This window comes from bacterium (assembly GCA_035505375.1).
In the GTDB taxonomy this organism is placed as follows: domain Bacteria; phylum Hydrothermota; class Tepidihabitantia; order Tepidihabitantales; family Tepidihabitantaceae; genus UBA2258.
The window spans coordinates 1-55814 of record DATJQV010000086.1 but is presented as its reverse complement, the minus strand read 5'-3'; the positions used below and the strand labels follow the sequence as shown (position 1 = coordinate 55814).

At 62.4% G+C, this 55814-nt stretch carries 48 protein-coding genes and 1 pseudogene; 12 read left to right on the top strand and 37 right to left on the bottom strand.

Annotation, left to right across the window (positions count from 1 at the left end):
* The coding region (locus VMH22_15390) for an ATP-dependent helicase (GenBank protein HTW93073.1) at positions 1-1716 on the bottom strand (1716 nt) is incomplete at its 3' end.
* 262 nt (positions 1717-1978) lie between these two features.
* Between VMH22_15390 and VMH22_15385 the strand changes: the two genes are divergently transcribed.
* The 3 genes from VMH22_15385 (at position 1979) to VMH22_15375 (ending at position 6174) form a co-directional block, all read left to right on the top strand.
* Positions 1979-3223, top strand: coding sequence for a GspE/PulE family protein (locus VMH22_15385; protein ID HTW93072.1), 1245 nt, complete (start codon positions 1979-1981; stop codon positions 3221-3223).
* A gap of 165 nt (positions 3224-3388) precedes the next feature.
* Entirely contained in the window at positions 3389-4654 is a 1266-nt protein-coding gene (locus VMH22_15380; GenBank protein ID HTW93071.1) for a GspE/PulE family protein, read from the top strand.
* A 419-nt stretch (positions 4655-5073) separates the two neighbouring features.
* Positions 5074-6174 (top strand): hypothetical protein, encoded by a 1101-nt coding sequence (locus tag VMH22_15375; protein ID HTW93070.1) that lies wholly within the window; start codon positions 5074-5076, stop codon positions 6172-6174.
* Between the two features lie 422 nt (positions 6175-6596).
* On the opposite strand, the gene VMH22_15370 is transcribed toward VMH22_15375, so the two are convergent.
* Positions 6597-6908 carry a type II toxin-antitoxin system RelE/ParE family toxin gene (locus VMH22_15370; GenBank protein ID HTW93069.1) on the bottom strand — a complete coding sequence of 104 codons (312 nt, stop codon included), beginning with the start codon at positions 6906-6908 and terminating at the stop codon, positions 6597-6599.
* A complete protein-coding gene (locus VMH22_15365; GenBank protein ID HTW93068.1) occupies positions 6898-7155 on the bottom strand; it encodes an addiction module protein in 258 nt (85 codons plus the stop codon). Before VMH22_15365 ends, VMH22_15370 begins: the two co-directional genes overlap by 11 nt.
* Before the next feature lie 413 nt (positions 7156-7568).
* Between VMH22_15365 and VMH22_15360 the strand changes: the two genes are divergently transcribed.
* Positions 7569-7769 carry a hypothetical protein gene (locus VMH22_15360; protein ID HTW93067.1) on the top strand — a complete coding sequence of 67 codons (201 nt, stop codon included), beginning with the start codon at positions 7569-7571 and terminating at the stop codon, positions 7767-7769.
* Positions 7770-7779: 10 nt separating this feature from the next.
* On the opposite strand, the gene VMH22_15355 is transcribed toward VMH22_15360, so the two are convergent.
* The 14 genes from VMH22_15355 to VMH22_15290 form a co-directional block, all read right to left on the bottom strand.
* Entirely contained in the window at positions 7780-7977 is a 198-nt protein-coding gene (locus VMH22_15355) for a hypothetical protein (protein HTW93066.1), read from the bottom strand.
* A 623-nt stretch (positions 7978-8600) separates the two neighbouring features.
* On the bottom strand, positions 8601-9452 hold the full coding sequence (locus VMH22_15350) for a GNAT family N-acetyltransferase (protein HTW93065.1): 852 nt from the start codon (positions 9450-9452) through the stop codon (positions 8601-8603).
* 34 nt (positions 9453-9486) lie between these two features.
* Positions 9487-10785: a PDZ domain-containing protein gene (locus tag VMH22_15345; GenBank protein HTW93064.1), complete on the bottom strand. Its 1299-nt coding sequence runs from the start codon at positions 10783-10785 to the stop codon at positions 9487-9489.
* Between the two features lie 96 nt (positions 10786-10881).
* A complete protein-coding gene (locus tag VMH22_15340; protein HTW93063.1) occupies positions 10882-11619 on the bottom strand; it encodes a hypothetical protein in 738 nt (245 codons plus the stop codon).
* 141 nt (positions 11620-11760) lie between these two features.
* Positions 11761-12321, bottom strand: a complete 561-nt coding sequence (locus VMH22_15335) for a hypothetical protein (protein ID HTW93062.1) — start codon at positions 12319-12321, stop codon at positions 11761-11763.
* Between the two features lie 247 nt (positions 12322-12568).
* Positions 12569-14143: a hypothetical protein gene (locus tag VMH22_15330; protein HTW93061.1), complete on the bottom strand. Its 1575-nt coding sequence runs from the start codon at positions 14141-14143 to the stop codon at positions 12569-12571.
* 294 nt (positions 14144-14437) lie between these two features.
* Complete coding sequence (locus VMH22_15325) at positions 14438-15364, bottom strand: Ig-like domain-containing protein (GenBank protein HTW93060.1); 927 nt, start codon at positions 15362-15364, stop codon at positions 14438-14440.
* A gap of 60 nt (positions 15365-15424) precedes the next feature.
* Entirely contained in the window at positions 15425-17248 is a 1824-nt protein-coding gene (gene glmS, locus VMH22_15320) for a glutamine--fructose-6-phosphate transaminase (isomerizing) (protein HTW93059.1), read from the bottom strand.
* Positions 17249-17356: 108 nt separating this feature from the next.
* The gene (gene glmM, locus VMH22_15315) at positions 17357-18748 is read right to left on the bottom strand and encodes a phosphoglucosamine mutase (protein ID HTW93058.1); all 1392 of its coding nucleotides are present in this window, start codon (positions 18746-18748) and stop codon (positions 17357-17359) included.
* Positions 18749-18887: 139 nt separating this feature from the next.
* A complete protein-coding gene (locus VMH22_15310) occupies positions 18888-19379 on the bottom strand; it encodes a DUF2721 domain-containing protein (GenBank protein HTW93057.1) in 492 nt (163 codons plus the stop codon).
* Positions 19360-20412 carry a shikimate dehydrogenase gene (locus tag VMH22_15305; GenBank protein ID HTW93056.1) on the bottom strand — a complete coding sequence of 351 codons (1053 nt, stop codon included), beginning with the start codon at positions 20410-20412 and terminating at the stop codon, positions 19360-19362. The genes VMH22_15310 and VMH22_15305 overlap by 20 nt, the downstream gene beginning before the upstream one ends.
* Positions 20409-20972 (bottom strand): hypothetical protein, encoded by a 564-nt coding sequence (locus VMH22_15300; GenBank protein HTW93055.1) that lies wholly within the window; start codon positions 20970-20972, stop codon positions 20409-20411. Before VMH22_15300 ends, VMH22_15305 begins: the two co-directional genes overlap by 4 nt.
* A gap of 94 nt (positions 20973-21066) precedes the next feature.
* Complete coding sequence (locus VMH22_15295; protein ID HTW93054.1) at positions 21067-21444, bottom strand: VOC family protein; 378 nt, start codon at positions 21442-21444, stop codon at positions 21067-21069.
* Positions 21445-21492: 48 nt separating this feature from the next.
* Positions 21493-22545: a DUF4886 domain-containing protein gene (locus VMH22_15290; protein HTW93053.1), complete on the bottom strand. Its 1053-nt coding sequence runs from the start codon at positions 22543-22545 to the stop codon at positions 21493-21495.
* Positions 22546-22660: 115 nt separating this feature from the next.
* On the opposite strand from VMH22_15290, the gene VMH22_15285 reads away from it, so the two are divergent.
* Positions 22661-23770, top strand: a complete 1110-nt coding sequence (locus VMH22_15285; GenBank protein HTW93052.1) for an asparaginase — start codon at positions 22661-22663, stop codon at positions 23768-23770.
* 182 nt (positions 23771-23952) lie between these two features.
* Here the strand turns inward: VMH22_15285 and VMH22_15280 are convergent, their stop codons facing one another.
* From VMH22_15280 to VMH22_15245, 8 genes and pseudogenes are all read right to left on the bottom strand, one after another.
* Positions 23953-24843: a DMT family transporter gene (locus tag VMH22_15280; GenBank protein HTW93051.1), complete on the bottom strand. Its 891-nt coding sequence runs from the start codon at positions 24841-24843 to the stop codon at positions 23953-23955.
* A 214-nt stretch (positions 24844-25057) separates the two neighbouring features.
* A complete protein-coding gene (locus VMH22_15275; protein ID HTW93050.1) occupies positions 25058-25720 on the bottom strand; it encodes a class I SAM-dependent methyltransferase in 663 nt (220 codons plus the stop codon).
* 52 nt (positions 25721-25772) lie between these two features.
* The gene (locus tag VMH22_15270) at positions 25773-27005 is read right to left on the bottom strand and encodes a hypothetical protein (GenBank protein HTW93049.1); all 1233 of its coding nucleotides are present in this window, start codon (positions 27003-27005) and stop codon (positions 25773-25775) included.
* Between the two features lie 463 nt (positions 27006-27468).
* Positions 27469-29376 carry a hypothetical protein gene (locus VMH22_15265; protein ID HTW93048.1) on the bottom strand — a complete coding sequence of 636 codons (1908 nt, stop codon included), beginning with the start codon at positions 29374-29376 and terminating at the stop codon, positions 27469-27471.
* 508 nt (positions 29377-29884) lie between these two features.
* Positions 29885-30307: a putative toxin-antitoxin system toxin component, PIN family gene (locus VMH22_15260; GenBank protein HTW93047.1), complete on the bottom strand. Its 423-nt coding sequence runs from the start codon at positions 30305-30307 to the stop codon at positions 29885-29887.
* Complete coding sequence (locus tag VMH22_15255; protein ID HTW93046.1) at positions 30304-30525, bottom strand: CopG family transcriptional regulator; 222 nt, start codon at positions 30523-30525, stop codon at positions 30304-30306. The genes VMH22_15260 and VMH22_15255 overlap by 4 nt, the downstream gene beginning before the upstream one ends.
* Positions 30526-31394: 869 nt before the next feature.
* Positions 31395-32243 (bottom strand): annotated as a pseudogene (locus VMH22_15250) (nucleotidyl transferase AbiEii/AbiGii toxin family protein).
* Positions 32244-32329: 86 nt separating this feature from the next.
* The gene (locus VMH22_15245) at positions 32330-32932 is read right to left on the bottom strand and encodes a type IV toxin-antitoxin system AbiEi family antitoxin domain-containing protein (GenBank protein ID HTW93045.1); all 603 of its coding nucleotides are present in this window, start codon (positions 32930-32932) and stop codon (positions 32330-32332) included.
* Between the two features lie 379 nt (positions 32933-33311).
* Between VMH22_15245 and VMH22_15240 the strand changes: the two genes are divergently transcribed.
* From VMH22_15240 to VMH22_15210, 7 genes are all read left to right on the top strand, one after another.
* Positions 33312-34190, top strand: a complete 879-nt coding sequence (locus tag VMH22_15240) for a tetratricopeptide repeat protein (protein ID HTW93044.1) — start codon at positions 33312-33314, stop codon at positions 34188-34190.
* Positions 34183-34983, top strand: a complete 801-nt coding sequence (locus VMH22_15235) for a hypothetical protein (protein ID HTW93043.1) — start codon at positions 34183-34185, stop codon at positions 34981-34983. The genes VMH22_15240 and VMH22_15235 overlap by 8 nt, the downstream gene beginning before the upstream one ends.
* 53 nt (positions 34984-35036) lie before the next feature.
* On the top strand, positions 35037-36977 hold the full coding sequence (locus VMH22_15230) for an N-6 DNA methylase (GenBank protein ID HTW93042.1): 1941 nt from the start codon (positions 35037-35039) through the stop codon (positions 36975-36977).
* Positions 36974-38476 carry a hypothetical protein gene (locus tag VMH22_15225; protein ID HTW93041.1) on the top strand — a complete coding sequence of 501 codons (1503 nt, stop codon included), beginning with the start codon at positions 36974-36976 and terminating at the stop codon, positions 38474-38476. The genes VMH22_15230 and VMH22_15225 overlap by 4 nt, the downstream gene beginning before the upstream one ends.
* A gap of 189 nt (positions 38477-38665) precedes the next feature.
* Positions 38666-39952, top strand: a complete 1287-nt coding sequence (locus tag VMH22_15220; GenBank protein HTW93040.1) for a DUF2130 domain-containing protein — start codon at positions 38666-38668, stop codon at positions 39950-39952.
* Positions 39953-40075: 123 nt separating this feature from the next.
* On the top strand, positions 40076-40954 hold the full coding sequence (locus VMH22_15215) for an SDR family NAD(P)-dependent oxidoreductase (GenBank protein ID HTW93039.1): 879 nt from the start codon (positions 40076-40078) through the stop codon (positions 40952-40954).
* 280 nt (positions 40955-41234) lie between these two features.
* Entirely contained in the window at positions 41235-41447 is a 213-nt protein-coding gene (locus VMH22_15210) for a DUF3040 domain-containing protein (protein HTW93038.1), read from the top strand.
* Between the two features lie 275 nt (positions 41448-41722).
* Here VMH22_15210 and VMH22_15205 read toward each other — a convergent pair whose 3' ends face one another.
* From VMH22_15205 to VMH22_15150, 12 genes are all read right to left on the bottom strand, one after another.
* A complete protein-coding gene (locus tag VMH22_15205) occupies positions 41723-41941 on the bottom strand; it encodes a DUF2283 domain-containing protein (GenBank protein HTW93037.1) in 219 nt (72 codons plus the stop codon).
* Between the two features lie 12 nt (positions 41942-41953).
* Positions 41954-42211, bottom strand: a complete 258-nt coding sequence (locus VMH22_15200) for a hypothetical protein (GenBank protein ID HTW93036.1) — start codon at positions 42209-42211, stop codon at positions 41954-41956.
* Between the two features lie 154 nt (positions 42212-42365).
* Positions 42366-44249 (bottom strand): NADH-dependent [FeFe] hydrogenase, group A6, encoded by a 1884-nt coding sequence (locus VMH22_15195; GenBank protein HTW93035.1) that lies wholly within the window; start codon positions 44247-44249, stop codon positions 42366-42368.
* Between the two features lie 126 nt (positions 44250-44375).
* Positions 44376-45557 (bottom strand): NADH-ubiquinone oxidoreductase-F iron-sulfur binding region domain-containing protein, encoded by a 1182-nt coding sequence (locus VMH22_15190; GenBank protein HTW93034.1) that lies wholly within the window; start codon positions 45555-45557, stop codon positions 44376-44378.
* A complete protein-coding gene (nuoE, locus tag VMH22_15185) occupies positions 45550-46074 on the bottom strand; it encodes an NADH-quinone oxidoreductase subunit NuoE (GenBank protein HTW93033.1) in 525 nt (174 codons plus the stop codon). Before nuoE ends, VMH22_15190 begins: the two co-directional genes overlap by 8 nt.
* Before the next feature lie 2 nt (positions 46075-46076).
* Entirely contained in the window at positions 46077-46448 is a 372-nt protein-coding gene (locus VMH22_15180; protein ID HTW93032.1) for a response regulator, read from the bottom strand.
* Positions 46449-46705: 257 nt separating this feature from the next.
* Complete coding sequence (locus VMH22_15175) at positions 46706-47845, bottom strand: response regulator (protein ID HTW93031.1); 1140 nt, start codon at positions 47843-47845, stop codon at positions 46706-46708.
* Between the two features lie 27 nt (positions 47846-47872).
* Positions 47873-49927, bottom strand: coding sequence for a [Fe-Fe] hydrogenase large subunit C-terminal domain-containing protein (locus VMH22_15170; GenBank protein HTW93030.1), 2055 nt, complete (start codon positions 49925-49927; stop codon positions 47873-47875).
* Between the two features lie 33 nt (positions 49928-49960).
* Entirely contained in the window at positions 49961-50353 is a 393-nt protein-coding gene (locus VMH22_15165) for a response regulator (GenBank protein HTW93029.1), read from the bottom strand.
* Positions 50354-50365: 12 nt separating this feature from the next.
* Entirely contained in the window at positions 50366-52093 is a 1728-nt protein-coding gene (locus VMH22_15160; protein HTW93028.1) for an NADH-dependent [FeFe] hydrogenase, group A6, read from the bottom strand.
* Positions 52094-52101: 8 nt separating this feature from the next.
* A complete protein-coding gene (locus tag VMH22_15155; protein HTW93027.1) occupies positions 52102-55407 on the bottom strand; it encodes an NADH-ubiquinone oxidoreductase-F iron-sulfur binding region domain-containing protein in 3306 nt (1101 codons plus the stop codon).
* On the bottom strand, positions 55394-55814 hold a 421-nt coding region (locus tag VMH22_15150), incomplete at its 5' end, for an NAD(P)H-dependent oxidoreductase subunit E (GenBank protein HTW93026.1). The genes VMH22_15155 and VMH22_15150, both read right to left, overlap by 14 nt.

Here is a 55814-nt window from a genome sequence, read left to right as displayed (position 1 = left end):
CGTCGAAAGCACGAGCCAGTCCTCGTCCTTGAACGGCGGCCCGGCGAAGTCCGCGGTCGAGTTCGGCGGGTCGAGCGTCAGGTCTGAGATGAAGTTGGCGCGCGACGTGTACCGCTGCGCAATCGCTTCAAGCTGTTCGAGATCGCGCAGCCTCGGCTTCGGGTTGTCATAGAGGATGGCGAGGAACGGCTCGTAGTACCGTCGCAGCCGCTCGACCTGGACCGCGACCGGAAGCTCTTCCTTACGCAGGGCCAGCAGGGTCTGTGACAGCGCCTGGTACTGGTCGTGCGCGGCCGCCGGCATGGTAATCTGGCCAAGTACCGCGAGGTCGTAGGTTCGCGCCTCAAGGTCGGCGACGAACCGCTCCACCGTCCTCGGACCCACGCCCTCGAGCATCTCCAACACGCGGAACCAGCTCATGTCGTCACGCGGGTTCTCAAGGATACGCAGAAGCGCGAGCAGGTCCTTCACGTGCGCGGCTTCGAGGAACTTCAGGCCGCCGTATTTGTGGAACGGGATGTTGCGGCGGGCCAGCTCGATTTCAAGCTGGTCCGAATGATGCCCGGCCCGGAACAGCACCGCCTGCTGTTGCAGCTTGATGCCCTGCTCCAGGTGTTCCAGTATCTGGTCGCAGACGACCTTCACCTGCTCGTCCTCGTCCCGACAGGTCACGAGCACCGGCTTCTGCTTCCCCTCCCGCACCGCCGTGAGGTTCTTCGTGTAGCGATGAGGGGCCGGCTTCATCACCGCGTTTCCTACGTCGAGAATCGGCTGGACCGAACGGTAGTTCTGTTCCAGCGTTACCACCGTCGCGCCCGGGAATTGCTCCGGGAAGTCGAGGATATTCTTGATAGTCGCGGCCCGGAACGAGTAGATGGACTGGCAGTCGTCGCCGACGACTGTGATGTTGTGGTTCTTCTGCCGCAGGCGCTGGAGGATTTCAGCCTGGATGATATTCGTGTCCTGGTACTCGTCCACGAGGATGTGGTCGAACCGCGCGGCCATCGCGTCGGCGACCGTCTCATCCGCGAGCGCATGGTCCCAGAACAAGAGCAGGTCATCGTAGTCCAGCACCTGCCGCGCGCCCTTCCGCTTGGTGTAGGTGTTGAAGATGGCTCGGAGACCCTCCTCGGCCTCGACGCACCAAGGGTAGTCCTTCTTGAGCACCGTTCCGAGCGGCTCGCGCGAATTCACGACCCGCGAGTAGATGGAACGAATGGTCGACTTCCGCGGGAAACGCTTCTCCTTCGATGTGAGGCCCATCTGCGCCCGAATCAGGCCCAGCATGTCGGACGAGTCCGATTCGTCCATCACGGTGAAGTCCGGCTGCAAGCCCACGACGCGGCCGTAGGTGCGCAGCAGCCGGTTCGCCATCGAGTGGAACGTGCCGCCCCAGATACGCTCCACGCTCCACGCTCCACGCTCGACGCCTCCGGCTTCCGGCGTCTGGCGTAATGCGTCTGGCGTAATGCGTCGTGCGCCGAGCACTGAGCGGGCGCGATTGAGCATCTCCTGCGCAGCCCGGCGCGTGAACGTGAGCAGCAGAATCCGGCCCGGCTGCACGCCCTGGTGAATCAGCCAGGCCACTCGGTGTGCAAGCGTATTGGTCTTGCCCGTGCCCGCGCCGGCGATGATGAGCAGCGGCCCGTCACCATGAGTGACGGCCTGCAATTGCTGCGGGTTCAGGCCCTCAAGCCATTGAGGAAGGTCAGGCATGGCGGAAGTATACAGTAGACAGAATACAGAATACAGGATTCAGATTCTGCGGCCGAGATGGAACGCCGGCGGCCATGCCCCGGCTGGCGTCTGCAAGTCCGGGTGGTTGACTTTGTCCGAGGTTGGTCTATCATCGTATGGAGATAGACAGGTTCGCGCCGCCCCGGTCGCTGGCAATCCGTCACTTGAAGGCATAAGCCGGAATGCCAACATCCCCGAGATCGGAGGACGTGATCAGCGAATCAGTAAGAAGGAGGAGAAGGTGAAAGAGAAGAAACAGAACCGGCGGGTCGCCAAGCCCGCCGCCAAGCCTGTAGAGGCACCGCAAGCGACCGTAAAGGCCGCGAAGCCGGCCCCGGCCACGACCGCAGAGAGCTGGGTCAACCGGATGATAGTCGATGCCGTGCGCCAGCGGGCCGACGCGATTCACATCGAGCCGGGAGCCGAAGGACTGACGGTCCGCTTCCGCGTTGACGGCACGCTGCGACCGGTCCCCGCACCCGAGCAGAGTCTGCAGGAGAGCGTGGTTTCCCGGATCAAGAAGATGTCAAGGATGAAGATGGAAGACGAGCGCATGCCCAAGGATGGACGCTACGGTGCGATTGTGGACGGCCGCGAGATCGACTTCCGGGTTCACAGCCTGCCGACTTCCTATGGAGAGAGCCTGGCCCTGCGCGTGCTGGACCGCGCTACGCTTATCCCGATGGACCGGCTGGGGTTCCCGCCCGCAACACTGACGAAGGTACGTGAGATGATGGGCAAGCCGCGCGGCCTGATTCTGGTCGCAGGCCCGGCGGGCAGCGGCAAGACCACGACCCTGTACGCATTGCTCAGCGAGATAGGCAAGAGCGACAAGAAGGTCGTCACGCTCGAGTACCCGATAGAGTTCGACATGGCCAATGTCGCCCAGTCGCAGATTGACCCGCGCTCCGGGTACGACTACGCAACCGCTCTACGCGTGGTCACGCGCCAAGACCCGGACGTGGTCATGGTCGGCGGGCTGGGCGACCTCGAGACTGCCCAGGCTGCCCTTCAGACCGTCCTGGGCGGGCACCTGGTACTGAGTTCGATTCACGCGAACGACGCGGCCGAGGCGATTGCCCGCCTTTTGGGGATGGGAGTCGACCCGCTACTGCTCGGCAACGGCCTTGAAGGCGTGATTGAACAGCGGGTGCTCCGCCAGGTCTGCCCGTCGTGCAAGCAGAGCATTGCGCCGAGCGAGGCGGCGAGTCAATGGCTGGGGCTGAAGCCCGGTCAGAAGCTGGCCAAGGGTCGCGGCTGCCAGGAATGCAAGGGCACCGGCTACAAAGGGCGCGTCGGGGTCTTCGCGGTCCTGCCGGTGACCGAAGAGATTCGCGACCTCGTGCTTACCCGCCCGCAGCCGAACGCCCTGCGCCAGCTCTATCGCAAAGCCGAAATAGGAGCCCTGTACCAAGACAGCGCGGAGAAGGCCAAAGCCGGGCTCACCACCTTCGAAGAAGTAATGCGCGTGGTTCCTCCGCTCTAACGCCGGACTCTGCTAAGGACTTTGCCCGCAGGCTGCCTATCCTTGGGCGTAGACGGTCGGGTTCCCGCCGTCTCAGTCCATGGCAACTGGTTCCGCGAAGCTCAAGCCTGAATGGGAACCACGAATCCGAGGGATATGCCAGTGAAGTAGTCGAGGGAGGAGAATATGAAAGAGAAGAAGCAGAACCGGCGGGTCACCAAGCCCGCTACGGCACCAGAAGAAACCGGACGGCCCCCGAAGCCGGCACCGGACACGACCGTCGAGAGATGGGTCAACATGCTGCTAATCCGCGCGGTCCGTGAGCGCGCGTCCGACATCCACATCGAAGAACGACACCCGGGGTTGTCTATCCATTTCCGCGTTGACGGAACGCTGCGACTGGTCCAACCACCCGACCAGAGCCTGCCGGAAGGCGTGCTCACCAGGATTCGCAAGATGGCCCGGATGAAACTCGAAGACGAACGCCTGCCCAGCGATGGACATTATGGCGCACTTGTCGACGGCCGCGAGGTCGACTTCGCGGTTCACAGTCTGCCGACGTCGCAAGGTGAGAGCCTGACCCTGCGGATGCGCGACTGCAACTCGCTCGTGCCGCTGGGCAAGCTGGGATTCGAGCCCGCGGCGCTGACCTGCTTGCGCAAGATGCTGGCAAAGCCACGCGGCCTGATTCTGGTCGTGGGCCCGGCCGGCAGCGGCAAAACCACGACTCTGTACGCGATGCTGAGCGAACTGGCCAGGAGCGACAAAAGGGTGGTCACCCTGGAGTACCCGATCGAGTATAACCTGCCCAACATCATCCAGTCGCAGGTCGACCCGCGCTCCGGCTACGACTACGCGGCAGCCCTGCGCGTAATCACTCGCCAGGACCCCGACGTGGTCATGGTCGGCGACCTGGGCGACGTCGATACCACGCACGCCGCCCTGAGGACCGCTCTTGGCGGCCGTCTGGTACTGAGCTCGCTGAACGCCGGCGACGCGGTTGAGGCGATTTCCGGACTGCTGGGACTGGGCGTCGACCCGTTCCTGCTCGCCACCGGTCTCGAGGGCATAGTCGGGCAGCGCGTTCTCCGACGGGTCTGCCCGTCCTGCAAGCAGAGTGTCGCGCCGGGCTCGATCGAGAGGCAGTTTCTGGGTATCAAGCCCGGCCAGAAGGTAGCCAAAGGCCGCGGCTGCGAACAGTGCATGGGGACCGGGTACAGAGGCCAGGTCGGGGTCTTCGCGGTGGTGCCGGTGACCGATGCCCTCCGCGACATCGCGCTGAACCGCCCGCAACCCAGCGCCCTGCGCCAATCCTACGGCGCAGTGGAACAAAGAGGCCTGTACGCTGCCGGCATGACGAAAGTCAAGGCCGGGCTCACGACATTGAAGGAAGTGGTCTTGAAGGGCGGACTCGGCTACATAATGGACCCGGAGACTATCAACGAGCTCTAGAACCGTGTGGCGCGTCCCGCGCCCACGGTAATGTCGGCTGCGGCCCGGCCGCTACCGGGTCAATGTTCTGCATTGGATACGCCAGGCGCTAGGCCTGTAGTCACGATTCCTCTTGAGCTTCGGGATGGCGGCGCGGGTGGTAAAGCAAAAGACACGAAGCCGACGCGGAGACTAACCGCAGATTACGCAGATGGTCGGGCAGATCGCCACGAAGACACGAAAGGACACGAAACGGACGAAGAGATTGTCCGCAGATTACGCCGATTCCACAGACGTCCTACGATCCGGACTCTAGTCGACAGTCGCCAATCGCCAGTCGGCCCGCCAGCGCTTGACATTTGCCGTCCACGCAATAGCCTGTTCGCGAGTGTATGCGCTTGGCGTCCGGCTCTGCTCTCGCTACTCACCCTGCAATCCGCATGCGCATATCGTGGCTTCTGGCCGCCCTGCTGGCGGCAGCACTTCCGGCCCTCGCCGCCAAGCCGCCAGCGGTGCAGTGGACAAGGACCTTTCCGGGATGGGGTGGGGCCGCCGGCCATTGCGTTCAACAGACGTCCGACGGCGGCTATATCGTCGTCGGTACGACCGACTCCAATGACAGTACCACGGGATATGCGGTCCTGCTGGTCAAGTTGTACGCATCCGGAGATACCCCGTGGGTGAGGACATTCAAGGCGGCCGGCGGCATGATGGGGTCGTCAGTCGTGCAGACCTCCGACGGCGGATACATTGTCGCTGGCGGCGCATCTGCCAATCAGAGTCACTGGGATCCGTGCCTCCTCAAAGTAAATGCGCTGGGGAACGAGGTCTGGCGAACCTGCCTTGCGAACGAGTTTTCAGCCAATGCTATTTCAGTCGTCAGACTAGCTGACACCGCCTATACCGTTGTCGCGCAACGATTCCTGGATGACAGCGCTGTCATACTCTGGAGAACGAACAGCAGCGGAAACCTCAGATGGAGTCACCTATACAATGTCTTCTACGACCTCAACGGCAGAGATGAAGAACTGTCACTGCGCAGGACTTCTGACGGCGGGTACATCATCGGCACCAGGACGCTCCTGAAAGTTGACTCGCTCGGGGTTCAGCAGCAGCTAATAAAGACTTTCGGAAGCCTGATGAGTGCTAACTCGGTCATACAGACTTCAGACGGAGGCTATGCCGCGACCGGTGCCAAGCAAGGGTACACGAGTATTTACCTGCTCAAGACCAACGCAAATCGAGACAGCGTTTGGGCTGACACGTTCATGCCGAGCGAGGTCAGCCGAGGACACTGTATCGAACAGACATCGGACGGCGGCTACATTATCGCCGGGACGACGAGACCGAGTTACAAGGCAGGCGACATAGCAACTCTGGTGCGTACATCGTCCAATGGCACGCAGATATGGACCGACACGCTTTCTGGCAGCTATTCAGGCCACTGCATACGCCAGACTGCTGACGGAGGTTATGTCGTTACCGGTATGCGCCACGATAACCTATACGTGACCAAGCTCGCGCCCGAACGAAGGCGCTAGCAGAACACCGCTGGCCATGGCAGACCAGGGGAACCAGGGCAGTCGCCGCATTTCGGTGAGCCTCGGACATCCTGGAAGACTCCGCCCGCCAACGAGGCATTGCAGATTCTAGATTGACGATCCTAGACTGGCAGTACTGGACTCCCACCCCCTTACCGCCATTCGCGACCGCGTCGCAGTTCGAGTACTTGGATAGCCCAAACCACAAGCAAAGCTAGCCCACGCGCAGGCCCAAGTCCGCCGTCCTCAGTCCATAGTCCCTAGTCCCCAGCACTACTCCGTGCTCCCGATGTCACGCGGTTCATGATAATGAACCAGCCGCACCACCAGCGCATGTGGAGACTCCAGACACGAGATTGTAGATTGCGGATTGGCGGGCAGGACAACTCGGCGTCGGTCAGCAGAGAACGGTTGGCTGGTGTCTAGCCTCTATCCCTCGTCGCCCGTTCTATCCACCTCAACGGGTGTCGCGATGTGTGGAATACGCCGAAAACGGTCACAACGCCTGAATCGTACTCGTAGAACACTGCGTAAGGGAAGCGCCGGAGCAGGGCGCGCCGAAATCTCCTGAAGATAGTCGCGTGCGTATTGGGTGAACGACGAGTTGCCTCAATGCAGGCATCGAGGCAACCCAGGAACTCCTCTCCGAGCCCCACACGCTGACTTTCGTACCAGGCATAGGCGTCGGCAACGTCCTGCTCGGCCTCAGGGGCCGCGACGACCCTAACGGCCACTGCGGCTACGAACGCGGCGCATGACTTCTTCCCAGGCCAGGCCGGCGCCCGGGTTTCGGGCCAGATTCGCTTTGCGGCGAACCAGTTCCGCCTTCTGCCAGTCGCGGACCGGCACCCTGTCCGGCACGGCCGCGAGGTCGTCCCACAGGTCTTCGACCAACTGCATTTTCTCGGCCGGACTCAGGTCAAACACTGAGCCGTCTACGGCGGACGCTTCGGCATCCTCTGACTGTCTGACTCGTTTCACAGGACTGAGTGTAGAGAGTTCGCCCCGACGTGTCAACCTCATACAAGGGCAGCTCGGTGGACCCGGGGAACCGGAGAAGGCAACGTATTTCGGGGAGCCTCGGACATCTCGGAAAATCCCGCCCGCCAACGCGGCATTGCAGATTCCAGATTGACGATTCTAGATTGGCAGCACCGGACTCCCGGCCCCTTACCGCCATTCGCGACCGCGTCGCAGCTCTAGCGCAAGCTCAAATCCTCAGTCCATAGGCTCTAGCCCCCGGCACTACTCCGTGCTCCCGATGTCACGCGGTTCATTATAGTCAACCCGCCGCACCACCAGCGCATGTGGACACCCCAGGTTAGAGATTGAGTAGTGCGTGTTTGTCGGGAGGCGGACGCGGACTACCGGTATGCTTCGCGCCGGTGGCGGACATGAAAAATGCAGACGACCCCGGGAGCGGCATCGTACTCGTATATCACGCGATAGTCACCAACTCAGATTCGGTAGACGCGATCGGACCCGACCAGCTTCCTGCTGCCGGCCGAAGTCGGGTTGCACGCCAGCCTGTCGACCGCGGCGATGATGCGGGGTATCTGCTTCCGGTCTATGCCACGCAGGCCGCGCTCGGCTGAGCGCTTCCACTCAATGCGGCAGGAGGCCACCGGCCTTCAGCCTCTTCTTGAGCGCAGCGTGTGAGACGGAAGGTTCGTGGCGACGCTCTGCCACGACCGCGAGGTCGTGCAGATCTTCAAGCAGCTCTTCGTAGTCGCTGACCGGGAGAACGACCGAGACACGCTTGCCGTTCTCGTCCACAATGAACCGGTTCCTAGTAACAGCCATACACCTTCATTCTACCGGCCTACCACGGGCGGTCAACCGAGGACACCAAGGGCGCCTCCGTGGACCCCGGTACCAGAGAAGGCACCGTGTTTCCGGGAGCCTCGGACAACCCGGAAGATCCCGCCCGCCATTCGCGACTGCGACGCAGCCTCAGCACAAGCTCAATCCTCAAGACGCGGCCTCGCATGGAACTCGGCAGTTCGCCGTGCGAATCGCCTCGCGAGTCATCCTCCGAGTCTTTCCGCAGGTCGCTTTGCGAGTCACACTGCAGGTCACGTCCAGAGCGGCGGCACGGGTAGCAGTGGGAGTCACGATCCGAGTGACGCCGCCCGTCACGCTGTGAGTCACCTAGAGAATCGCCCGGCAAGTCGCGTCCCAAATCGCCTCGGACATCGCCGTCGGAATCGCCTTCCGAGTCACTTTCCAGATGACTTTGGGAACCACCGCGGGAACCGTTCCCGGGGTGACCCCCAGGGCGAATCTCAGAGTGACCCCAACCTCCTCTGATTCAGCCTCTTACTGCGCTTCTTGCCCACCCACTCGCGTTATACAGAGCTGTATAATGCGGACAATGTGAGTCGATTGAGGGAGAAGCGGGATGCGGCGAGGATTTGGACTACCGACTACGTGAGGTCTTTGCCGTAGATGCGCCAGGTGCTCGGCCAGTAGCCACGGTTCTTCCGGGACCTCGGTATCGCGGCGCGGGCAGCCGCGCGGAACCGGTGCTGCCATTCGGCCGGGTAGTTCACGACCACGTGCCCGCGCTTTCGTATGAGCGCCAGAAGTGACGGCACGAATGTCCCGAAGTCCGGGGGACGGTCGAACAGATTCACGGTAGCACCTGAGTAGCGCCGTCCCTTTTCAGTGTAGCGCCACTGCTTGAACATCAGCGGAACGCCATCAAGCGTGAACCCAAGCCGGTTCACCTCTCGGCGTCGAGCCGGTATCAGGCGTGAACTGAACCAACCCGGCCTCTGGTAAAAGTAGGTCCTGCGACCGAGTGAGCTGAAGTGGGAGAGTATGTCGTCGTACGGCTTGAGCCGCGGCCGCGCAACGCCCCTGGGGCGACGCCAATACACGTCGTCGGCATAGGTATCCTCAAGGCGAAACCCGAGCTTCTCCATCACGCGGAAGGTCGGCGCCGGCTTCCGATGGTCGAGCGTGTTGAGCCCTGCCCATGTCCGACCCGATGCCCTAACGATGCGCAGTTGCGCCCGCGTGAACTTCGCCGCAACACCCTTGTTGCGGAACTCCGGATCCACTCTCATCCCCCATAGCCAGGCGTCGTCCGGGTTCAGATATGCGGCCGCGGCAAAGGCAACGATGCGTACGTCCTCGCGCCAGACATGGCACTCGCCTGGGAACCCTCGCTTCGTGTGCGCCCGGATAATGTCCTTGACGTAGCCAAAGTTGCTGCACTTCCGGGCGAAGCCAGCAACCTCGTCGTAATACTCAGGTCTGTACTTTTCCAGCATCAGCTACTGCAGGCCGACTGTCCCTGTCTCCTGTCTACTGCTTCCTGCCGGCCAGCTTCTTCCACATCGGGATCGTCTGCTCCTCAAACACACGGGCGCTGAGGAGCATCGCAATCTCGTTGTCCCGGTCTACCTTCGACCACTGCCAGCCCGGCTTCACGCTTCCCGGGCCCGGCAGGTGTGCGGCCAATGGTTCAAGCACCCCGATTTCCTGCTGGTAAATCGCGGCCAGGGAATCGGTGGTCGGTTGGAGCGCGGGCATGCGCTTGCCCACGGTGTCGAGGTACTCGATACCGGTCTTCCGGTCCGCGATGAGGCGCTCGAATATCCATTCGTTCGCCTGCGCGGCGTTGGCCAGCTTGGCGCTGTCGAGCTTGGTGAAGTCGTCGTCCCGCAGCCGCCCGGTCCACTCGTCGAACGCGGCCAGTCCGGAATAGTACTGGCCATACTTGATCGTGGTCAGGTTTTCCAACACGACATCGAATCCGCGCCTGATGCTCGTGTTCTCATCCGGCGTCCTGCCTTCCCGTTTCAGGATGCCGACCGCGAATGGGAACTTCCGAGCGACCTCGTAGCGCTTGTGTTTATCGAAATACGTGTGGCAGAACAACTCGTCGCTGTTCTTCTCGTAACCGATGATGACACCCCACTCCGGCATCTCCACCATGTCGATGCCGAGAACCGGCATTCCAGCATCGATGCTCTTCCTGACAGCGGCAAGCATCTGCGGCTTGTTCTTGCCGTCGTCCGAAGGATGCTGCCAAGAAGCCGAGAGCCCGCACGCCTTCAGAGCGACATCGCCGGCGTTGAATCCTACGGTCGCGTCCGGCGAGCTCGGGCACCACCCATCGAAGAACTGGGTCCGGAAAGCCGCGCCCGAAGCCCCGCAGAGGAACGCGTAGCCGACGGAGTCGCCGAGCCTCTGCCCGATGGCTTCCAGCGCACCCATGAAGCTGTTTGTCCTGCTCCAGCTCAGGTTGGGAACGTCGTCGAGGAGCGTGGCATCCGAGTCCGGCACCAGGTCGTTCTGCCACTCAGCAAAGTAGATGCCGAGCTTGCCCTTGGACAGCTTGAAGCTCAGCTCTTTGTTCCCGCGCCGGAGCGACACCGCAACCGAGTCTGCCCGCACCGCAGCCTGCGCCGCCTCAAGTGCAGCGCGAGAGCCTATTACCTTCCCGTCATAACTCGCGAGAGCGTCGCCAATCTGGATTCCGGCTCTTGCTGCCGGCCCGTCCGGCACCAGCCCCATAACCTCCAGCCATGAGGAAGTAGCCGAGTCACCTTGCTGGACAGGCGCAAGTGCGCAGAACAGAGAAAGGACGAGTGTCATCATTGCAGTGGGTAATGTTCGGTTCTCCGCAGCCGAAGTCAAGAAGCGGGCCGCGAAGACGCAGGGGCGGCAATGATGCCGCCCCTGCTCCAGAAGACTCTACTGCCCGTTTGCCGCAACTTGAACCGGGTCGGTCACGACCGGTTGTGCGGCACTGGCAACGTGCGAAGAACCGGTCCCGGCCGGCTTCGCGGCCACCGCTGACCCTGAAGTCACGGGGCCGTCATTCGGCGGAATTGGAACCGGCTTCGGAGCCTGCTTCTGAGCCGGCGTTGCCGGGGTGCCGCCGCCACGCACCGGCGACTGACGCTGCTGTTGCACGGGCTGGGCCACAGATGTCGGCGGCGTTACCGGGGTCACCGGCATCTGGCGGTAGCTGACGACCGGCGCATGAACTCGCTGCACCGACGGCTGCGGCACGACTCTCGGCTGCTCCTGGTTCCGCGGCTGGTTCCGGTCGTTCGGCGACCCGTCCTGCCGGTCACGCCACTGTGGATTGTTCTCACGCGGCGACCATCCCGGCTGACGCGGATACGGCCGGACTACGATGTCTTTGTGGACGTAGACATTGGTCTCGGTGTATTCGTTGTATTGGTTGTACTCGTTGTACGTATTGTACTCGTCACCGGTGTAGACCGGCTCCTGGTACGGAGCTTGCTCCGGAACGTAGACCGTGTCGTGACAGACCACCGGGTCGGTGTAATGCACCTCGCGCACGACAACGGTCTGCGGCGGGTCAGCAACTGCCGGCTGGCTCGACTGCTGCCCCAAGCCTGCGGGCAGACTGCAGCCGGCCAAGAGCGCGGCAAATGCTAAAGGCATGAGAAAGCGGTTCATAAGACCTCCTGTAAGCATCACTGTATATACAGGCCGCCGCTCTGTCTATTCCCTGCAAAGCAGGCCTCAAGCCACCGCCGCAGCGCTGAAGCCGATTGCTTCGATTCACTTAGTCGACGTTGTCGTGCCTGCGTGGCTGTTCTATGTCAGAACTGGGTACTTGCGCAGGAACCGGGCAAACACAATAACCCCCGTGATGAGCAGCACGGCTCCCGGTACCCCGACCATCAGAATTGCTGCGGCGCGCGATGCCCCGAATAGCAGCCCGGCCACGAACAGGCTCAGGGCAATCACCCCGGCGTGGACGTAGAATCTGGCAAGTCCAGTGCGCAGCCCAACCGCAACTAGCGTGGCCGCGGTAGCCAGGAGGAGTCCGCGTAGCAGCCAAATCAAGCCGCCTGGCGTCGCGCACCGGCCGGGCCGCTCGAAGACGAGAAATGCCATCAGCCCGGCGAAGAACAGCACCGTCAGAATGACCGACAGCCCGGGCACTGCCCCAATGGCGGGTAATCGCGTCTTCCCGATTCGAGGATAGACCAGCCGTCGTCTTGTCGCCCCAATGACGAGCACGATCAGCAGCGGCACAAGGACTGCGAGTCCGGCCAACCGGACATGCAAGGCCGGGTCCAACCCCTGGTACAGCGCTGCGGACAGCAGTCCAACACCCAGCGCGATGTCCACGAGACCATCTTCATTGAGCATCCGGTGGCCTTGACGTAGACCTTCCCGATGGTCAGCCGGTCTTTCCTCACCCATGGACACGTACCTCCTTGTCCGTGCGCACGTCCAACGCGGATACCCGTGCGTCAGCGTGCCACGTTACCTGTCGTCCCTGAAGGACAGAATCAGCCACGGCTTGTCGATCCGGCTTGGTCGACGGGAGCCGCGTCTTCGGTCCAAACCTCAGATGGCGAACCGATCGGCAAATGGCGGGCGAGCCCGCCCCGGATCACGGCCCCTCCGAGGACCTTGCGGGCTCAGCCGCGACCGGATAGGATTCCGGCCGTTCGATATCGTAGAAGTGATATGGGCGATTCAATGCTGAGTAGTAACTCCGGTCCGGCAGCAGCGCCATTGTCGTATCGAAGTATCGGCTGAGGATAACCCGGAACGTGTTTACCGGAGAAATCGAATCGTACAACTCGACCGGCGTTGTACACGAGGCATCGTGCCCTAAGCAAGGAGGCAAGTAGGCCGCGTAGAGGATGGCGTGCCGCTGGTGCAACTCGACAAACGCGGAGTCGCGCCAGTTGATCGGCTCCTTCAGCCCGTGGTCGCCCTGGATTATGATAACCGGCGGTCGTGGTGATTGGGCGAGAATCTGATGGACGACACCGACGAGATAGCCGCTGATATGCGCCACCTGGCTTGCGTAGCCGAGAGCGTGAACCGTCATTCCCAGCTTCACAACCGAAACCGGGAAGACGAACGGGCGGTGCGGCGAGAGGATGTGGGCGAAGACAAATACGGGATGCCGGACGAGACCGGCGTTCGGCAGGTTCTTCAGCGTATAGAGCAGTCGGTCCCGGTGCCGGACGACCGGCGACTCGTGCATCAGGATGAGCACATCCCGAAGCAGCGTCGTGTTCACGAGAATGCCCTGAAACTCAGTCAACGACCAGCGGGGAGCGAGGTGAATATCGGCACCGGCCAGGTCGGTACCGGTGAAACCCGACGCAAACGACACAATCGTGTAGCCTCGCCTCCGTAGAAAGTCGACCAGACGGTTGCCTTGGATCATCCGGATTAGCGGACCGGCATTGTCGGATTCCGTTCCAGCTGCCCTGGCCGTGCTGTCCAGGTAGGTGAAATTGAGCGACGAGGCCAGCGATGGATAGGTCGAAGCATAGTTCGAATGCGCCCGATCAGCGACGAAGAATCCAAGACGTCTGAGTTCAGCAAGGAACTTGCTGTTGTCGGCCTGGTAGCGCGACTTCAGAACGTCGGACCGGAGGTAGGAATCAGTAATGATGTAGTAAATGTCGGGGTAGTCCACGCCGGGCGCGACCTCGACTCGCCCGGCCGCGCGCTCCGGGGGCGGCGGCCGGTTGGCGAATGCCCGTGCGCCGGTCAGGAGATTGACCGCGAGGATGCCGACTGCGACGGAGTTCAGCACGACCGTAAACCCGAACAATGAACGACGCGCCCTTCGCTTCGGACGCTGCACAACCAGCCACGTTCCGACGCCCAGCAGCGCCGCCCAGCACAGGAGCAACCCTCCGCTCGCGTAGACCGAGGGCTCGTACGCCCCGGCGACGTGCCCATACGAGAAGAAGAGCACCAGGAAGCACGTGACGAGCAACGCCGCCCGCGCCGCGCTGCGGAGCAGGAATCCCAGAATTGCCCAGAGAACGGCGGTCACCGCGAGGGACAGCAGTATCGGTACGAGCATCTCGCCGGGGTCGACCGGGAACCTGGCGCCGTTGTGGGCGTAGACGAAGAGAATCGGTGCGACGGCGAACAGAACCGGATGGAACGGAATCGCGTTGCGTCCCTTCTGCACCCTAGCCTGGTCTTCCTTCATGGCGTCGCGCGGACCTCCGCATCCATTGAACGGGAAAAAGAGAGAATGAGTCTGACCTCAGCGCCTCGCGCCCTGGAGAGGCTGCGCCGGACCAACACATTCTGCAGTACCAGCTTCACGCGCCACTCTAACTCGGATAGCGTCGTCGGTCAAGAAACGACGCCGTCGCAGCGCTAAAGCGGCGACTGGTGGTCGGTGGCGGGTTCCGACCTGAACGCCGGGAACCGCCCGTCCATCGCCCACGTCGTCGAAGATTGTACGATGAACGGTCCGGCGTCGTGCGACCGCCGGCCCCTAATAGTACGCTTCCAGGAAAGGGAAGTAGGCGGAGTCGAGCGCGGTGTACCCGGCGCCGTTGGGGCGCGAATCGGAGGAGCTCGTGGCGTACGTCGGATTGAGGTTGCCTGCGCTGTCGGCCAGCACCGAATAGAAGTTGAACACGCGGAGAGTATCGGGGTGCTGCGCCGCGAGGTCGAGAAGCCGCTGGTTGTAGTGCCGATGGTTCCACACGAGCCATTGGTCGGTGGCGACCGCGACCTGCGGCAGGGCATTGCCGACAATCATCTTCAATCCGCGGCCGCGGGCCGCAGTGTACACCGAGTCTACATAGGCGACGTTGCGGTCGAGGTTCTGCTGCGCGGTCACGGAGTCGCGGCCCGCGAAATCCTCGTAGGAGAGTTTGAAGAAGAGAACCGGCTCGTCGCAGAGCACCAGGCTGTCGATTATCGCCTGAGCGCTGGTGACGATGCCCGGCGGCGAATCGACCGCGTGGTAGTACAGCGTGAATCGGCCGTGCGTATACGGACTTCCGCCCCAGTGGCTGAACCAGCCGGCCATCGCCGACCGGCCCAACATGTAGACCATGGCTGGCGGGGCTGACGTGTCAGTGGTGTTGAACTGGAACGGACCGTTCGGCTTGAGCTGGTTACCGGCCAAGTCGGTAGCGCTGGTCTCCACGCTGAAAGAGTACGATGTCTGGACGCTGAGCAGATTATCCGGCTGCCAGTACACCACCGAGTCGCCGGCCCATTCGAACTTGCCCATGGCTGCCGGTGTCATGCTGAAGGCTGCCCTGACCGACGCCGTATCCATTGCTTCGGAGAAGGCCATGCGGATTTGGGTATTAGATGGGACCCCGGAAGTGCCGCTCGCCGGGTAGGTCGAGACTACGCCAGGTCGCGTATTGTCGGCCCGCTGGCAGCTCAAGGCGACCAGAAACATCACGGCTGCGACTGCTGATCTTCTTGCGTATTTCATATTGCGTGAGGCCTTTTGCCTCACTTATTCGACTGTGACGCTCTTGGCGAGATTCCGTGGCTTATCGACGTCGCAGCCACGGATGACCGCCGCGTGGTAGGCAAAGAGCTGGAGTGGAATCGCCACAAGCAACGGCATCAGGTACTCGGGCGCGGCCGGGACCGGGAACACCGTATCGGCCAGTTCCGCGAGCGCTTCGTCGTCTTCGTTGCCGACGGCGATTATGAGTCCCTTGCGCGCCTTGGACTCGGCCAGGTTCGAGAGCATCTTGTCGTAAACCGAGTCGTGCGGCGCGATGCCGATGACCGGGGTGTTCTCGGAAATCAGGGCAATCGGCCCGTGCTTCATCTCGCCGGCCGGCAGCCCGGTCGCGTGGACGTAGGCAACTTCCTTGAGTTTGAGCGCGCCCTCGAGCGCCGACGGGTAGTTGATGCCGCGGCCGAGGAAGAGGAAATCGTGGGCGTGCGCGAGCCGCTCCGCGGTCGCCTTGACCTTCGCGTCGAGGGCCAGCGCCTGCCGCATCTGCGCCGGCAGCTCGCGGCAGTGGTGGACGATGTCGTCGAACTTGTCGTCGGGCATTGTCTTGCGCACCCGGGCGAAATAGAGCGCAAGCGAGAGCAGCGTGAGTATCTCGGCGGTGTACGCCTTGGTCGAGGCGACGCCGATTTCCGGACCGGCGTGGATGTAGACCGACGAGTCGGCCTCGCGGTCGATGGAGGAACGCTTCGTGTTGAGCACCGCCAGTGAATGGATATCGCGGGCAGAGGCCTCGCGCAGGGCGGCGAGCGTATCCGCGGTCTCCCCCGACTGGCTGATGGGAATCATCAGGGTGTCGCCTTCGTAGATGAACTCGGACGTACGGAGCTCGGAGCTGATTTCGACCGAGACCGGGATGCGGCAGAACTTCTCGAAGTAGTACCGGCCGATAAGACCCGCGTGGTACGAGGTACCGCAGGCCTGGATGACGACCCGCGCGACCTTCTCCACTTCGTCCGGGTAGAGCAGGAACTCGGGGTCGAGCATGACGCGCCGGTCCCGGAAACGGTGCTGTATGCCATCGCTGATGACCTTCGGCTGCTCGTAAATCTCCTTGCGCATGAAGTGCGGGTACCGGCCCTTGGTGAGAGCCTTGGCTTTGAGGTCGATGGCGGAGAACTGGCGCTGGACGCGCCTGCCGACCGGGTTGGTCAGCTCGAGCGAATCGCGTTTTATGACTGCGAGGTCGCCGTCCTGCATGGCGATCATCCGCCGGGCGATGCCGACCAGCGCCTGCGCATCGGACGCGACCACGTATTCACCCTCGCCCTGGCCGATGACCAACGGACTGCCCGCTTTCAGCACCACCATCCGGTCCGGCTCGTCGGCCGAAATGACGACGACAGCGTACGACCCCACGAGTTCGGCCGCGGTCTTGCGCACTGCAGCAACAAGGTCCTTCTCGTGGTGGGACTCGATCAGGTGGATGATGGTCTCGGAGTCGGTGCCAGATACGAACTTATGCCCGGCCGCGACCAGCCGCTGGCGCAGTTCACGGTAGTTCTCGATGATGCCGTTGTGCACCACCGCCATGCGGCCGTAACAGCCCGTAAACGGGTGGGCGTTCTCGTCAGTGACCTTGCCATGGGTGGCCCAGCGCGTGTGACCTACCCCGAGGTTGCCAGTCACCGGGTTGCTCGCGAGTATCTCCTTGAGCTTCTGCAGCCGGCCCGCGGTCTTCCTTAGCGTCAGGCCACCGTCAACCGCGGCGATTCCACAGGAATCGTAGCCACGGTACTCGAGCCGCTCGAGCCCGACCATGATGACGTTGGTCAGGTTACGCGGCCCGATGTAGCCAACGATACCACACATACTAGCGAGCTCCGGACAATTCAGAACTCAGAAACCAGAAAACAGAATTCAGAGTGTCCGAAAACCCTGCACTCAGGACTCTGGATTCTGAATTCTGGTTTGCCTGGTTCATTTCTTCTCTGGTTCTTTCCCGTTGGCGCTCAGGGCCTGGCGGATCTTCTCGACGACCGCTTTTGCCTGCACGTCCGTCTTCGCCTCGGCGATGATTCGCACAATCGGCTCGGTGTTCGACGGCCGGACGTGCACCCAGGAATCCTCAATGCTGAACTTCAGGCCGTCCTGCCGGTCAACCGCCGCGCCCTCGAACGCCTTGGCCAGCTTCTCACTGCGCTCGGTGAATTGCTCACGGCTCAGACTCATTGAGGTCTTGACCATCTGGTACTTGGGCAGGGTTGCTCCGATGGCCGAGAGCGGTTCACGCCCCTGGCTCACGAGCCCGATTACCGTGGCCGCGGCCACAAGTCCATCGCGGGTGAAGTTCAGGTCCGGCAGGATCACTCCGCCGTTGCCTTCGCCACCCAGCACCGCTTGAACCTTCTCCATCCGGTCAGCCACGTTCGCCTCGCCCACCGGAACGCGCTCGACCACGACGCCCAACTCGGTGCAGACATCATCAACCGCTCGGGTCGTTGACAGATTGACCACCACCAGCCCTTTTCGCCGGGGCAGCACGTACTTGCAGGCAAGGCAGATGGTCGCCTCTTCGCCGAGCGGGACGCCGGTTTCGTCGACGCAACTAAAGCGGTCGCCGTCCGGATCGAAGGCAATCCCGAGGTCGAGCTTCCGCTCGCGCACCATGTTGCAGAGGTCGCCGAGATTCTGCGCCTCGGGCTCGGGCTTGCGCGGGAACAACGCGCCCTGCTTCATCGGTTCGATGCTGCAAAAGAGCCGGACCGGTTCGGCGCCGAGCGCCTCGACCAGTTGGCAGGCAGCGACCGAGGCCGCGCCGTTCACCGCGTCCACGCCGACCTTCAGCTTCCGCTCGATCAACGCCGGCCGGATCCCGCGGAACAGCTCGTTCGAGAGTATCGAGTTGATGTGGGCGTAGATTGCGTTCGGGTTCTTCTTGACCGGCCGCAGTGCGTCCCAGTCCGCATACTTCGCGCCCTTGCCTTTGACGAGCTTGCGGAATGCGGCCACCTCGTCCGGAGACAGGAACTGCCCTTCGCGGCTGACAAATTTCATGCCGTTCCACTGCTCGGGATTGTGGCTGGCAGTGAGCATGACCGCACCGGCGACGGTGCCGCGCCGGGTGACGTAGACGACTGTCGGCGTCGGGCAGATGTCAAGCTGCATGACCTCGCAGCCGACCGACACCAGACCGGCAGTTGCCGCCGTGTACATCATCTCGCCCGAAGCACGGCAGTCGCGGCCGAGCGCGACCGTGCCATGGCCGACAAACGTGCCGAAGGCGGCAGCGTAGCGGGCTACGGTCTCGGGAAGGAGGCTGTCTCCGACGATTCCGCGGAGCCCTGAAATACCGAAGATGGGGGACGTCATGCCGTGACTGGAATTATAGACATGCTCATAGTCTAGGTCAATGCAGCGACAGGTGGTCGATCGTCACGGGTATTGCCCCTCACGCCGGCTCCGTCCGCCCTCCGCCCTGCGAGTAGAGGGAGGGGGTGAACAACATCCGCTAGCCGTGCAGCCTCAGCTCCTTTATCTCCTCGGTGATTGCCTGGTGAGACAGGCGGATTTCGAGGTAGGCGAGAATTCCGGCCCAGACAACGGTCGCTAGCCCGATGACGAAGAGCACGAGCATCAGGACCTCGAACCCCCGCGCCACGCTGGACAGGCCTACGCAGAGCGACGTTAGGGCGAAGACCGCGACCGCAAGGTACAGAAGCCCGCAGGCGTTGCGGAGCAGCAGGGCGCGCCTGAGCAGGAGGTCAATCTGGTTCCGGATGGAGAGACGCCGGACCGTGTCGATGTCATTCGAAAGACCCCGGTCCTCGGAGTTCAGTTCGCGGGTCCGGTCGACGATGCGGCCGAGTTTGTTCGAGACTGAAAGCAGCAACAATCCGCATGCCGATATCATCACCACCGGCGTGACCATCGACTGGACGAGACTCAGCAGGCTGGCAGTCATCAGGCACCTCCCTCTATCGTCATCGCTCCTCTTCTTCAATCTCCGCGGCGCTTTCGCCGAGCCACACGTCAAACCCGTGCTTCCGCCCGATTTGTCCTATTTCCTCGACCTTGACCGGGCTGATGTTGTCGCCGAGGGAGAAGTTCTCGAACCTGCCTTCGAGCGCCAGCGCCATGGTCTCGGCCATGCAGGCATATACTACGCCCCGCGAGAGGCCGATGTCGACACTGAACTCGGGTTTGCCTGGCAGTTTCACGCGGCCGCCATCCACCACGGTCACATCACTCCGCTGATGCTCTACCTTTGAGATGTTCTTGGGCACCGACACATCGGCAACAATGCTCCCCGACCTCAGTTCATCGGCCGAGAACAATGCATCCGGAGCGCTGGTCGTAGTGATGACAAGGTCGGCGGCCGCTACCGCCCTGTGTGCGTCCATCTCCACGCCCACCTCGGTCGCGCAGGACTTCGCGATGTCGGAGCGCAGCCGTTCCAGCTTCTCCTGGTGCCTGGCATTGATGAGCACCCTTTTGACCGCGGGCGCCAGCACCGTCGTGCAAAGCGTCCCGATGGAGCCGGACGCACCGATGACGGCAAGTGTCGACTTAGACAGATCCACGCCGCGCTGCTTGGCCAGCCGCCGAATCGCCTCGACCGAGGACCAGGCGGTCATCGCGCTGCCGCTGGTCACGGCCAGGCTGAGACGTGACGCGACGGTATGTCCCTTGTCACCGACGATTGACGTGTACCCGCCGAGACCCAGAATCTTCGCCCCCAGCCGCTCGGCGATTCTGCCGGCGGCGACGATGCGGTCTATGACGGGCCCGGTCTCAAGGCTGAGCATCTGCGTCGGCAGCAGCGGACAGACGACGAAGAAGCCCTGAATTTCGTGTCCGAGAAGGGAGCTGATCCGGCGCACGCGAGAAATGAGATAGGGCTTCTGGTATTTGATGAGGGACAAGACCAGACCTTCAGGGAGGTAGCGCATCGCGGGCATGGCCTTGCGCACGTGTCTCAACGTCGGCGGATGCACGACGAACCCGAAGGAACCCGGCTTGCCTGTCGGAGTCATTTCGCGGCGCCGCCAAGCGACCGGATGAGGTCAGTATCAAGCCTCCCCTTCGCTCCCCAGCCTTTCACGCCTTCGGGAATCTCGGGCCGAAACTGCGCGTACAATGCAAATGCCCGCGCCGCCAGAACGTCCGGTTCGAATGACCGGGCCAAATCTTCCATCGCCGCACGGACGGCAGCGAGGTGCTCACCGAACTTGGATTCGAGATACACCTGAGTGCTCTCTGGTAACACCGGTTTGTCCTTATTCACCGCCCGTATCCCTTCCGGAGTCCTGACTACCGGAATCTCGCGTCCCATCAACTCCACCGCGTCCAGCTTGCCGCCCGTCTGCTCCTCCAGGCGTTTCCTTCTTTCCTCTCTCCTCCCGCCTCCTTCCTCACTCCTCGTGTATATGCCCAGCCGTTGCCCCTTGCTCTGTGCGTTCAGGCCGGTGACCGCCTTGCCCAGCGACAGCGCCTCGTCGCGGCTGAACCCCAGCCGCTCGGCTACAACCGTGGCCCACAACGCCAATACCGGCGCTCGGTTGATGATGACCGTTTGCCCCGTGTCCATCGCCATGTCACCAAAGGAGTCCAAGGGTCAAGGATTCTAGGATTCTAGTGCCGACACTCGACCCCTCGAATCCTGGAACCCTCGATTCCTTTCGGTTCATCTACTTGCCGCCGAGGGCTTCGAGGATATTGCCAGCCGGGTCATAGAACTGGAACCAGTACTGCTCGCCGCCCATGTGCATCGGTTCCTCTTGGATGAACCGGACGCCGGCGGCCTTGAGTCGCTTATGCGTTGCGTTGGCTGAATCGACCGAGAAGACAAGCGCTGTCCGCATTGTGTCTCCGGCGTAGATCGCGGTCTTGTTCTTCCCCTGCAGGTACAGCCCAGTGCTGTCGGGAAGCTTGAAGAAGCACGCTGCGCTGCCCATGTCATACTCCTTCTCCAGACCCAGCACGCCGGCGTAGAACTCATACGCCTTATCGAAGTCATCAACATACACCGATGCGAACGCCAGTCCCTTTACTTTGTGATCTGCCATTCCTTGCTCCTCTCCCAATAGGACAATCGGCTGTCGTTCACTTCGACACTAGCGGACAACGACGACCTTGCGAACGGCTTGCGGCTTGTGGCTTGCGTCTTGATGCCCTTCTCGCAGGAAGTAGACCCCGCGCGGCAGAGCTGTAGCCCTCGCCGTGACGTTCGCTCCCGCCTGGTTGTACACGGTCATCCCTGCGGGCAGAGATTGCAGCGCGAACGCACCTGACCCGACCCGCTGTCGCGCGGCCCCCGGCGCGTCAGCTATGCCCGACACGGTTTGCCACGCCATCTCCTGGCAGAACCGCGCCGTCGCTGAATCCAGACCTCCGTAGAACTGCAGGCCAACCGGGTTCGACTCATACAGTACCGCGTAGAACACGCACGCCCCGAGGTAGGTGCCCTCGAGCATTGGGTGACAGGAGTCAACCTGCCACAAGTCGACGAGCGAGTCGGTGTGACGCGCCCGGGCGAACGCCATTCCGACCGGCACCAAGGTGGACGACAGTTCCTTCGCAATCCCCTCGTACGCAACCCGCAGGCTCTCCTGCATCTCGAAGTAGTCTTGGAAGTCAGGACTCAAGGAATCACCGTAGTTATGCTGACCGCCGTACTTGTAGCCCCACGTCATATAGAAGGCGGTCTTCGCGCCCTGGAGCTTGATGAGCGAGTCGAGCCGGCGGGAAGCCGGGTACATGCTGTTGTATCGCCAGTAGGGGATTGTCGGAATGATGCTCTGCTCCTGCAACACGACGAAGGACCACGAGTCCTGCGCAATCTTGTCGAGCGTTGCCTGCGTCTTCGTGTGGTCCTCAAGCGAGTAGCCGCCGAATGTGCTGGCATCGGTCCGCACCGGCTTGCCGCCTGCCTCGGACAGTCCCGCAAAGAGCCCGGGAAGGTCGTTCACGTAGGTGAGGCTGTTGCCGATGAAGAGCACGCGCAGGGAGTCATCGGCCTGAGCCAGCGCGGCCAGAGCAATGACGAGAGCTACAACGCGCAGGCGGACCATTTCAAGATGATTGTCGGGTGCGAACGGCCCCTCGTCAAGCCGCGCCGTGCGGAAGGTACCAACCGCGGATGAACACCGATGGACATAGATGCGCATCGTCGGCCGTTCAGTGATTTCTGCCTTCTGCGGTCTGTCTTCTGACTTCCGGCTTTGGCCGAGTGCCCGATAACGCGCGTTTGACTCGCGTGATATCGCGGCTAGATTCTGCCCGATGACCGCCGCAGCGCAGCATAGCTATGACCCAGGTAACCGCGGCTCGGGCGTGCTTGTCGTCTACACCGGCGGCACCATCGGCTCGATGCCCCGCGACCCGCAAGACCCGAAAAGCCCGCTCGTGGTCGTGGACTGGGCCGAGTTCCGCCGCCGTACCTCGTCGCTCTCCCCGCAACTCGCGGACGGCAGCACCAACCCGCGCTACATCGGGTTCAACGTCGACGGTGCGAGCCTCGAGCCGCTCGACTCGTGCAACATCGGCCCCGACTACTGGGTCGAGTTGGCGCGCGTCATCGAAGAAAGCTACGACCGTTATGAAGGCTTCGTCGTGCTCCACGGCACCGACACCATGGTCTACACTGCCTCGGCGCTCAGCCTCATGCTCGAAGGTCTGGCCAAGCCGGTCGTCCTGACCGGGGCCCAGCGCCCGCACCTCGCCAACGTCCGCAATGACGCGCTGCAGAACCTCCTGACCTCGCTGCTCATCGCCAACCCGAGACACTCCGGCCTTCCGGCCGTGCCCGAGGTCTCGATCTTCTTCCACGAGGCGCTGCTTCGCGGCAACCGCAGCCGCAAAGTGACGTCGTCCGGATTCGAAGCGTTCCAGTCGCCCAACTACCCGCCGCTGGCCGCGGCCGGCGAGAGCATTGTGGTCGACCGACGTGTCCTGCGGACGCCTGGCTCGCACCTTCACCTGCGCAGCCACATCGAGCCCAACGTCGCCTCGGTCATCTTCTTCCCCGGCATCCAGGAAGCGTCGATTCTGCAGGACGTGCTCTCTGACCCGAAGCTCAAGGGTGTGGTCCTCATGACCTATGGTGCGGGCACGGTCCCGTCCGATGCGCGTGTGCTTGACCCGATTGCGGCCGCAGTGAAGCGCGGGGTCGTGGCGATTGCTGTCACTCAGTGTGGCGGCGGACGCGTGGAACTGGAACGCTACGAAGCAAGCACCCGCCTGCTTGAGGCCGGAGTCGTGTCCGGCCGTGATATTACGCCCGAGACCGCGCTGGTGAAACTCATGGTCCTGCTCGGCGACAAGAATCTCACGCCAACCGATGTACGGCGACTTCTCAGCAAGGATCTCGCCGGCGAACTGACTGTCAGCTAGGCCTCGCTCCCTCCGGCAGTTTTGGCTTTTGGCTCTGACGAAAACGGGGACTGTACCGCGGCGCTCGTTCCTACGGTGCCCCGGGCACGTCCGACGCAGCCGCTCCGAGGGACTGTCCCCGATTTTCGTCGACATTCTGCCTTCTGTATTCTGACTTCTGACTTCGTCCGGACTCCCGGAAACTACTCGACCTCGCCCGGACCGGCGATGGTTCCAAGATAGATGGCGCCCAGCGTCACAACTGCTCCCGCGCCTTGCAGGATGGTCACGGGATGCTTGAAGAAGAGCACGTCCCAGATCGATGCAAGCACCGGTTGCAGAAGCAAGGTGAGGCCCGCAAGCGAGCGGCGCACTCGCGGCAGCCCGCCGGACATCAGCACCCAGGCGAGGACCTGCCCGATGACGCCCAATGACACGAGCAGGCCGAGGCTCGGCGCGTTCGGTATCGCAAACCTCTCTCGCTGGACAAACGCGATGATGCCAAGGAATGCGGCACAGCAGACCGACACGGTCGCCATGTTCGCCACCCGCCCGCCCAAGCCGGCTCCATGCTGTAGCCGACGCAAGGCGACCAGGTAGCCGGTGTAGCAGCAGGCGCTGCCGAGTCCGAACAAGACACCATGGCGAAATCCGGCGCTGCCGAGTCGCCAGTCAACGCCGACTATCATCGCTAGGCCGAAAATTGCCAACGGCACCGACAGAGCCAACCGCCACGTCAGCTTCTCCTTGTAGAAGGCAAGCCCAATCCCTGCCATCGGAAACACCTGGCAGCCTACGAGAATGGTCGCAAGACCTGGACCAACGAGGCGAATGCTCCGGTTCCACATGGTCATATCAAATGCGAAAGACAGCGCCGCGGCCGCAGCAAGCAGGATTGAGGCACGGTCCAGCCTTAGTCGCTCACGCGCGAAGAGAACGATGATGAGCAGAATCGCGCCGCCGAAGACCATTCGGTAGAAGGCCGTGACAGTCGGCGCTACCGCCAGCACCCGCACTATTGGCCCGGTGAAGCTGACAATCGCCGCGCCCGCGGCGAGTGCGGCAACGGACCGATTCTGACTGCTGGCTTTCATCTCGTGGTCGGCGGTCAGTCTAGACGCGGGCGGCTACAAGTAAAGTGTAACCAGAGGAGTTATCCGGCCGAAGTCAGATGTCAGAGGCTAGATGTCAGAAATCCTGAACCGGCACTAGTGTGCATCTGTGTCCATCCGTGGTTGACCAGTCTGATTCAGTGATTCTGAATTCTGGTTTCCGGATTCTGACTTCTCAATTGTCTGTTATCGCCTTCTAGCGTTTCCGGCAGAGGGTCAGGCCGTCGGCAATCGGGACCAGGCTCAGGTCAATCCGCTCGTCCTTCACCCGCTCGGCGTTGAATGCGCGGATAGCCCTCGTATCCGCGTCCCGCTTCGCTCGGTCCGCCACCCTCCCGCTCCACAAGGTATTGTCGATGGCGATGAGGCCTCCGGTCCGTACCAGCCCGAGGCATTGCTCAAAGTAGATGCCGTCCTTGGTCTTGTCGGCGTCGATGAAGGCAAAGTCGAAACTGTCGCGCCCGAGTTCCTTGGCGAGCTGCTTCAGCGTCTCCTCCGCCTCGCCGAGCCGCAACTCGATGCGCCGCTCCACACCCGCCTTCTTCCAGTACCGTCGCGCAATAGCGGTCCATTCCTCGCTCCGGTCACAGGTGACGACCTTTCCGTCCTCGGGCAGGGCAAGCGCCATGGCGGTCGAGCTGTAGCCGGTGAAGGTCCCGACCTCGAGCACCCGCTTCGCGCCCATCACCCGCAGCAGTAGTCCCATGAGCTGCCCTTGCTCAGGAGAAATCTGGCAGTCGGCCTCGGGCATCGGCCGCGTCTCCTCGCGTAACTCACGGAGTACCGCCGGTTCTCTCAGCGAAGCACCCAGCAGGTATTCGTACAGCCGGTCGTTCAGATATATGGTCTTGTTAGACATAGGTGCTATTCACCCGCAACTTCCGTACTAGAGCCGCCGCCGGGCGCGACGGCTACTGATGAACCCGGCCGATCCGATGGAGCGGTTGCTTCACGATAAGGCTCGTCGCCTCGATGCGGATATTGCTGTCGAGGTCGAATCCGAGCCCCTGCCCGACAAACGGCAAAAACGGCATACGGTTCAGAAACCGGTCATTTACATAGAAGCTGATCGTCTCGCCGGTGCGACGAATGCTCAGCTTGTTCCGGGCGTTGCCCCTGTGAATGAACGGGCTCGCCGTCCACTTCATGAACGTCGTGTCCGGGCCCGCCACCTTGTAATGGCCGTCGCCGGAAACGAGGAACTTGAAGCCGTTCCCCTCCGAATCATGACCCCAGGCAATCCCGTAGCCGTTATTGTCCACGCCGCCGACCTTGTCGATGACCGCGCTGATGTCGAAATCGTAGGCTGAGTTGATGTCCGCCTCGGCGTGCGTGTTCCAGGATATGCTCGGCACTTTGAGCTCAAAGATGTACCGGCCGTCACGGAGCGACAGGTAGACCGAGTCGTTGTCGCGCTCGGACCATCCCCGCGCATTCGTCCCGAAGTCCTCGTGCATGATGGTCATCCAGTCCGACGGAACCGGCGGGGCCGGGATTGCCGGCTGAAAGACTCCGACCTCACGCACGATCACCCGCGCCGAATCCACGACCATCGGCCCGACCCCGGTGCCGAAGACCGAATCGAAGGGAACAGTGGCGACGGCCGCACCGTTGACGGAGCAGGTTACCGAATCGGCGTGGCGACTCACCGTCAACCGGTTCTTCGCGCCACCCTTGGCGACGCCCTCGGAGGTTCCCCGGGCGAGCTTCAAGAGCGAGTCGGGCGAAGACTTGGCCACGAGATAATTGCCCTGGCCTGATATGAGAAAGTACCACGAGTTGTCGGCGTCCTTCAAGCCCCACACGAGGCCGAACATCGCGTCTTCGCTCCCCCCGGTGTTCTCCAGCACGCACTCGATGACGAAATCACGCTGCGGCTCAAGCAGCGTCGGAGCCCACGAAGCAGCCGCCTTATTAAGTTGCTGGTCGATCACGAGGCCGCCATCGACAAGCTGCATGACTGTGAGGGAGTCGTTCAGCAGATCCCATCCAGTGTCGCCGGGCGGGAACTTGTCGAAGAAAATCGTGTCCAACTGCTGGCCGCCGGCTGAAGCAGCGAGCAAAAGGAACAGAAGAAGAAGGGCCGCACCGCGGGCACCGGAACCGAAACCCGACCTCGGAACGCCGAAAGTGATCTTACTCATGGCAGCAACTCTTACTCAAGAATGCTCTCGTGTCAAGCACTTCGCCTGCGGCCGCTGCAGGAAGCCGATTCCCCGGCTGGACCTCCGTCTCAACCTCGTGCTCGCCTCGGCCTGAGGACCGACCTTATTATGGAGCTGCAGCTCAGCCCGACAACAGAGATGGCGTGTCGACTGCGAACGCGAGGGGAGGCAGGGACAGTCCCACTGAGTGCCAGCGTCGGACTTGGAGCGGTACAGTCCCCATTCTATCCTTCGAGCTTCAATCGTCATTCGTGTTTCGAGCTTCGGGTTTCTGGAAGACAGGGACAGTCTTGTAGGGGACGCGTCGCGGATGTGTCCCAACGCTTGGATTCTGCTCCCTACTCTTCGTGCCTTGGTGTCTTGGTGGCAAGACTCACTGTCCGCCAATTCTGCACTCTGGTTTCTGGTCTCTGAATTCTGGTCTATCCGCCCCCTGTCCGCACTACAGGATCTCGCAGCGGCCGGCGAAGCAGGCCGGCTCGACGTCCACGGTGGTCGTGTCGCCGGTCATCGCCTCGAACTTGCCCAACTGCGAGAAGTCGAGCTTCGGGAACTTCGCCGCGCGGTCGCGGTACGTCGCCTCGTCTATCTCCTCGAACGGCGCAAGCTCGTACTCAGCGTCGGTGTAGGGGTAGAACGTGACGCCGACGATCTCGTCCCAGTGCTCGTACACGTAGTTCGCGACCTTCAGCCACTCGTCCGGCTTCACGTACACCGTGCAGGAGGCGTTGTGCGTGCACCAGTGCTGCTGCACCTTCCGGTACCAGTCGAGCTGCTTCAGCGCGTCCATCTGGTCGCGGAAGACCGCGGTCGCGGGCGCCTGGACCGGGAAGGTGACCACTGCAGTCGTGAAGTTGTCGCGCGTCTGTCCGGTTTCCGGCTCCCACGGCAGCCCTTGGGCGCGGAGCAAAGCAAGTACCGGGTCGTTGGCCGCAATCCGGTACCGGCGCAGGTAGAAGCGGCTCCACCGCGGGTGCAGTCCGCTGGCGGAGTCGACCAGTTGCGATACCGTGCCCGATGGCTTGACGCAAGTATAGGCGGTGGCCGCCGACACCCCGAGGCAGCGGGCGGCTTCCTCGACCGTGCGCTCGACCACGGTCTTCAACTGCTCGAGCACCTTCTCGGTCAGGAGCGAGGGATGGTCCATCTGCCCGGTCAGCGAAACACCTGCCAGCCGTTCCTCGTTGCAGTTCTCCGTCCACTCCTTGCGCAGGAAGGGGAAGAAAGTGAAGGTTCCTTGGATTACTCCCAACCATGCCGCGGTCTTCACCTTGTCGACCAGCATGCCGATGTCGTCATCCGGCCGCAGCACCACCTCGGACAGGTTGCAGAACTGGTGCGGCCGCAGGATGATCTCACCGCAGGGATTGGTCCGCTCGTCGCCGCGGTACTTGCGGGTCGTCGAACAGGCCACCGGCACTGCGCCGACATTCAGCATACCGCGCTCGCCCGAGCCCGAGGCGGCCATCGCGGCCCACTCGTTCATGAACACGATCGGGTCCGGCTTCTTCGTATAGGCGACGCTGTTGTTGGCGATGAACCGGTAGGACGGGACCGGGCCGCGCGAGAAATCCTTGGCGTGGCGCATCTCCTCGTCATCGATATCCGAGAACGAAATCATGGCCGAACGCCGCTTGCCGCCCATGACTATCTTCTCGGCGACGAGGCAGCAGATGTCGTGGCACTCCAGCGACGTCAGACGACGGCCTGCGGCATGGCGCACGATTGCCTCGACGTCGGCGAACAGCCGCACGAGCGATTCGGAGCCGGACGCCCTGCCGCCCATCTGCTTCAGCCGCGCGCCATACGGGCGGATGTGGGAAAAGTCGAAGTGCACCGACTCGCCCGCGAACCATGTTTCGAGGGCGAAAAGGAACGCCTTGGCCCAGCCCTCGCGTGAATCCTCGATAACGTAATCGTCGCGGCTGTCCACGCCCGGCTGCGCCACCACCGGGAGCTGGTTCACGAACTCCCGCTCCACCGAGAACCCGACGCCCGAACCGCACATCAAGAGGAACATCAACTCGGAGAAGCATCGCAGGTCCCGAATCGGGAAGTAGGCGCAATTGTAGATGCAGCTATTGTCCTTGAGCACGACCGGGCCCGCGGTCGCCACCAGCCGCATCGACGGCATCACGCTGAACGTCGCGAGCCCGTCCCGTATCCGTTCCCAGACCCGGGTCGGCACGTTTTCGCGACCCGGCGTATGGTCGCGCAGGAACGAAACGACGCGGTCCACGACCTCATCCCACGTCTCGCGTCGTCCGTCCTCCTCACGCCACCGGCAATAGTGGGTCAGGGCGACGAACTCTGAGGCCTGATTCGGAAACACGCTGTGCTGCTCTGCCAAAGTTACTCCTCTTACGGTACCAAGTTCCGTGAAATCTGTGTAATCTGCGTAATCTGCGGATGCATTTCGTACGGGGTCCCTGGGTTCAAGGGTTCCGGGGTTCGGGCCGGAATCTGCGTCATCTGCACTTACTCCTCTGCCTTGACCTTGACCTCTTACCGTCACTTCATCCGCGTCGTCTGCATGACTCGCCAATCTCCGGTCCGACGCCACTCAATCTGCGTAATCTGTGCAACCTGCGGATACTCTTCCGTTCAGTCGCTTCCAGTACAGTTTGACTCGGTGTTCGGGATTTGGGCTTCGGAGTTCTGACTCCGACACTGCGAGTATACCCTCCCCGGGCATCGGTTCAAGCGCTTCCGGACCAACGCGACGCGCAGAACTTAGTCCTCCTCACCTTCGCTCCGCTCTCCCTCTCCTCCATGAGGAGAGGGTTGGGGTGAGGAGCACAACAAGGCGGGACATGACCACGATCGTCCCGCGCCCGGACGTCGCTAACTGCCGGCCGTCAGCCTCTGCCGCCGCGTGGTCGCCCTGACTTCAGCCCCTCCCAGAACTGACGGGGCGACACGATCCGCATGCCCTCGACCGTCACCAGCTCCACCAGCTCCCGGTCGCCCGTGACGAACACCTCTGCCCGGACCGCAATCGCCGCCCCAAGTATCGGCAGGTCGTCACGGTCATTCAGTTCGATTTCGGGAAGCCGGGCAGGCGAGGCGACCTCGGCCTCCTGCTCGAGCAGCCGGATGAAGTCGGCAACCGGGCCCGGCCTGACTCCCAGCTTCAATCGGAGGACGCGCCTGACCTCGTCCAACACCTGTTGCGAGACGACCAGCTCGTGCGAGGCCAGGACGGCGCGAAAGACGTCGGCGCACAGGCCGCGCGTCGCCACGGCGGCGACCAGTACATTAGTATCGAGGAAGACCCTCACGAAACGTCGGCAAACACGTCTTCATCAGTCAGGTAGCCGCGGGCCTCGGCAAAAGGCATCACCCGCTGACGCAGCCGCTCGAACTGGCTGATGCGAAGCTGACGGCGCAGGGCTTCCCGGGCGACCTGACTGCGGTTCCGGCCGGACCGGCGGCTTGCCTTGGTCAGCAGCCGGTCGAGGTCCGGGTCCAGCCGGATGGTGAGCGTGCTTGATTTCATATGTAATACAATGTAAGACAGGCCTGCCTGCCTGTCAATTCCGACTTCTGCACTCTGACCTCTGGCATCTGACTTCTGACTTCGACCGCTCCGCTGCATCGTCCCTCTCTTTGTCGCTGCGCTGAATCATCGCTGCAAACCTCATCTGAAAGCACGTTGGAAAGCTCGTCTCAGGGCTCGCCGGAAAGCATCGCAGAATGCATACTCAAGAGCTTACTTCATAGCATCTTCCATTGCTCAGTTCAAAGCTCGTCACATCACATCGCGCATCGCTCGCCTCAAAGCTCAGCGCATCGCTTCTTTCATCGCTCGCCGCAAAGCTCGGTCGAAAGCTCGCGTCAAAGCTCGTCCAAAAGCTCCCTTCAAACCTGCTTCTTAACCTTAGCCTTAACCTTAACCTATTCCTTCTTCAAAGGCTAGCCCCCAGGCGACCCCTATATGCAGACTTTCCGCGACCAAACAGGGCTTAACCGACTGATAGTGACCAGGTTACGCCCTCCCGGGGAGAATCACTAAGCCTTCAGTTCTTTTTGCTGCTTTTGGCCCGAAATCTGCCCGCGTCCCGCGTGCCAGGAGTTGCCTATCAGAACGAAATGCCGTCTGCGGCTTGCGCTTCAGCTTGTGCTTGTGCTGGCTGTAGATTCCGCGCCCAGGCCCGTTCCCGTCCTGCCATGACAGTCTGCTGTCTGCTGTCGGCTGTGAGCTGCTGGCTGTAGGCTGCCAGCCGTCATCCCCGTCCGCCAATGGCCGTTTGCTGTGAGCCGTCGGTCGTCCCGCTCCGGCCGCGGGCCGGAAGTGCTGGTCCCGATCCACGAGCAGGTGTTTGGCTTGGCCCTGTCCTGACCATCGGCGTATCGACTGCTGTTCCGTCAGCCGCTGGTTGTCCCGCGCACCCGCCAGCCCTTGCCCGGTATCCACTGCGGTGCGAAGCGCGCGCCGTCGCGCGCCGCAGCAAGTGGTGGCAGCAGGAAATCGCGCAGCACCGGGACAACGTCGTCCAGCCCGGATACGCCGTCAACCAGACGGCTCCTGCGCACGAACGCCCGCCACTGGGCATCCTTTGCCGACGACGAGACGAACGCGTCCCCGAGGGCCTCGGGTATTCCCGCAGGAAAGGGCGTTTTGCGACGGTCGAATGTCGATGCAATCGCGCGAACGAGAGTCGGGCCATCGAATCCGTGCGTGCGGCTCAGGAACAGAATGTCGACAAGGTCCTTCATTCTGCTCGTGGCCAGCCCCTTCTCGACGAGTGCCTCGAGTTTCTCGGCGACGACGCTGTAACGCGAGTAGACCCGGAGTCGCGGGGCCGTCATGGTCAGAAGTGTAGGCAGTGCAACGAGCTCCGGCGGAGGCACGACGCGGTCGCCGGCCCCGATGTCGACCTAAAGCGGAATCACCGCTCGCGCGAGCTCGGCGCGCAGGGTAATGCGAACTCCCTCGTACCCGCGGCCGACGCGAATACGCTCTCCGGCGACCGTGGCGGCGCGAAAGACCAAACCATCCGGCTCGACTTCCATTGAGCAGAGCGAACGGAAGATGCGCTCCATCGCCGCAACCGTCACTTCTCCGAACCCCAAGAGGTCCACGTCTCGCGTAGCCCTATGCGGCCGCTCGGCCCAGACGGCGAAGAGCATCGCCCCCTTCAACACAAACCGGTCCCGCCACTCCGAACGGCAGAGACGATACAGCAGCCGCTCGACCCCGAAGCGCAGCAGCACATCCTGGAAGTCCTCGCGCCGACGGTCGGCAATTACCTTCAGACGATCTCGAACTGAACTGGCGAAGGCAGTCGGAGCGGGACGCTTCACACCAGCGACTCGATGTATGGCTGCATGACGTTCGCTACGCGGAGCAGACGGGCCAGCCGCGTGATATCATCCATCACGAACCGCCGCTCGCGCCAACCCTCGCGCAGCGCCTCCAGCGCCACGTCCAAGCCGACCTTGTTCCGGAACTTGAAACAGTCCACCACGGTCTTGGCAACCGAGTACACGCGCAGCTCAGTAGCCTCGACCCGGTGCTGCTCGATGCCCTCCCGGAAGGCGGGGCCGGAGAACTTTACCGGGTGCATCCTGACCGCCGGTCTTGCCGGAGGCTTGTCCCTGTCTCGCTCAAAGGCCATCCACACCTCCGGCGTTCGCTGGGTCGTCAGCCGGTGGAACACGAGGGCAGAGACCAGGCAAACCACGCCGCGCGGCGCCAGCCGCTGCGCGATGACCAGACTGTGCTGCTCGGTGATGTCCGCCTCCTGCCACCGATAGAGCCCGCGGCCGACGCGCTCCATCCAGCCCGCAGCCAGCAGCTCCTGCTGCCGCCGCGGATAGACGCCAAGCCCTGCAAGCTGAGCGGCCGTCAGCACCCAACCCTGGGCGCGGAACGCCGTGGCAAGCTTCTTACGCTCAACCATCGAGCCCAGTGTATCGAATCTTCCCCACTTGTCAATAAATGGGGAAACTTACATACAGACCATCCCGCGCCGCAAGCAGATACGCCGAAAAGCCGGGCCTGGCCAATTCTACGAAGTTGTAGATTCCGCTCCGGCCGCTAATCGGAGAGACCGTCTGCAGCCTGCGCTTGTGCTGGCAGTAGATTCCGCGTTCAGGCCCGTTCCCGCGTGTCGATAGCTGTCAGCCGTGAGCCGTTAGCCGCCCGCTGTCCGCTGCCAGCGGTCATCCCCGTCCGCCAGACCGCGTGCCGACCGTTCGGGGTCGTGCCTGGTCCTGCGCCTCGTCCAGAAGCGGCTTGGTCATTGACTGCATACGGCAGCACGGTATAGTAGAGGCCCAATGGACAGGTTCCAGCGAGCCCTCGAATTGCTGAAGCAGCACAGGCTTCCCGAGGCCCGGCAACTGCTTGAGCTCCAACTCGATGAAGAACCCGCAAACTCCGACGTCCTCTACAACCTCGGCATGCTTTGCACCAACATGGATGAGCCGGACCGCGCAGTCGAACTCCTCCGGCGCTGTCTTGAACTTGACCCGGCCAGGACCAACGCCTACGTGGCCCTCGGCTTCGCCCTGTCGCGCCGCGGCGAGATGGCCGCAGCCAAAGCCAACTTCGCTAAAGCCCTTGAGCTTGAGCCCGACAACGCCTATGCCCTGCGCAACCTCGGCGGCCTCCTCGGCAAGGAAGGCGACTACGACAAAGCGATAGCACACCTCCGGCACGCGCTCGAAAAGCTGCCCGATGACCCGCTCTCGCTCTACGGCCTCGGTCTCTGCCTGTTCAAGCAAGAGCAGTTCGAGGAAGCGGACAAATATCTCAGACGCTACCTCGCGCTCGGCAAGCTGCCCCAGACCGAAGACGCCAAAGAGATGCGGCGCGAGATCCTCAACCGCGACCTTCACCAGCAGGACTTGCGGCCCGATGCGGTCTTCTACTGCCTCGGCGCACTGGAGCTGTTCAAGGACAAGCCGGACGAGTACGTCCGCGAGGTCACGTTCGAGATCGGCCTGCTCGGCCGTTCCGGCCTCGACGTCAACAACCCCGACCGCAAGTACCGGCTCAAGTGCCTGCCCGGAGAATTCAGCGGCCTGCATCTCGTCAGCATCATGTACGTCGGCTTCCGCCGGATAGACCCCAGCGTCGACGTCGGCATGGACTTCGCCCGCGAATACGTGGCCGCCCGCAAGCTCTTCGAGTCAGACGGAGCGCCTGGTGCTTGAACTGAGCGACTCGGTCCGCGCCGTCATGGCGCGCGTGAGCGAGATTACCGGCAAGGGCTTCAACCTCGTAGAGAAGAAAGACCTCGTTCCGCACGCCGCCATCAAGATAGCACGGCGCGGGATGCCGTCGCACCTCATCCACTACCGGTCCGTGCGCGGCGGCATCCTGAACCACCTGATTGCCCACGAATGCGCCCATGCCATAAGAATGTGCTCCGTACCGGAAGAACGTAGGCTCGTGCCCGCATCCAACCGCGAAACAATGACCGCGGCCCTCAAGCCGATGCTGGCAGACATCGAGCGAATAAGCCGCACCATTCAGAGCGACAAGGCGCCGGAGTACTTCAATATGCTGTACCACGGACTCGTGCGGCAACTGACCAACTACCCCTCGGACATCGCCATCGAGAAGTGGCTGTACGACGAGTACCCGGCCTTGCGCGACGACCAGATGCAGTCGCTCCTCGGGCAGCGCGACGAAGCTGCGCAGGCACTCACACCGAGAGTCCGCGACTTCACGCCCGGAAAGACATACCAGGCAGCCCATGTCATGAACCACACGTTCTTCAAGCTGCTAAGCGAGCATACGGCAAAGCCCCTGCTTGGGCGCTTTGAGCGTGCCGGCTTCGAGGACCAAGGCAACGCGCTAGCCGCCCTGACCGCGCAAGGCCCGTCCGCCACCTACGAAGACGACATCGCCATGGTCAACCGCTGGGCCGAGTTCCTTGAGCTCAAGGACTGGTTCACGTGGGTCGGCTTCGAGCAAGTCCAGGACGGCTATGCAACAAGCTGAGCGTAGAGGGCGGCCCCGTGGCGGTCATACGGTCATTCCCAGGAGGTACGACAATGAGTGACGAGATTCAGTTCATTCCGCCCGGCATGATTCGGTGTTACATCACAGGTAAGCTGCGCAAGGATACGCCCGAGGAGCACGTTCGCCAGCGTGTCGCTCGCAGTCTCGTGGAGGAGTACGGCTATCCGAAAGAGGACATCGAACTGGAGTTCACCGTTAACGTCGGTCGTGCAAAGAAACGCGTTGACATTGCCATCTTCAGCCACGACCGCGACCACAAGCAGGAAGAGGTATTCCTGATTGCGGAGACCAAACCGGAAGTCGTCAGACCTACGGATCGTGACAGTGGAGTTGAGCAACTCAAGTCCTACTTGGCCGCCTGCTTCAAGGCCAAGTGGGGCATATGGGTAGGCTCCGAGCTTCAGGCATATGAGGTTTCCACGGAAGAAGACCGGCGCAGCCCGGTCATAGTTGCAGACATCCCACCCTACGGCAAGACTCAGGCCCCACGTATTACCTTCGACCAACTGAAGCCCGCCGAGGGTCTCCGTGATGTGTTCAAGCGTTGCCACAACTACATCTACGCAAACGACGGGATGCCCAAGGACAAGGCCTTCAACGAACTGCTCAAACTCTTCTTCTGCAAGGTCTACGACGAGCAGAACACCACCGGCCAGATGCGCTTCGATGTGTCTACCGAAGAACGACGTTCAGTGCTCGGGCAACGTAGACTCAGGCAGCGGATAGACGAAATGTTCAAAGAGGTCAAGGAGCAGTTCCCCTACATCTTCGCCCCACATGACCGTATCGAGTTGAGTGACCCGGTGCTGGCCTACATAGTCAGCGAGCTACGACGCTACTCATTGCTGCTCACAACTGCTGACGTCAAAGGCGAAGCCTACCAAGAGATCGTTCGCGAAAACCTGCGCGGAAGCCGCGGGGAGTTCTTCACCCCACCAAACGTCTGCCAGATGGCCGTGCGAATGGTGATGGCAACCTACCCTGCGGACAAATGGCTCTCGCTCAAGGTGCTGGACCTGGCTTGCGGGACCGGCGGATTCCTGAGGGCTCAGATGAACCTCTGGCGAGACCATGCTCGCTCGATAGAAGAACAGAAATGGAAGGACACAGTCCAAGCGTCTGACAAAGCAGCGGCACGGCTCAAGGACATCTGCGACCGCCTCCTGTTTGGCATTGATATCAACCCAGAGCTAGTCCGGGCAGCACAGATGAATCTAGTGATGCACGGCGACGGGAGTACGAACGTCTACCAATCCAACTCGCTCCTCCCGACGGGCGAGTGGCGCGACGACGTCAAGGCCAAGATCAAGCCAAACACGATTGACATCATCTATACTAATCCGCCGTTCGGGGCGGGCCCGGGTCTCGTCGTCACGGACCCGCACGTGCTGGACCAATTTGAGCTGCCGAAGTACGAAACCCCCAGTCCTCGCGGTTCCATGCCACCCGAGCAGCTCTTCATAGAACGATGTTGGCAACTCCTCAAGCCCGGGGGCAGGTTGGCGATTGTCTTGCCGGACAGCATACTCAGCAACCCTGGACTCGGGTTCGTCCGACGATGGATACTCAAACGCTGCCGCATCATCGCTAGCATCGACCTTCCAGTTGAGACCTTCCTAGCTTTCAGCGGCACAGGCACGCAGACTAGTGTCCTCATACTGGAGAAGAAGAGCGCAGACGAGATGCGCCTTGAGGAGGCCAGCAAGGCTATTCAGGACTACGAGGTTTTCATGGCACTGTGCAAGACCTCCGGCTTCGACCGGCGCGGCAACGACCTATGGGTGAGGACGCCCGAGGGCGAAGAGGTAGAACGCCTTACGGCGATTACCGTGCCCGTCATTGACGCAGGCGGCGCAGCCTCAAGTGTTGAGAAGCACGAACTCCGCAGAGTTCGGGACGACGAGGTCGCTAATGTGGCCCCGCTCTTTGAACAGTGGCTGACCCAAGGCAGACTCCGCAGGCAACCCACATGAGGACATCAGCAGCTCAGGCCCTGCCTGCGCCGGCAGCCGAGCCGAAATCTCTGCCTCAGCACTTTGGAGTCGAAGCCAAGTGGCTATTGGCGGGCGACGCCCGTCTGGACTCCGCCTACTACGCCACGGCCGCCGTCACAGCGCTCCGTGCGTTGGAGGCGGCTGGCTTGCCGACGATCTCGCTGAACGACCGCCGCATTACAAGCAAGGTGTTCAACCTCCCGCGATTCAAGCGCATCTACACCAGGGACCCCACGAAGGGATGGCCATACCTGAGCGCGTCCGAGGCACTCGCGTTTCGCCCGTCCAGCGTGCGATGGGTCGCCAAGGACAAAGCCCCCGACGACGCTCAACGTCATTTCGCCCAGGCCGGATGGATTCTCGTCACGTGCTCAGGCGTCGTGGGTCGCTGCTGCATCGCCACCAAGCGCCTTGAACAGTTCTTTCTGACTCACGACCTGCTGCGGATTGAGTCAGTCGTTCCTCTAGGTTATCTCTACGCTTACCTTACATCCTGGATTGGGCAGGCGCTGATGACTCGCGAGGAGTACGGTGCGACCGTGTCGCACCTCGAACCTCATCACCTTGCGGGTATCCCCGTTCCACTCCTTCCGGATGGCCAGCAGCAGACGATACACGACACGGTCATGCAGGCATACAGGCTTCGCGATGAGGCAAATGACCTGCTTGACGAAGCGGACGGTCTGCTCTATCGGGAACTGGGGATCGCTCCATTCGACGATAGGCAGATTCCGTACATCCGCCCAACAGCCGGCGATGGCATCGACCATCACCCCAAGGCGTTCAGCCTGAAGGCGTCTGATCTTACTGGCCGGTTTGACGTTTCATTCCATCTGCCTTTGGCGCGTACTTGCGTAAGCCAAATGGAGAAAGGCAAGTATCCCCTCGTGAAACTCGGCGCGTTGGCTGAACCCTACGTGGCTCCGCGTTTCCGTCGGATATATGTTAGGCGCGAACACGGTGTGCCGTTCCTGCAGGGGTCTCACATCCCGGAGAGGCGACCGATCGACCTGAAGTACCTGTCTCGGACCGCGCACAAGGACCTGACACCTTGGACTATCCGAGCAGGTTGGGTTCTAGTGACTTGCTCTGGCACGATAGGCCGCGTCACCGTTGCCCCGCACGCTCACGAAGGATGGGCTGCGTCTCAGCATATCGAGCGCATCGTTCCGAGAGAGGGCCGGTCTCACGCCGGCTATCTGGCGGCGTTCTTGATGACGACATACGGGCAGCTTCAGTTGACCAGCAAGATATACGGCGGCGTCGTGGACGAACTCACCGCTGACGACACAGCCGCCATCTGGCTTCCCGACGCCCCGCCTGATGTGCAAGAGCGAATCGGCAAGCCGGTCGTTGAAGCGTTCGAGAAGAAAGAACAGGCCAACGCGTTCGAAGACCAGGCGATTCACGAACTGGAGGCCGCCATCGGCGGGCAACCTGTCTTGGGGCGAGCCCATCTGTCTGTCTCCGACGATTGACCTCGTCGGGTAGGCCCCGGTGATACAGCAAGAGATTCCGGACGCGCGGCTGGGATGGTCCGATGACGAGATTGCGATTGTCGCGGGAGGTGGCGAGGGACACTTCACGCATTTCCGGCGAAGCAATAGAGACCTCTGACCCCGGCCCGCCCATTTGACACGCCCGCCCTCGACTTCTAGAATCCGGCCATGACCGAGCCGACAGAACTTGGGAGGATTACCATGGTCCAGACCATTAGGTGCCCAGAATGTGGAACCGAAATCCCGCTGACAGAGGCAATATCGAGCCGCCTCAGCGAGGAGATACGCAAAGAGTATGAGTCCAAGACGCAGGCGAAAGAACGTGAACTAGCCAGGGAGCGCGAAGCACTGGCCACACGCGAGAAGCAGTTGGAGGAGTCACGTAAGACAGTAGATGAGACTGTCTCGAAGCGGCTGGCAGAGGAGCGCGTCCGAGTTGAGGCTGAGGCGAAGAAGAAGGCGACCGAGTCCGTGGCCTTAGCGGTTGCCGACCTGCAGAACCAGGTGGCCGAGAAGGACACGGCGCTGGAGCAGGCGCAGAAGAACGAACTGGAGATTCGGAAGAGGCAGCGGGAGCTTGAGGCCGAGAAGAAGAACATGGAGTTGGAGGTCGCTCGTCGTCTCGACGCGGAACGGAAGAAGCTCACAGAGGATGCCTTGAAGGCAGCCGATGAACAGCACCGGCTGCGCGACTCGGACAAGGATAAGATGATCGAAGGTCTGAAGGCCACGATAGACGAGCTGAAGCGCAAGGCCGAGCAGGGCTCCCAACAGGCGCAGGGCGAGACGCTGGAACTGGACATGGAACAGCAACTCAGGGACGCGTTCCCGTACGACACCATTGACCCGGTGCCGAAGGGCAAGAGGGGCGCGGACGTGATTCAGCGCGTCTGCGACCACGCGGGACGACCGTGCGGCGCGATTGTCTGGGAAGCCAAGCGGACCAAGAGCTGGAGTTCAGGCTGGGTCGAGAAGCTGAAGGAAGACAAGCGCGAGGCCAAGGCGGAGTTGGCCGTGTTGTTGACGACAGCCATGCCCAAAGGCATGGAGGCATTCGGCCAGCACGAAGGCGTGTGGGTCACGAGCCAATCGTGCGCGATTAGCCTTGGGCAGGCCCTCCGCGAGAGTCTGATTCTCGTGACCTCTGCGCGAACTGCCTCCGTCGGCAAGCAAGGCAAGCTGGAGATGCTGTACGACTACCTGTCCGGCTCGGAGTTCAAGCACCGCGTCGAGGCCATCGTCGAGGCTTTCGTAGCAATGAAGACCGAACTGGACGCTGAGAAGCGGTCCATGACCAAGATCTGGGCGGCACGTGAGAAGCAGATAGAACGTGTCGTGACAAACACCACCGGCATGTACGGCGACTTGGAGGGAATCATCGGCGCAGCCCTCCCGAAGATCCCGAACCTGGAACTGAAAGCTATCCCGCACGAGGGCACTCACGGAGAGACATGACACATAGTCAATTACGCCCGCCCGCGAGTCCTGGAATCCAGCCCATGTCCGAGCCGAATACGGCCCTGACGTAGGAGAAACCATCGCGCACTCGTTATGTAGCGAGCACAGCGGAGGATAACCATGGCTACAGCAGCACCAGATAGTCCATCGGGCAGAGGCAGCGCGGTACTGATCACTGGCTGTTCTTCAGGCATCGGCCGCGAGAGCGCGCAGGCGCTGGCCAGACATGGTTTCACCGTGCTGGCAGGGGTTCGACGGGACGCGGATGCCGATGCGCTGCGCGCGCTGAACTTGCCGGACCTCGTGCCGGTCTGCCCGCTTGACGTCACGAGCCACGAAAATATCACCCGGGCCGTGCAGTTCGCGGCGGACGAACTGCGCCGCCGCAAGTTGGCGGGTCTGTTCGCGCTCGTTAACAATGCCGGGGGTGGTCAGCCGGCCCCGGTGGAGCTGCTCGACCTTGGGCGATTCCGCGCTGAGCTGGAGGCCCGCGTGATTGGTTCCGTTGACCTGGTTCAGCAATGCCTGCCGCTGATTCGTCAGGCCAAGGGGCGAATCCTCTGGATCATGACCCCGGCGCTGATGCCCACTGCCTTTGTGGCGAGCATCCACGCCTCCGACTTCGCCGTCAACTGCGTTGTCCGCACGCTGGACATGGAGCTCAAGCCCTGGGGAATTCCCATTGTCAGAATCCACTGCGGGGGCATCCGGACGCCGGCCGGTTTGAGGACCACGGCCGACGTGGAGGACCTGCTCCGGCAAGGGCCGCCCGCACGGGTTGCGCTCTATCAGGATATCCTGCGTCGTTGGGAGAAGGAGATGGCCGAATTCGACCGCAAGCGGACGGACCCGGCAAAAGTGGCGGAAGTCGTCCTCAAGGCGCTTTCGGCCCGACGCCCCAAGCGCCGGTATGCGGTCGGGCACATGGTAAATGCTGCCCGTCTTCTCGAAGCGCTGCCCCAATCGGCTGCGGACTGGATTCTCCGGAAGCGGCTCTAGACTTGCTGGTGGCGGCGAGTGGCACTCTCCGATTTCAGCATGCCCATTCGACACGCCCGCCCGCGAGTCCGATAGCCAATCCGTGACTGGGAAGCTCCGGTGACGAGGTCGCCGATTCCTGACGCGCGCGGGGCTCCTTCACATTCCAGATTTGAGACGGGCGGAAGTAGTGGCGTGGAATGGCGCACCGGGTTGAGCGGCCATGCCTGATTGCGGCTTTTGGTCGATGGCATGAGGAATATGCGAGGTCGGTTCTCGACCGGACGCGAAGGGAGGCAAAGTGTCTGACCCTGGGATGAAGGCGCCGCTCACCGATGAGCAGCGTTCCAAGCGGCTTCGGACAATCACCCTGGTGGCGGGAGCGGTCACGGCCGTCTTCGGGCTCGCCTTCGTGCTGGCCGGCCGGGCCAAGACGATGGATATTGTATTCATCGTCGTCGGACTGCTCGTGATCTTGGCCGGGCTGACGGTGATGGGCGGGCAAACCCGCTGAGCGGCCGCTGAGCCGAAGGCGACGCCCCGCCGGCAAAGTAAGCGATGCCCCGCGTAAGCGGGGCATCGATCTTGTGGTCGGTCGAGCCTAGACCAGGTAGTCGCCGCGGAGCCGTAGGGCAGTTGCGACATCTGACGGCTGGCAGCCGACGGCTAACCGCTCACCGCTTGTGGCGGACTTCCGACAAATCAGATGTCACAAACGAGATAGCAGAATGCAGAATTGCTGAGGAAGGGATCCGGGATTCCAAGGGTCGAGAGGGGGACGCGGGCGCGCTAGACGGCAGGGGTCGGAACCAGGTCCTCGAGCACGACGCGCCGGAGAATCTGCTCGTCGCCAAACCGTTTGCGCGCGTCGAGTACCTCGATGCCCGCAATCCGGCCGTCGGCGGCGTAGTCAACCGCGATACCATCGGCGACGTGTTTGGTCGTCACCGTGGTCTCAATGAACCTGATGTACAGCGCATCGACTTCCGAATCGTACGATATTCTCATCGTGTTGCTCCGTTACGGTACATAGTACACATAAACCGTCACGACAACAATCTCCGCAAGTTCGTCCACAAACACCGGCCGCACCTGCTTGGTTGAGTAGTGACGTCCGTTCCAGTCCTGACCGAAGGGGAACTCCCGGCGGCAGTCGAACCTGCCGCGCTCGGCCGGTTGCCACTCAGCCTGCCTGATTGCCTCAACGACCTCTTCCTCGGTCGCCCCGCGGAACCCGATGTTCTCACGGGCGTGGCGGGACAGCCGAATAGTCTTCACGGAGCGATTGTAGCGCGGCCGGCTGACTCTGTCTACTCAGCCTTGGACTGCAAATGGCCGCAGCACGTGCATTTCTCACCCCGTTGGTTTGGTCCGCTCGCGCGGAAGCTAAGCGCCCCGCGCGGGGCGGGGCGCTTTTGAGGTTTGGCTCGGTCTAGACGAGGTAGTCGCCGCGGGGCGTGTAGTGGGTGTGCAGGTACTTGTGGCTCACCTCGCCGCAAGGCCCATCGGTGAGGAACTCCGCGTAGAGCTTCAGCACGTACGGGTTCTCGTGCGACTTGCGGATAGCGAGCCCCATGTCTTCGGCGTAGATGGCCTTGGCCCGGGCCTTGCGAATCGCGGGCGAGGTCGGAATCGGTTGGCCGCCACCGCCGAGGCAACCGCCGGGGCAGGCCATGAACTCGATGAACTGGCACTGGGAGAACTTGCCCCCCGCCTTGATGTCTTCCATCACTTTGCGGGCGTTGGCCGTGCCGTGGGCCACCGCGACCTTGAGCGTCGCGCCCTTGAGCCACGACCAGTCCTTGCCCAGCTTGCCTTTCTTGATGAGCGGCTTGAACAGGTCGAGCATCGGGCCGGTCTGAGGCACCTTGATTTCCATGTACTTGACGCCCTCGAACCCGCGCACCGGGATGATGCAGGCGTCGGTGAAGACCTGCTCGGCCTTCAAGCCCGTCACGACCTCAACCACGGTCCGGAGCGCCGCTTCCATGACGCCGCCGGACGCGCCGAAGATGAGGCCGGCGCCAGAGGCGTCGCCGAACGGCAGGTCGAAATGGGATTTGGGCATGTGCGGCAGGTCGATGCCGGCTTCCTTGATCATCTGCGCGGTCTCGCGGGTGGTCAGGCCGTAGTCAACGTCCTTATACCCGGATGAGCGCATCTCCGGCCGGTTCGCCTCGAACTTCTTGGCCGAGCATGGCATCAGCGACACCGTCACGATGTCGGCCGGGTTCAGGTTCTGCTTCTGGGCGTAGTAGCTCTTGATGAGCGCGCCGAACATCTGCTGCGGGGACTTGCAGCTCGACATCCAGGGCAGGTACTCGGGATAGAAGTGCTCGATGAACTTGACCCAGCCCGGCGAACAGGAGGTAAACTGGGGCAGGAACGCCTCTTCCTTCTTGACCAGCGCCTTGTACAGCCGGGTCAGCAGTTCGGTGCCTTCCTCGATTATGGTGAGGTCGGCGGTCGTGTTGGTGTCGAAGATCATATCGAACCCGGCGCGGCGCAGGGCGGTGTTCATCTCCCCCGTCATCGAGGTGCCGGCCTCAAGCCCGAACTCCTCGCCGATTGCGGCACGCGGGCTGGGCGCGGTCTGCATCACGACGTGTTTCTTGGGGTCGTCAATCGCGGCCCAGATTTCGTCCGACGGATCCTTGGCCCGGAGCGCGCCGGTCGGGCAGCGGTTGATGCACTGGCCGCAGTTGATACAGATGACGTCGGCGAGCGGCCGGTCCTCAAAGGTCTCGATCTTCGTCTTCTCGCTCCGGTGCGCCGCGCTGTAGACCCCGACCGACTGCAGGTCAACACAGGTCCGGACGCAGCGCCGGCAGAGCACGCACTTGTTCATGTCGCGCACCACCGAGTAGCTGGAGCGGTCAATCTCGAAGCGCGGCTTGTCCGGGTGGCCGAACCGGAAGAAATCCACGCCGTATTCTTTGGCCAGCGCCTGCAGCTCGCAGTTGTTGTTGCGGAAACAGGAATAGCACTCGCCATAGTGCTTGGAGAGAAGGAGGTCGAGAATGTGGCGGCGCGCCTGCCGGACGCGCTGGCTGGTCGTGCTGACGGTAATCGGTTCGGTAATGGGGAACGTGCAGGCGGTCTGGAGCGTCCGCTGCTTTGACACCTCGACCGAGCAGATGCGGCAGACCCCGGCAAGACACAGGTCCTCGTGGTAGCAGAGCGTCGGGATGCGGATGCCGACGGTCTTGGCCGCCTGGAGGATGGTTGTGCCGAACGGCACCTTGATGTCGAGGTCGTCGATCTTCACCGACACGAGGCCGCCGATATCGCCCGGCTTGCCGGCGGTGATGGTCATCGGCTTCTCGCTGGTCGGGGCAGTGGTGCCCGGGGCGACTTTGCTGGACTTACCGGCTTCCTGCTTTGCCGTCTTGACTTCTGACTTCTGACTTCTAGCTTCCGACTTCGTCCTTGGCATCTTGGACTACTCCTTGCTCGCGGGCACGCGGCCCAGGATTTCCGACCGGAATTGCTCGGTTATGTCGAGGAACGCATTGGCGCTCGATTGGCCGAGCCCGCACTTGGACGCCACCTGCATCGTGCGTCCGAGGCTCTGCAGCTCGCGCAGGTAGTTGATGGAGCAGCGTCCCTGTTGCAGCAGGCGCACGCCCTCCAGCAGTTTCGGGTTTCCTTCGCGGCAGGGCGTGCACTGGCCGCAGGACTCCTCGACGAAGAAGTCGAGGAAATTCTCGGCCACGTCGAGCATGTCGCGCTGCGGTCCGATGACGATTATCGAGCCGCCGGTCGCGAGGTCCTCGAAACCCAGCTTGCGGTCGAACTGCTTCGCCGGGACGGTCCGTCCCGACGCGCCGCCGACCTGCACCGCCTTGGCCCCCTCGCCCTCGACGAGCTTCAGCAGGTCCTTGATCGTGGTGCCGAACCCGACCTCGTAGACGCCGGGCCGGGCGCAGTCGCCGGAGACCGAGAGCAACTTGGACCCGGTTGAGATCTCGGTGCCAAGTTTCTTGAACCACTCCGGCCCCTTTACCAGGATATGCGCGCAGGCGATGAGGGTCTCGACGTTATTCACTGAGGTCGGCGCGCCGACGAGCCCGGTGTTCACCGGGTAGGGCGGCCGGTTGCGGGGCTCGCCGCGCGAGCCCTCAAGCGACTCGATGAGCGCGGTCTCCTCACCGCAGACGTAGGCGCCGGCGCCCATGCGGATTTCGATGTCGAACTCGAAGCTCTTGCCGAGCACTTTCTTACCCAGCAGCTTGTTCTTGCGCCGGGCTGCCAGAGCAGCGTCCAGCCCGGGCCGCATGTAGGCATATTCGGCACGGAGGTAAATGATCCCGAGTTTCGCACCGATAGCATAGCCACCGATGGTGATGCCGTCGAACAGGGCCTCGGGCCGCTCGGTCAGAAGCAGACGGTCCTTGAACGTACCCGGCTCGCCCTCGTCGGCGTTGCAGATGATGAACTTCTTCGGGGCCTGGGCCGCCGCGCACAGGTTCCACTTCACCGCAGTCGGAAACCCGGCGCCGCCGCGACCGCGGATGCCGGACTCACGCACGGTCCGGATGACGTCGGTCCGCGACATCGAGAGCGCCTTCTTCACTCCCGAACCGGCTTCGTAGCGCTCCATGATGTGAATTGCACTAGCCATGGTGCGTCTCCTTTTCCTCCAACTGCGATGCCGGGCCGAACATCCTCCGGTACTTTTCGAGGATGTCCGATACCAACTCCGGGCTGACCTCGGTGTACACGTCGTTGTTCACGAGCAGCGCCGGCCCGTGGTCGCACATGCCCAGGCAGTTGCAGTACTCAAGCGAGAAGAGCCCGTCCTGCGTGGTGCGGCCGAACCCGACAGCGAGTTCGTTCTCGAGCTGGCGAGCTACTTCCTTCTTGCCCGCGAAGTCGCAGGAAAGGGTACGACAGAGTCGGATGGCGAACTTGCCCCTTGGCTCGGTGGAAAGGAACGAGTAGAACGACGCCACGCCGTAAACCTCGGTCGGGAACACGCCGAGCTGGCGGGCGATTTCCTGCATCGCGAAATCGGATACGCAACGGTACTTCTCCTGGACGGCCTCGAGAATGGGCATCATCCCGTCGCGCTTGTGCTCATACTTCTCCGCCAATTCCGCGATTTCGTGGCGGAGTGATTCTCTTTCAGTTGCCAACATCGTCATTTCCTCAGGAATTTCTTGACCTTGGCGACCAGGTCTTTGGGCGCGACCGGCTTCGACACGAAGTCGTCCACCGGGGCCACTTCCGAATCCTTGCCGAACTTGTACCCGGTCACATGACCGATCGAGGACAGGATAATGATGGGCGTCCTCACGCCCTTGTGGCGCAGATCCTGGGCGACCACCAGACCGTCGTCCGGCTGCTCCATCATGACGTCAAGGATAATAAGGTCCGGTTTTTCCCGCTCGGCCGCCTGCATGGCTTCGACCCGGCTCGTGGCCGCCGCCACTGCGTACCCTTCAGCCGACAGGACGAGTTTCAGTGAATCGACGATATCGGGGTCGTCGTCAACGATAAGTACCTTCGGCACGTGAACTCCTTTTGATATCTGTCTTTAGGTCCGGGCCGTGGATTGTGTGACGGATGAGACGGAGCGCAACCTAAAGGATGTATCTTAGCACAACGGGGCGGGCTTTCAAGCCGCGGCAGGGGCCAGGTGAAAGGATGAAGGCGGAGGGATGAAGGATGAATGTCCGGACTCCGACCTTTCCCGATTCAGCCTTTCCGATTTCATCCCTTCCTCTCTGTTCCTTGGTGGTAAGCCCCCGGACTCGGTTCGCGGAAGGGCTAACGTTGCGCCGCCGGGCGACGGCGCAGGGTGACGGTGAAGGTACTGCCGACGTCCGGCGTCGACTCAACCCGGACGTCACCGCCGTAGTACTCGGTCGCGAGCTTCTTGACCGTTGAGAGGCCGAGCCCCGAGCCCAGGATGTTCTTGGTCTTGGCGTTCTTGATGCGGATGAACTCCCGGAAGAGCTGTTGGGCCTCGGTCTCGCTCAACCCGATGCCGGTGTCGCGACAGGCTACTGTCGCCACTTCGTCATCAACGGCGATCGTGAGGTCAACCCGACCGTTCTCACGGTTGTACTTGACGGCATTGGACACCAGGTTGTTGAAGATGATGTCGAGTTCGCCGCGGTCAGCCAGCAGCGGCGCCCGTTCCGGCGCGTGCAGTTCGATGGCCACGCCGCGATCCCGGGCCGACTGCAGCGCGGTCTCGATTGCCGCCTGGGCCGCCTCACGCAGGTCGGTCTCAACGAGCTCGCGTTTCTTCTGCCCGGACTCGATGCGGGTCAGGTCGAGGATATCGAATATCATCTTGCGCATCCCCTCGAGCCTCGTCAGCGAACGTCCGACCATCGTCTCGTACGCGGCGAGGCTATCGCCTGCGGATTTCTCCTGGATTATCCGCAGGTAGCCTTCGACCGCTGCCAGCGGGGACTTGAGTTCGTGCGCCAGCACCGAGATAAACTCGAACCGGACCCGGCGTTTTTCCTCCGAGAGCTTGCGCGCCTGCCGCGAAAGCACAAGATGCTTGGTCGCCTTTTGCACCGCGCCGCGCAGCTCCTCGGGCGTGAACGGCTTGGCCAGGAAGTCGTACGCGCCGTACCGAGTGGCGCTGACCGCGGTCTCGAGCGACGCATAGGCCGTTATCATCACGGTCAGGATGTCGAGCTGGCGCTGGGTGATGCTGTCGAGCACATCGAGGCCCTTGATGCCCGGCAGCTTGTAGTCGAGCAGCACCAGGTCCGGCGGGTTCTTTTCGATGAGCTCAAGAGCTTCTTCGCCGGTTCCCGCCTCGAACATGTCGAAGCCGTAGTCGTCCTCGGCATAGGGCAGGCTCACGGTGAACTTACGCAGCGCCCGCATCACGCCCTCGCGCATCGGCTGCTCGTCGTCCACCACCAGGAGCTTCAGTCTTTCCATTCTACACCTGCTTTCTCGGCGCGGGTCTCATTCCAGTCCGCCCTGCGGGTGACGCGGTAGCTTCACAGTCATCGTCGTGCCGGTCGGCCCGGTCCTAGGGTCGGTATTCGACTGAACCACGATGCTTCCGCGGTGCATCTTGACGATTCCGTAGCAGATGGCAAGACCGAGGCCGGTACCCTTGCCGCCCTGTTTGGTCGTGAAGAACGGTTCGAATACCTTCTTGACATTCTCCTTGGGTATGCCGACGCCGGTGTCGCTGATGCTCACCTGCACCGATTCGGCGTCGCCCTCGGCGCGGACCGTGAGGATTCCTTCGCCCGGCATCGCTTCAATCGCGTTGTTCATCAGGTTGGTGAAGACCTGCATCATCTGGTCGGGGTCGAGTTCAATGTCGGCGTCGGCAACCCGGCTCTCCATGACCAGCTTGACCCGTTCCGGCACCACGACCGCGTGCCTGCAGGCCGACATGAACTCGTCGATTCTCACCGGCTTGAGATTCACCTGGTTCTTGCGGGCGAAGTTGAGCAGGCCGGAGACGATCTTCTTGCACCGGTCCGCCTGCTCGGCGACCTTCTTCAGATCTGCGTACTGCTCCGAGTTCGGATCGCACTCTTCGAGCAAGAGCTGGCTGTAGAGCAACACGACGCCGAGCGGGTTGTTCACCTCGTGGGCGATACCGGCGGCAAGCTGGCCCATGCTGGCGAGCTTCTCGGACTGGACCAGCGCCTGCTGGGCGCTGGCAAGTTGACGGTTGGTGACGCCGAGTTCGCCGATGGCTTCGTTCAGCCGGGCGATGGTCGCGGGCAGACACATCTCGCTCTCGGCCAGCCCGTCGAAGATGGCAATGGCGTGCTCGCGGCAGGTCTCGTACCCGCACGCACCGCAGTTGAGCTCGTCACCCGGGTCCTTTTTCCCCATTCGGGTAAGGATGGATGCGATTTCGTCCTGTGATGGAATCGGCATCGACCGTTCGTCGGGATAGAACCAAGCGTTAAGGTCTACGTCGGTGGATTCGGGCTGAGCTCCACCTGCAGCCAGGCGCTCTCGTACATAGCGGCTCACTGCGGCCCGGCGGCTGAAGAGCGGGGCGCGTGTGCCTGCCCCGGCGCCCATGATACAGCCGCCCTTGCAGGAGAGCACTTCGAGCAAGCGGACGTCGAGATGGCCTTCGGAGAATTCGTGCAGGGCATGACCGAACTCCGAGCCGCCGTCCGCGGCGACCACGTCTCCCGCGACCAGGTCCTCCTCGATGCCCGCGGCCTGCAGGATACCGCGCTTGACCGAAAAGAGCATCCCTTTGCCCGGGTGAGGAGGATCGAACTCCGAGGGCTCGACCGACTCGGCAGTCACGCCGCGTTCTTCGAACAACTGGCGCAGCTCCATGAAAGTGAGCGCGGCGGTGACGTCGTCCCGGTAGCGTTCGGCCGCCGCCTCGGCCTTCTTCGCTATGCAAGGACCGATGAAGACGACCCGGGCATCGGCGCCGTAGCGCTTGTGGACGACCCGAGCCGTGGCGATCATGGGCGATACTACCGGGGCAAGAAACGGCACCAACTCCGGATGGTACTTCTCAACGTAGAGGACGATTGCCGGGCAGGTGGTGGCGATGAAACGGGCGTTCGGCTGTTCGGAGATCAGCTTCCGATAGCGTCGGGCAACGAGGTCTGCTCCGTAGGCGACCTCAACGACCCGGTCGAAGCCGAGGCGGCGAATCATCCCGACCAACCGGCGGTGGTCGATGCCGGCAAGCGACTGGTAGTCGGCGATGCCGAACTCGGCCGGGAAGCTCGGCGCGACACAGGCGACCAGCGGAGCATCGGTCCGATCAGACCGATCCGTCGGATCCGTCCTATTCCGGTCCAGCAGGCCGCGAACGAGCGTCGCGGAGTCGTACACCCGCTTGGCGTGCTGGGAGCAGACCCGGACGCAGTTGCCGCAGCCGATACAGCGCTCGGGCACGACCTCGGCCTGACCGGCGCGAATCCGTATCGCCTTAGCCGGGCACTCGCGCACACAGGTGTAGCAGACCCGGCACTTCTCCGGTATCGTCAGGACAAGGCCGGTGAGCTCAGGGGTCACGGCAGGGTATAGGTCCTATAGGTCATATAGGACCTATTTCGCTAGCAGTCGCCTGACTTCAGCCTTCAGTTGCTCGGGCCGGACCGGCTTGTCCATCAGGATGTCGGCCTTGACCCACGAGCCGGCCTCGGCGGACCGGGCCTTGAAGTCGAGACCGGTAGCGGCCTGGACCGCGGTCAGGATGATAACCGGCGTGCCGGGGTAAAGCTTCTTGATGTTGTGACACAGGACGAAACCGGAATCCATGTTCTCCATCATCAGGTCGAGCACCGCCAGGTCCGGGATGAAGCCCGTAAGCAGCTCTTCGGCCTCCTCCTGGCCCTGGGCCTTTTGGACCTCGTAGCCATCCCCAGCCAGGATCGTCGCAACCTGTTCGAGCAGGTCGATGTCGTCGTCGACGACCATTATCTTCTTTGGTGTATCCATTTTCGTCACCTTCTAGACCATCACGTCGCGCTTGGCATACTTGGTATGGAGCAGCTTGTGGCTGCGCTCGCCGAGCGGCTTTCCCAAATACTCGTCGTAGAGCCGCTGGACCCACTTGTTCTTGTGGCTGACGCGGAGGGTCGCGTCGCGGTCGATCTGGTAGAGCGCCTTCATCCGCGCCTTGACCGCTTCGAGGTCCGCGCCGATGGGCTGCCCGCCGCCGTTGATGCAGCCGCCCGGACAGGTCATCACTTCGATGAAGTGGATGTCCTTGCGGCCGGCCTTGACCTCGTCGAGCAGCTTGCGGGCATTCTGGAGGTTGGATACGACCGCGGCCCCGACTTCGAGGTCGCCGATCTTCACCTTCACCTCCTTGGAACCCTTCATGCCGCGCAGGTCTTCCATCTTGAGCTCGGCCAGTTCCTGCCCGGTTAGCAGGAAGTAGGCGGAGCGGACCGCCGCCTCCATAACGCCGCCGGACGCGCCAAATAGCTTGCCCGCGCTCGACCGCTCGCCGAACGGCGTGTCGGCCGCCTCGGGCTCGACCGTGTTCGGATCGACGCCGGTCATCCGGAAGAGCTGGGCCAGCTCACGAGTGGTGAGCACATAGTCAACGTCCTGGTTGAAGTCGCGTCCCATCTCCGGCCGCTGGCACTCGAACTTCTTCGCGGTACACGGCATGATCGAAACTGACACGATCTTCTTCGGGTCGAGCTTCTCGCGCTCGGCGTAGAAGGTCTTCAAGATGGCGCCCATCATCTGCTGCGGCGACTTGCAGGTGGAAAGATTGGGCATCATATCCGGGTAGAACTGCTCGACGAACTTGATCCAGCCCGGCGAGCAGGAGGTCATCATTGGCAGCACGCCGCCGGTCTTGATGCGGTGGACGAGTTCCGAACCTTCCTCCATGATTGTCAGGTCGGCAGTGAACGACGTATCGAACACCCGGTCGAACCCGATCTTCCGGAGGCTTGCGACCATCTTGCCGTCGAAATCGACGCCCGGCTTCATCCCGAATTCCTCGGCGAGGGAAACCGAAACCGCGGGCGCGTGCTGGGCCACCACTATCTTGTCCGGGTCATTGAGCGCGCTCAGCACGTCCTCCACGTAGCTTCGCTCGTGGAGTGCGCCGGTCGGGCAGACGAGGATGCACTGGCCGCAATTGATGCAGGAAGAGACGTTCAGTCCCTTGTTGAAGGCGGTACCCACGAGTGACTTCGACCCGCGTTGGACAAAGTCGATGGCTGAAACGCCCTGGACTTCTTCGCAGACGCGGACGCACTTACCGCAAAGGATGCATTTCTCCGGGTCGCGCTGGATGCTCGGGCCCGAGATGTCCTTCTCGCGCTTGTTCTTCTCGCCGCGGAACCGCCGCGTTCGCACGCCGTGCTCCTGGGCGAGTTCCGCGAGCTGGCAGTTGCCGCCACGGATGCAGTAAAGGCAGTCATCCGGGTGGTTCGAGAGCAGCAGTTCGATGATCGTCCGCCGCGCCGCCATCACCGGCGGCGAGTTGCTTTTGATCTTCATCCCTTCGGCCACCGGGAACGAACAGGACGGCACGAGGTTGGCCGACCCCTCGACCTCGACCACGCACATCCGGCACGCACCGGACGGCGCCAGGTTCTCGAGGTAGCAGAGGGTCGGGACCTTCACGCCTTCCCGTTTCAGGGCGGAGAGAATCGTCTCGCCCTTCTTCGCTTCGACCTTCCGGCCGTTAACCTCAATCGTAAGATTACTCATCTTTCACCTCAAATCGGCTGGGTAAACTCGACGTCGCAACGCAGGCACCTGCGCGCCTCGCACTGCGCCGCCTCCGCGCCCGGGCAGAGTTCGACCTCACGGAAATTCTTCTGCCGTTCGCGCGCCGCCAGCAGGGCGTGCTCAACCCGGTGTGCCGCCTCGCCTTCCTCTTCGGGTTCGGCGACCGGCTCGATATAGACGGTCGGCAGTTTCACCCGCTTCAGGACCTTCATCTGTTTGCCCGACAGGTAACGGTCAACCATCATCGCCGCGTTCTTGCCCGCGGCGATGGAGTCGATGACCGTGTTCGGGCCGGTAACCACGTCGCCACCGCCGAACACACCCGGCCGGCCCGCGGTGTAGTTCTCGGCGTTCACGACTAAAGATCCGTTCTTCGCGACCGAGAGGCCGGACAGCGGTTCGGACTCGGGGTCTTCGCTGATGGCAGCGATGAGCGTATCGAGCTCGACCTGGTATTCGGAACCCTTCACCGGCACCGGCCTGGCCCGGCCGCTGGCATCCCGCTCACCCAACTCGTTCTTGATGAACTCGACCGCCTTGAGCCTTGCGTTTTGGCTTCTGGCTTTTGGCTTTTGGCTTCCGACTTCCTCGGTGATCAGCCTAGTCGGCGCGACTAGTTCGACCACCTTGATGCCCTCTTCCAGCGCGGCATCGATCTCCTCAGGGTACGCCGGCATCTCGGCCCGGGTCCGGCGATAGAAGATAGTAACGTCGCTCACCGCCTGCTGCCTCATTGCCACGCGCGCGGCGTCGAGCGCCGAGTTGCCGCCGCCGATAATGCCGACGCGGCCCTTGGCGAGTTCCTCGCCGTCGAGGTTGTAGGCCTTCAGAAACTTGATGCCCGGGATGACGCCCTGTGCGTCCTCACCATCAAGCCCGAGCTTCTTCGACTTGTGCGAGCCGGTTGCGATGTAGATCGCCTTGTAGCCGTCTTTCTGCAGGCTCTCGATGGTGAAGTCGCGGCCCAGCGCCTTGCCGAGTTTCAGCTCGATGTTCTCATTGAGCAGGGAGTCGATCTCCTTCTGCAGTGTCTCGCGCGGCAGCCGATAGGCCGGTATCGCGCACACAAGCATCCCGCCCGCCTTCTTCTCTTTCTCGAAGATTGTGACCGGGTAGCCGGCGAGCGAAAGCTGATGCGCGGCAGCCAGGCCCGAAGGCCCGGCACCGATGACCGCCACCTTGGGCGCGTCCGGCTTCGCCTTCTTCACCACCGGCTTGTAGCTCGACGGGTCCACCGTGTCCACAACGAACCGCTTGAGCGTCCGGATGGCGATGGGTTCGCCGCCGGTCGTGCCGCAGCGGCAGACGTCCTCACACGGGTGGTTGCAGACCCGCGCGCAAGCCGACGGGAATGGGTTCGCGGTGCGGATGACGCGATACGCGTCGGAGTACTCGCCGCGGCCCACATGCGCCACATAGCGCCAGACCTCGGTGCCAACCGGGCAGCCGGTCTGGCATGGCGCGCCGACCAATTCCTTACACGCGCCGGCCGGGCAGCGACGCTCGAAGATGTGCGCCTCATACTCGTCACGGAACCAACGCAATGTCGAAAGCACCGGGTTGGGCGCGGTCTGGCCGAGCCCGCACAACGAGGTCTTGCGGATGTTCTCGCCCAGCTCTTTGAGGTACATGATGCCCTGGAACCGGAGCAACGCGTCCGTATCCTCTTCCTTGCGTCGGGGCCGGGTGATGGCCTGGAGGATTTCAAGCATCCTGCGCGTGCCCTCGCGGCACGGAATGCACTTGCCGCAGCTCTCGTTCTGAATGAACTCCATAAAGAACTTCGCCACGTCCACCATGCAGGTGTTCTCGTCCATCACGACGAGCCCGCCCGAGCCCATGATGGCGCCGAAGTTCTTCAGCGCTTCGTAGTCACAGGCGACATCCATGTGCGGCTCCGGAATGCAGCCGCCCGACGGCCCGCCAATCTGCACTGCCTTGCACTTCTTGTTATTCGGTATCCCACCACCCACATCGAACACCACCTGTCGGATAGTCGTGCCCATCGGCACTTCCACAAGGCCGGTGCGGTTCACGAGACCGGACAGCGCGAAGACTTTGGTGCCCTTGGACCCCTGGGTGCCGACCGCAGCGAACTTCTCCCAGCCCATCTGCATCAGGGCTGCCACGTTCGCCAATGTCTCGACGTTATTGATGACTGTGGGTTTGCCGAACAACCCTGAAGTCGTGGGGTAGGGTGGCCGCGGTCGCGGCATGCCCCGCTTGCCCTCAACCGAGTGCATCAAGGCCGTCTCCTCGCCGCAGACGAATGCGCCCGCGCCCATCTTGATGACTATCTCAAGGTTGAAGTGCGAACCGAGGATGTTCTCGCCGAGCAGGCCGTACTCTTTGGCCTTGATGATGGCGGCCTTGAGGTTGCGCACGGCCAGCGGGTACTCAGCGCGGATGTAGATGTAAGCCTTGGTCGCGCCGATTCCGTATGCGGCAATGACCATCCCTTCTAGCAGCCGGAACGGGTCCGACTCGCACACCGCGCGGTCCATGAAGGCGCCCGGGTCGCCCTCATCGGCATTGCAGATGAGGTACTTCTGGTCGCCGGCCGAGGCCCGCGCCATCTGCCACTTCTTGCCGGCCGGGAACCCGCCGCCGCCCCGTCCGCGCAGGCCCGACTTCACCGTCGCCTCGCAGACCTCATCCGGCGTCATCGAATGGAGCACCTTGTGCATGGCCGAGTAACCGCCCCGGGCAATGTACTCGTCGATGTTGTTGGGGTCGATGAGTCCGGAGTTGGCGAGCACCCAGCGCTTCTGTAGCACGAAGAACGGATGCTTATCCACGTAGGGCACCTTGGCCCATTCCTCGCACTCGCACTGGCCGATGCAGTCGCACCGGTACTGGCCGAGTACAAGTTCCGGCACTTTGCCCAGGTCGCCGTTCTTGCCAAGAACTGCGTCAAGCACCTTCGTGACCTTCTCAGCCGTCACTGTGCGGAAGCTGACCCGGTTTCGGCCCGGCAACTGCACGTCGACAATCGGCTCATCCGAGCAGATGCCGACGCAGCCGACCTCGACCAGGTCGGCGTCAATCTTGTTGTTCTTGAGGTATTCCTTGATGGCCTCGACCGTCTTGGCCGCGCCGGCTCCGAGTCCGCAGGTTCCGGTTCCGATGAATATCACCGGCCTTGTGACCTTCTCGCGTCGCAGTGAGGCGATCAGTCCCGCCTGGTTCGGCGTCGAAAACGGGCCGGACTTCAGCGCCTTGAGCAGCTCGGGCGCCGGCATCGGGGGCTTGTCCCAGCAGGCTCCGGCTACGTTCACATCAGGCTTTGACATTGGCCCGCTCCTTTGCCCGGCACTCCTCGATGATCCGCTGCAGCTTGAGCGGCGTCACCTTGGCGTAGAACTGGCCGTTGACGTTCACGACCGGCGCCAATCCGCAGGCGCCCATGCAAGCCACAACCTCAAGGCTGAACAGCTTGTCACGGGTCGTCTTGCCCGGCTCGACCTTCAGAAGCTTGGTGACCATCTCCAGTCCCTTCTGCGAGCCCTTCACGTGACACGCAGTTCCCCGGCAGACCATTACGTGGTACTTGCCCTTAGGTTGGAACCGGAACTGATTATAGAACGTCGCCACGCCGAACACCTTGCTTGCGGGTATCCGCAGGTGTCGGCCGATGCTGACGACGGCGTCCTCCGAAAGAAAGCCCTGCTCCTCCTGGACTGCCTGAAGAATCGGTATC

What these genes read in the sequence shown, in the direction of transcription:
- VMH22_15350 (HTW93065.1), bottom strand. Translation starts at nt 9,452, where the DNA reads ATGCTGGAAAAGTACAGACCTGAGTATTACGACGAGGTTGCTGGCTTC.
- VMH22_15285 (HTW93052.1), top strand. Translation starts at nt 22,661, where the DNA reads ATGACCGCCGCAGCGCAGCATAGCTATGACCCAGGTAACCGCGGCTCG.
- VMH22_15220 (HTW93040.1), top strand. Translation starts at nt 38,666, where the DNA reads ATGACCGAGCCGACAGAACTTGGGAGGATTACCATGGTCCAGACCATT.
- VMH22_15230 (HTW93042.1), top strand. Translation starts at nt 35,037, where the DNA reads ATGAGTGACGAGATTCAGTTCATTCCGCCCGGCATGATTCGGTGTTAC.
- VMH22_15175 (HTW93031.1), bottom strand. Translation starts at nt 47,845, where the DNA reads ATGGAAAGACTGAAGCTCCTGGTGGTGGACGACGAGCAGCCGATGCGC.
- VMH22_15205 (HTW93037.1), bottom strand. Translation starts at nt 41,941, where the DNA reads ATGAGAATATCGTACGATTCGGAAGTCGATGCGCTGTACATCAGGTTC.
- VMH22_15380 (HTW93071.1), top strand. Translation starts at nt 3,389, where the DNA reads ATGAAAGAGAAGAAGCAGAACCGGCGGGTCACCAAGCCCGCTACGGCA.
- glmM (HTW93058.1), bottom strand. Translation starts at nt 18,748, where the DNA reads ATGACGTCCCCCATCTTCGGTATTTCAGGGCTCCGCGGAATCGTCGGA.
- VMH22_15195 (HTW93035.1), bottom strand. Translation starts at nt 44,249, where the DNA reads ATGACCATCACCGCCGGCAAGCCGGGCGATATCGGCGGCCTCGTGTCG.
- VMH22_15340 (HTW93063.1), bottom strand. Translation starts at nt 11,619, where the DNA reads ATGAACCGCTTTCTCATGCCTTTAGCATTTGCCGCGCTCTTGGCCGGC.
- VMH22_15270 (HTW93049.1), bottom strand. Translation starts at nt 27,005, where the DNA reads ATGAGTAAGATCACTTTCGGCGTTCCGAGGTCGGGTTTCGGTTCCGGT.
- VMH22_15160 (HTW93028.1), bottom strand. Translation starts at nt 52,093, where the DNA reads ATGAGTAATCTTACGATTGAGGTTAACGGCCGGAAGGTCGAAGCGAAG.
- VMH22_15325 (HTW93060.1), bottom strand. Translation starts at nt 15,364, where the DNA reads ATGTTTCTGGTCGCCTTGAGCTGCCAGCGGGCCGACAATACGCGACCT.
- nuoE (HTW93033.1), bottom strand. Translation starts at nt 46,074, where the DNA reads ATGTTGGCAACTGAAAGAGAATCACTCCGCCACGAAATCGCGGAATTG.
- VMH22_15345 (HTW93064.1), bottom strand. Translation starts at nt 10,785, where the DNA reads ATGATGACACTCGTCCTTTCTCTGTTCTGCGCACTTGCGCCTGTCCAG.
- VMH22_15330 (HTW93061.1), bottom strand. Translation starts at nt 14,143, where the DNA reads ATGAAGGAAGACCAGGCTAGGGTGCAGAAGGGACGCAACGCGATTCCG.
- VMH22_15305 (HTW93056.1), bottom strand. Translation starts at nt 20,412, where the DNA reads ATGACTCCGACAGGCAAGCCGGGTTCCTTCGGGTTCGTCGTGCATCCG.
- VMH22_15275 (HTW93050.1), bottom strand. Translation starts at nt 25,720, where the DNA reads ATGTCTAACAAGACCATATATCTGAACGACCGGCTGTACGAATACCTG.
- VMH22_15215 (HTW93039.1), top strand. Translation starts at nt 40,076, where the DNA reads ATGGCTACAGCAGCACCAGATAGTCCATCGGGCAGAGGCAGCGCGGTA.
- VMH22_15300 (HTW93055.1), bottom strand. Translation starts at nt 20,972, where the DNA reads ATGGCGATGGACACGGGGCAAACGGTCATCATCAACCGAGCGCCGGTA.
- glmS (HTW93059.1), bottom strand. Translation starts at nt 17,248, where the DNA reads ATGTGTGGTATCGTTGGCTACATCGGGCCGCGTAACCTGACCAACGTC.
- VMH22_15255 (HTW93046.1), bottom strand. Translation starts at nt 30,525, where the DNA reads ATGAAATCAAGCACGCTCACCATCCGGCTGGACCCGGACCTCGACCGG.
- VMH22_15225 (HTW93041.1), top strand. Translation starts at nt 36,974, where the DNA reads ATGAGGACATCAGCAGCTCAGGCCCTGCCTGCGCCGGCAGCCGAGCCG.
- VMH22_15155 (HTW93027.1), bottom strand. Translation starts at nt 55,407, where the DNA reads ATGTCAAAGCCTGATGTGAACGTAGCCGGAGCCTGCTGGGACAAGCCC.
- VMH22_15190 (HTW93034.1), bottom strand. Translation starts at nt 45,557, where the DNA reads ATGGCTAGTGCAATTCACATCATGGAGCGCTACGAAGCCGGTTCGGGA.
- VMH22_15290 (HTW93053.1), bottom strand. Translation starts at nt 22,545, where the DNA reads ATGCGCATCTATGTCCATCGGTGTTCATCCGCGGTTGGTACCTTCCGC.
- VMH22_15240 (HTW93044.1), top strand. Translation starts at nt 33,312, where the DNA reads ATGGACAGGTTCCAGCGAGCCCTCGAATTGCTGAAGCAGCACAGGCTT.
- VMH22_15280 (HTW93051.1), bottom strand. Translation starts at nt 24,843, where the DNA reads ATGAAAGCCAGCAGTCAGAATCGGTCCGTTGCCGCACTCGCCGCGGGC.
- VMH22_15355 (HTW93066.1), bottom strand. Translation starts at nt 7,977, where the DNA reads ATGGCTGTTACTAGGAACCGGTTCATTGTGGACGAGAACGGCAAGCGT.
- VMH22_15360 (HTW93067.1), top strand. Translation starts at nt 7,569, where the DNA reads ATGAAAAATGCAGACGACCCCGGGAGCGGCATCGTACTCGTATATCAC.
- VMH22_15375 (HTW93070.1), top strand. Translation starts at nt 5,074, where the DNA reads ATGCGCATATCGTGGCTTCTGGCCGCCCTGCTGGCGGCAGCACTTCCG.
- VMH22_15245 (HTW93045.1), bottom strand. Translation starts at nt 32,932, where the DNA reads ATGGTTGAGCGTAAGAAGCTTGCCACGGCGTTCCGCGCCCAGGGTTGG.
- VMH22_15295 (HTW93054.1), bottom strand. Translation starts at nt 21,444, where the DNA reads ATGGCAGATCACAAAGTAAAGGGACTGGCGTTCGCATCGGTGTATGTT.
- VMH22_15165 (HTW93029.1), bottom strand. Translation starts at nt 50,353, where the DNA reads ATGGATACACCAAAGAAGATAATGGTCGTCGACGACGACATCGACCTG.
- VMH22_15335 (HTW93062.1), bottom strand. Translation starts at nt 12,321, where the DNA reads ATGCTCAATGAAGATGGTCTCGTGGACATCGCGCTGGGTGTTGGACTG.